The following is a 55,846-nucleotide window of genomic DNA, read 5'->3' as shown; positions in this document are numbered from 1 at the left end:
GTGATCGGCGCGCGCACCAACCGCTATGGCGATTTCATCGACCTGTGCTGCGCCATGACGGGCCGCGCGCCGGCCTGGGGCCTGCATCTGAGCGAGAACCGGCGCGGCCGCATCCTGTTCGAGCTGGACTTTGCTGAGCCAGAGCCGAGCGACGCCCTGTTCGTCGGCGTCGGACTGATCATCGGGCAACCCAGCGGCGATCGCGTTCCGGTTGTCACAGGTCTGCCACGGCCGCGCGACGAGGACCAGCTGAAGGCGCTGGGCGCGGCAGCAGCGACTACCGGCGCCGTGGCGCTGTTCCATGCGGTCGGCATCACGCCCGAAGCGGGAACGCTCGACGAGGCGTTCCATGGTCAAGCGCCGGAAGAGACGATCCGCATCACGCGCGCCGATATCGATCATGCACTGGCCAAGCTGTCGCGCGTACCCGACGGGGCGCCGCTGGCGGCCGTGTCGCTGGGCACTCCGCATTTCTCGCATGCGGAATGGATGCGCCTGCTGCCCTTGCTGCGTGCCATCGCGCCGGGCAGGGGCATCCCGATCTATGTCAACACCGGTCGCGCGACGCTGACGCGATTGCAGGAGGAGGGCGCGCTTGATGGCACACAGGCGTTCGGCCTGATCCCCGTCGCCGACACCTGCACCTATGTCACTGCGATTCTGGAACGGCTCGACGGCGTGGTGATGACCAATTCCGGCAAATGGGCGCATTACGCTCCGGGCAATATCGGCGTGACGGTTGCGTTCGCGGATATGGCGGATTGCATCCGCTCCGCCGCGGTGGGGCATGTCATGCGGGGCGCGTCATGACCGCGCCGGTGGAACCGGGCGTCGTCCAGCGATCCGGCACCTTCCAACTGGCCGGGAGTGCCGAGGGCCGGGCGTTGGTATTCTCGCAACCGCTGAGCTTCTGGGGCGGCGTTGATGCCACGACAGGCGACATAACGGATCACTCGCATCCTGGCCTCGGCCAGAACGTCGCCGGGAAAATCCTGATCATGCCGAGCGGGCGCGGCTCCTCGTCCTCATCCTCGGTGCTGGCCGAGGCAATCCGCAGGGGCACGGCTCCGGCCGGCATCCTCCTGGAACGGCCTGACCCGATCCTGGCAGTGGGCGCCATCGTCGCGGAATTTCTCTACGGGATCAGCATGCCGCTGGTGGTCTGCGACATTAACGGCATTGTTTCCGGCGAGCGGATCGCGATCGATGTCGGCGGGGATGACAGGGCAATTGTCCGCAAGGAAACCGTTTCCTGACCAAGCTCGACGCGGACGACGAAGGCAGTTGCGGCTTCGCTCCCCGCCAAATCTCATTTCTTTCAAAACGGCCTTCCGTTCGAACAAACTTTTCGCCCGGCCCGAAACATTGGCACGATATTCCAAGCGGCGCGGTTGACCGGAGGCGGGTTGTCTAGCCTATAATTCTACTAAATTCATAGACTAACTTCGTCCGGCGCTGCACGGCATGGTCCGTCTGAGCGGCAGCAAGAAGGGAGCGCATTGATGCCGAAGACAGAATCCAACTCGATCGAGCTTGGCACCAAAGCGGCCGATTTCCTGCTGCCCGACGCACAAGGCGTGCTGCACCGGCTCGGCGATTTCGATGCAAAGCCCGCCTTGCTCGTCGCCTTTATCTCCAACCGCTGCCCTTTCGTCGTGCTGATCCGCGAGCAGCTTGCCGCTTTCGCCAGGGAATATGCGGGCAAGGGGCTGCAAGTGGTGGCCATCAATGCCAACGACCATGAGGCGCATCCCGAAGAGACGCTGGCCCGCATCGGCGAGGAAGTGGAGAAATTCGGCTATTCCTTCCCCTATCTCAAGGATGCCTCGCAGCAGACGGCGAAAGCCTATGGCGCGGCCTGTACACCCGACTTCTTCCTGTTCGGCGCCGGCCGGCGGCTTGCCTATCATGGCCAGTTCGACGATGCGCGGCCGGGCAATGGCAAGGCGGTGACGGGTAACGACCTGCGCGCGGCGGTCGACGCGGTGCTGGAGGGCGGCAGGCCCGCCGCCGACCAGGTGCCGTCGATCGGCTGCAACATCAAATGGAGCGCCGGCAATGAGCCGGCGTGGTTCTCGGGCGCTGCGCGCGCTGCTTAGCGCCTCGCACTCCTTCGCAGAGCATCCATGTCCATGCCTCAAAAATCCGCGTCCGACAGGCTGCAACTCCAGGCCGACGTGCTCGTGCTGGGCGGAGGCCCGTCCGCAGCCTGGGCGGCGGTCGCCGCTGCCGAAAGCGGCGCGCAGGTGGTGCTGGCCGACAAGGGCTATCTCGGCACCAGCGGCGCCACCGCGCCGTCCAATACGGGTACCTGGTGCGTACCGCCGGGCGACAACAGGCATGCGGTGGTCGAGCGACGCTGGCAGCGCACCGGCGAGCTTGCGGACCAGCGCTGGATGCTGCGCTGCGTAGACACGGCCTATCGCAACCTGCTCAGGCTTTCCGAGTGGGGCTATCCGTTCCCGAGCGAGGATGACGGCCGGCTCTACATCGCCAATCTGCGCGGGCCCGACTACATGCGCTTCATGCGCCGCCGTGTGCTTCTGGCTGGCGTTACCGTGCTCGACCATCATCCGGCGCTGGAACTCCTGTCGGATGGCGATGCCGTCGTAGGCGCGGCCGGTATCGGCCGGCAGGCCGGCCAGGACTGGCGCGTCGACGCCAACGCAGTGGTGCTGGCGACCGGCGGCTGCGCTTTCCGTGAGCGCATCCTCGGCGGGACTGGACTGACCGGCGACGGCTATCTGATGGCGGCGGAGGCCGGCGCCAGCCTGTCGGGCATGGAGTTTACCGGCAAATACACGTTGGCGCCCTTCGGATCTTCGCTGAACAAGGGGCTGCCGTTCCGCTGGGCCTCGTTCCATCGCGAGGATGGATCGCCGATCCTGGGCCCTGCCGGTGAGCCGCTGCGCAACGGCATCGGCGACCGCGAGGACGAGGTGGCGCGCGCATTGATCGGGGGACCGGTCTATGCGCGCCTCGATCAAGCGGAACCAGCGCTGCAAGGCTGGTTGCGCCAAGGGCAGCCGAACTGCTTCGTGCCTTATGACCGCGCCGGTGTCGATCCATTCACCGAGCTGTTCCGCATCACCCTGCGCGCCGAAGGCACGGTACGCGGTACCGGCGGCATCGACATCGTCTCCGACGACTGCGCCACCGGCGTGCCCGGCCTCTATGTCGCAGGCGACGCCGCCAGCCGCGAGATCATGACCGGAGCGGTATCGGGCGGCGGCGCCGTCAATTCCTCCTGGGCGCTGGCCAGCGGCTGGTGGGCGGGCAAGGGCGCCTCGACCCATTCGAAGCGTCGCGGCGGCAGGGCGTTCCGCGACACCGTCGAACCACTCGGCCAGGCCGGCCTGCGCCCGGCGGCCTCGCCGCGTGCCGACATCGCGGCAGCCGAGGTCATCGAGGCGGTGCGCAACGAGGTGACGCCGCTCGACAAAAATTTCTTCCGCAACGGCGAGAGCTTGGAGAAAAGCCGGGGGCGGCTGGAGAGTGTCTGGCGCGACGTGCGCGACCATCTGCGGGGCGAAGGGGTGGACCGGGTCCGCGCGCGCGAGGCGGCGTCGATCGCCGCCGCGGGGCGCTGGTCGGTGGCGGCCGCGCTGCATCGGACAGAAAGCCGCGGCATGCATCGGCGCACCGATCTGAAGGGCAAGAACCCGGCCCTCGCGCATCGGCTGGTCATCACCGGCGTCGGCGACTTCCGCATTGCCGGGGCGCCGGAGCGCCTGGCGGAGCTGGCGTCATGATCGAGATCGTCTCGGCCGCGCGCTGCGTCGAATGCGACATCTGCGTCAAGGTGTGCCCGACCAATGTGTTCGACGCTACCAAGGACGGCGCGCCTGTGATCGCCCGTCAGGACGACTGCCAGACCTGCTTTCTCTGTGAAATCTACTGCCCGACCGACGCGCTTTACGTGGCCGAGTTCGCCGAGGGGCCGACCGGCATCACGGAAGCGCAGGTCGAGGCACGTCAACTGTTCGGCGGCTACGCCCGCGCGCTCGGCTGGAAGCGCGGCAAGGCCGGCGGCTCTGAATTCGACCCGACGCACCGCATCCGCGTGGCGCAATAGGAAGCGACAGGACATGGACCGCATCGTCGTCAGCGATATCAAGAAGACCTTTCTGCTCAAGCCGGGGCAGTTCGTCACCGTCGACGGCGAGGAGACCGACCGCGTCACCGTGCTCGACGGCGTCGATCTTTCGATCCGCAAAGGCGAGTTCATCACTTTGGTCGGCCCGAGCGGCTCGGGCAAATCTGTGCTGCTCGACATCATCGGCGGGCTGACGCAGGCGAGCGGCGGCGATGTCCAGCTCGACGGCCGGCGCATCACCAGGCCGGATCCTAAGACCGGCTATGTCTTCCAACAATATGCGCTGTTTCCCTGGCGCACGGCGCTGGCCAACATCGAATACGCGCTGGAGGTGCGTGGCGTCGCCAAGGCCGAGCGCACGGTGACGGCGCGCCATTTGTTATCGTTGTTCGGTCTTGCCGGTTTTGAGGACCGTTTCCCCAACCAGCTCTCCGGGGGCATGCAGCAGCGCGTGGCGATCGCCCGCGCCTTGGCGAGCAACCCGGAAGTGCTTTTGATGGATGAACCCTTCGCCGCACTCGACCAGCAGACGCGCGAGCTCCTGCAGGGCGAGTTGCTGCGGATCTGGGGCAAGATCAAGACAACAGTGATCTTCGTTACCCATTCGATCGACGAGGCAATCTTCCTCGCTGACCGCGTGGTGGTGATGACGGCGCGGCCGGGCGCGGTGAAGGAGATCATAGACATCGACCTGCCACGGCCGCGCGACGGGGACATCCGCGCCAGCGCCGGATTCAACGGATATCGCGGCCGCGTCTGGGACGCGCTGCGCGATGAGGTCAACAAGGCGCAAAAGGACTGGACGCTGTCGCCAGCCTTCAGTCATTGAGGAGGTAGAGCCATGGCTTATCTTACCGAAAAGTTCGGCCCTGCCGGCGCTCTTCATCTGTTTGCCGGCGCCGGCGAGACGGCGGCCGCCGCAAGAGTCCCGGCCATCACCGCCCACAGTGCCAAGGTCCGGCGCAAAGGGACGAGCCACGGGACTTTCCTTTACGGCTTGCCGCTGCTCGGCCTGTTCTTTCTCGTGTGGGAAATCGCGCCACGGCTCGGCTGGTTGAACCGCATCTTCTTTCCGCCGCTGAGCGAGGTGCTGGTCGCTTGGTGGAACCTGCTCGCCTCGGGCGTTCTGGTCGAACATATCGGCATCAGCCTGCAGCGCGCTGTGATCGGCTTCGCTCTCGGCGTGGTGGTGGCCATTCCGCTCGGCCTGCTGATGGGGCGCTACTCGCTGTTCGAGAAGGTCTCTGACCTGCTTGTGCAGACGCTGCGCAACACCTCGCAATTCGCGCTGCTTCCGGTGTTCATCCTTTTGCTCGGCATCGGCGAGGAATCGAAGGTGGCGATCACCTTCTACTCCTCGGTCTTCTTTCTGCTGGTCAACACGATCAGCGGCGTCAAGTCGGTCGATCCGCTGCTGATCAAGGCGGCGCGCTCGATGGGTACGTCCGACTTCGACCTGTTCCGGAAGGTTATCCTGCCGGCCAGCATCCCCTCTGTTGTCGCCGGCGCAAGGCTGGCGGTGAAGTCGTCGCTGTTCGCGGTGATCGGCGCCGAGATGCTGGCGGCCAAATCCGGCCTCGGTTTCCTTATTCAGAACTCGCAGTTGATGATGGAAACGGCGGACATGTATGCCGGCATCCTGACGCTGACCGTCATCGGGCTCACCGTCAACTATTTGCTCGTCTGGTTCGAGCGCTGGGCGACCGCCTGGAAAGGCCAGTCCGAGTCCTCGCTCATCTGAGCCGTTCACTCATTCCAATCAGCAAGGATGTTCCTCATGTCCAACATTGCATTCGACGGATTTCGCCGGCTGTTCCTGAAGGGCGCCATTGCCGTCGTCATCGGCCTTGGCGGCATGCCCGCCTTCGCGCAGGACAAGCCCGAATTCATCCGCATCGGCAGCACCGCGCCGGGGCACCTCAAATTCGTCCTCGCACAGAAGGACGGCTGGTGGGAAAAGGAGTTCGCCAAGGACGGCATCAAGGTCGAACTTGTCACCTTCAATGGCGGCTCCGAGGCGACGACGGCGCTTGCGACAGGTGCCATCGAATTCACCTATACCGGCAACAATCCCGCGTTGCGCGTCGCCGCCTCCGGCGCCGATGTCAAGCTGATTGGCCTGTCGAGCTATGTGCGGTCGGGCGGCTCGTATATCGTGGTCAAATCCGACTCTCCACTGAAGACGCTGCAGGACCTCAAAGGCAAGAAGGTCGCCTATCTCACCGGTACGGTGCGGCACTCGAATTTCAGCAAAGCGCTGAACAGCGTCGGCCTGACGACCGGTGATGTCGAGGGATTGAACCTGCCTTTCGAGGCATCCGGCCCGGCACTGCTGCGCGGCGACATCGACGCCCTCGTCGAAACGGATTCGACCGCGGCCAAGCTGGTCGACACCGGCGAGGCACGGGTGCTCTTCGACACCAGCACCCATCCGGAATGGAACGTGCCGAACGTCATTTCGGTCAACGGCGCCTTCGCGGCGAAATATCCCGACCTGGTCAAGCGGCTGCTGAAGGTCGACATCGAGATTTCGCGCTGGGCCGATGCCCATCCCGACGAGACGATCAAGACATTCGTCGAGGCGACCAAGTCGTCGGAGAAATCGGTACGCAAGACCTATGCGGACGGCGTCTTTCACCAGGATCCGAGGCTGACCGACGATGCGATCGAGGCGCTCAAGGGCGAAGAGAAATTCATGGCCGGTGCCGGGCTTTTGAAGGGCTCGATCGACTACGGCAAATGGATCGACAAGAGCTTTGTCGACGCGGCCGGCGCGGAAGTCGCGGCCGGCCAGTAGCGGGCGTGCTGAACGGGCAGGGGTTCCGGCGCCGCTCCATTTCAGAGAGTGTCAGATCTCCGGGATGTTCTCCTTGAAGATCACCTGGAGCCTCGGCTGGTGCAATTCGTAAGGCAGTCTCCGGACCGCATGGGTCAAGGTGTTGAGCGCTTCGCGCGCTTCGACGCGCGGGTTCTGGTCGATGACCGCGTCGAGCGTGCCGTCGAGCAGAAGCTCCTTGGTGCCTTCGGTTACCTCATGGCCGAGGAAAACCATCGATATCGCACGGCCGCGCTCCTTGAGCGCGCGGGCAATGCCGGTGTTGCCCGCGCCGACATTGTAGATCGCGGCCAGGTCGGGGTGCCGCTCCAGAAGGGCTGATGCCTCCGAATAGGCCTTTTCGCGGTCGTCAAGCATCTCGCGCATTTCGACGATCTCCAGATTGGGCGATTCCTCGGCCAATATGTGCCGGAATCCCATCTCGCGTTCCTCATGGCCGCGATAGGAGAGCGAGCCGGCGAACAGCGCCACCTTGCCAGGACGTTCCGACCCCATGAAACGGTTGAGCAGATAGCCGGCCAGGCGCCCGGCGGCGCGGTTGTCGATGCCGATATACGCGACCCTTGGCACATGCAGGATGTCGGAGGCGATTGTCACCACCTTGACGTCGTTGGCCGACAGCGAGCGGATCGCCTCGCGCACCGTTGGATGGTCGAGCGCGATGACCCCAACGCCCTGCGTCTGGCCGCGCAGATCCTGCAAAAGGCGTGCGAGCCGGTCGGGATTGAAACCCTCAATGGTGGCGATATGGACATCGAGATCCGGCCGCGCCAAGGCTTGGGCTTCGATGTGGCGATGCAGCATCTTGATGAAGGAATTGGTGCCGGCCGGCAGCGCGAAGTCGAGCCGGATGACATCGCCGGACAAGGGCTTGAGAGGTGCCCCGTTCGCGCCTTCGGCGATGTAGCCAAGACGCCGCGCCATTTCGAGCACGATTTCGCGCGTGCGCGCCCGCACACCCGGACGGTTGTTGAGAACACGGTCGACGGTGGCGGCGGAAACGCCGGCTTCCCGGGCTATGTCAGTCAGGGTGGAACGCACCGTCTTTCATCTCCTCAATGCATCAGGATCACGCAATGCCGACCGCCGGCCGGGTGGCGACTGCTCTTCGCCATCCGCGATTCTGATGGGAAATGATGTATCCGGCCTTGGCCGATGCGCAAGCAGCCAGGCTAAATCAGATCGCCCGGCAGGATCGCGTCGGCATGGGAAAATAGATTTCCCATCAAATCGAGGCATCATGAGCGCTAGATGGATCTCCGTATGACGCATTTCCCTGCCTCGTTGCGATGTTGTGAGGTGTTTTGATTATTTATGATGTTGACAGCCTTCCCGTACTGCCGTCAATGTCCCTCATGGGCTGTGGAGGAAACATTGGTCCTGAGGGAGGAATTCCAATGTCTGATCTGATCCGGATGTCGCGACGCCGCTCGGGCCGTCCGGCTGCGGCAAGTCGAGGACCATGAACATGATCGCCGGCATGGAGGAGCCGACCAGCGGCAAGATCCTGTTTGGCGAGCGCGACATGGCCGGCGTGCCGATGGGCCGCCGTGGTGTTGGGTTCGTGTTCCAGAACTACGCCATCTTCACCCATATGACGGTGCGCCGGAATCTCGCCTACGGCCCCAGAATACGGGGGGCGGCGAAGGCCGAGATCGACCGTCGTGACGGCGCCATTGCCGAAATGCCGCAGCTGACCCCACCTCCCGATCGCAAGGCCGACCGGCTGTCTCGGCCAAGGTGAGGGTGCGATGAAGGCGGTGTTCGAGAATGATGTCGGGCTGGCGATCGGGCAGACCGCCGCCGTTGCGCCAGAGGCGGCGTCGGTGAGTGGGTTCGATGCTGCCACCGGTTTTGCCGTCAAGACAGGAGACTGAGTTGTTCGTGCAGATTTCTGCAGGTCGGCGCTACCCCTCACCGCAGCTGAGGGCCCTGTTGCGCGGCCAGCCCGAGATCAGGCCCGATGCGATGGTGGCGATATCCTGCGTGTCGGCCAGAGTGCATTATTTCGCTCAAGGCGGAGGCGCGTTGTGACAGCGGACGCAAGGAAAGAGTTTCGGGAGGAAGACATGGCAGGCAAAGGCTTCGAGCCGGACGTGAAGGTTCGCACCAGGGAATTCAAGATCGGCTGCGTCGGCGCCGGCATGATCATGGCCGAATGCCATCTCGCGGCCTATAGGGAAGCAGGCTTTCCTGTCGTGGCGATCGCTTCGCGTACAAGGGCGAATGCGCAGAAGGTCGCCACGCGCTGGGGCATTCCGACCGTCCACGACACGCCGGAACGACTGATCGAGGATCCGCAAGTCGAGATCATCGACCTGGCTTTCCCGCCGGACCAGCAGCCGGCGCTGATCCGCCACGCGCTGAAGCAGAAGCACATCAAGGCAATCCTGGCGCAGAAGCCGCTGGCGCTGTCGGTCGAGGAAGCGGTGAAGCTGCGCGACGAGGCGGCGAAGGCGGGCAAGATCCTCTCGGTCAACCAGAACATGCGCTACGACCAGTCGATGCGCGTGCTGAAGCAGATCATCGACAGCGGCGCGCTCGGCGACGTCGTCTTCGCGCAGATCGACATGCATGCGATCCCGCACTGGCAAGGCTTCCTCGAGGAGTACGACCGGCTGACGCTTGCCAATATGAGCGTGCATCATCTCGACGTGCTGCGTTTCCTGTTCGGCGATCCCGATGAGATCACCACGCTGACGCGCAAGGATCCGCGCACGACTTTCGAACACACCGACGGCATCACCGTCTCGACGCTGCGCTTCCCGTCCGGCGTGCTTGCCGTGTCGCTCGAGGATGTCTGGTCCGGCCCACGCCAGGAAGGCTACAAGGACGACCAGCACATCAACTGGCGCGTCGACGGGACCAAGGGCGTCGCCAAGGGCACGATCGGCTGGCCGACCGGTGCGGCCTCCACGCTCACCTATGCCTCGGCCGAGACGACGGATGGCGAGTGGGTGAGCCCAAGCTGGGACACGATGTGGTTCCCGCATGCTTTCATCGGCGTGATGGAACAACTCCAGCACGCGGTGAAGACAGGCACGCCACCGGCGCTTTCCGTCGCCGACAACGTCAAGACCATGGCGCTGGTAGAGGCGGGTTACCGCTCGATCGCTTCGGGCCGCACGGTCAAGCTTTCCGAAATCTCGACAAACCCGATCAATTGAAATCACTGGTAACTGAATCGCTTACAGGGAGGAATTCACACCATGATGCAGGCAGGTATTTTCACGGGCTATTTCCCGTACGGCCTCGAAGAGACGGCGAAGAAGATCCGCGGGCTCGGTTTCAACACGGTGCAGCTCGACCTGCATTTCAGGGATATCGACCTGTCGGCCGGGCAGATCACCAAGGACAAGGCCAAGACCGTGCGCGATGTCTTCCGCGACCACAACCTGCCGGTCTGCTGCGTGTCGGGCTACACCAACATCATCCATCCCGACAAGGCAGAGCGCGACAAGCGCGTCGGCTACCTCAAGGAGATCATCCGCAACGCCCGCCATTTCGGCTCGCCCTACGTGATCTCGGAAACCGGCACTTACAACACCGAATCCGACTGGGTGCACCACCCCAAGAACAAGACCGAGGAGGGGTTCGAGGAATGCCGCAAGGTGATCGCTGACCTTGCCCAGACCGCCTATGACCATGGCGCGGTCTTCCTGCTCGAAACCTATGTCAACAACGTCGTCGGCTCGGTCGAGGAGACGGTCAAAATGTTCGCGCAGGTCGACCATCCCGGCCTGGGCCTCTTGATGGACCCGACCAACTACTTCGAGACGCACAACATCGACAGAATGGACCAGATCCTGAACCAGGTGTTCGACACGTTGACGGACAAAATCAAGATAGCGCATGCCAAGGACGTCAAGCGCTCGGGCAGCGACAAGTCGGAAAAGCACGCCGACATCGGCGATGAGGATGCCATGGAAAGCCACACCTTCCGCGGCGTCGGCGAGATCGAACTGCCGGCGCCCGGCCTCGGCTCGCTCAACTACGACCTTTATCTTCAGCGGCTTGCCGAGAAGCACCCGAACATTCCGGTCATCATCGAGCACCTGTCGGAAGACGACGTGCCGCGCGCCAAGACATTCCTCGACGGGAAGTTCCGCGCCAACGGCCTGTGACGGCCGGCCGCGCCGCCTGTGCATGGCGGCACGGCTCCAAACAAGGAGGAAAGCAATGTTGAAATTTGCATTGAAATTGGCGGCCGCCGCGACTGTGCTTGCCGGCATCGCGTTCGGGTCGGCCGCGCAGGCACAGGACGGCCAGAAGACCTTTTATCTACTGTCCCATGGCGGCCCGTCGGATGCGTTCTGGATCGACTGGAACGCCGGCGCCACAAAGGCCTGCGACCAGCTCAAGGTGACCTGCAAGATCTCCTTCAGCGGCGGCGACATGGCGGCGCAGAAGGAAGCCTTCAATTCCGCGCTTGCCGCCAAGCCCGATGGCATCGCCACCACCTCGGCGCAGCCTGGCCTGTGGACCGAGGAGGTCAAGGCCGCGAAGGCCGCCGGCATCCCGATCGTGTTCTTCAACACCGACGATCCGGCGACGGGGCGGCAGGCCTATGTCGGCGCCGACCTGAAGGAGGCCGGCACGATCTGGGCAAAGTATCTTGTCGACCACAAAATGGTGAAGCAGGGTGACAGGGTCTTTCTGCCGGTCGAAGTCCCCGGCGCAAGCTACCAGCAGCTCGAGACCGAAGGCATCGCCAGCGTCTTTGATCCGCTCGGCATCAAGTACGACGTGGTTGATTGCGGCACCGATCCGGCCGGCATCATCGCCAAGATGACCGACTATATGGTTGCCAACAATCCGCCGGCGATCATCGCGCTCGGCGATTCCGTGGCGGCCAGCGTCAAGCGGGTCTTCGACGGCGCCGGCGTGCCGGCAGGCAAAATCCCGGTCGTCGGCTGGGGCAATTCGAAGGAGACGGCGCAAGCCGTCAAGGACGGTTTCGTCAACGCGGCCGCCTGGCAGTACCCATCGGCACAGGGCTTCATGCCGGTGGCGCTGCTCGGGCTTGCCGCCTCGGGCGAGCCGATCGGCTACGACATCCATACCTTCGGTCTCTACGATCCTTCGAGCGTCGAGCCGATCCTCAAACTCTACGACAAGAAGTGAAAATGGACGCCCGCCGCGCCGGCGGCGGGCGCCTGCAAACAGCATGGTTCAGAACGTCATGGCAGTCACCGCGGAAGAGGGCGCAGCAAGCGCCAGGAGCAGGTCGAGGCTGATGCGCTCGCCACAATTTTCCTCGTTCATCATCCTCGTCGTCCTTCTCGTGGTATTCGCGATCGCGGACGGCAATTTCCTGTCGCCGCTCAACATCTCCAACATGATGGCGTTCCTGCCCGAGCTCGGCATCATCGCGCTCGGCATGACGCTGCTTTTGACGGCCGGCGAGTTCGACCTGTCGGTCGGTGCCGTATTCGGCCTGGCGCCGGTGGTCGTGATGCTTCTGGTGCAGAACGGCGGGGTGGATATCGGCGTCGCCCTTCTGGCTGGACTTTTACTGTGCATCGCGATTGGGGCGATCAATGGGGTGATCGTCACCAAGATCGGCATCTCGTCATTCCTGGTGACCCTGTCCATGCTGCTGATCGTGCGCGGCGCGGCCCTCTACATCACCCAGGGTTTCCCGCTGAAGTCGTGGGACCAGCCTGGCTTCTTCGTGACGCTGCTTGCCGGCAGCTTCAATATCGGCTCGTTCCGCTTCTACACCTCGCTGTGGTGGTTCGTCGGCCTGTCGTTGCTGGCAATCTACGTCCTGCGCTATGCCAAGCTCGGCAACTGGATCAGCGCCATCGGTTCCAACCGCAACGCGGCAGTGGCCCGCGGCGTGCCGGCGGACGCCGTCAAGATATGGCTGTTCATCGCCACCTCGGTGCTGGCCGGGCTTGCCGGCATGATCAGCGCCTTTCGTATTTCGGCCGCTTCGCCGGTGGCCGGCACAGGCTATGAGCTCGAAGTGATCGCCATGGTGGTGGTTGGCGGCACGGCGCTGACCGGCGGACGCGGCACCATCCTGGGCACCATCGTCGGCGCGCTGATGCTGCGCGCCATCCGTAACGGCATCGTGCTCGTCGGCGTGCCCGGCCTCGCCTACAACATCTTCGTCGGCGTGATCATCCTCGCCATGCTCATCCTGCATGCTTTGCTGCAGAAAAACGCGGCAAGGAGCTGACTATGATGCAAGAAGTGCTTCGGCTGCAGAACCTGCAAAAATCCTTCGGCAGCGTGCGCGCGCTGAAGAATGCCTCGCTGACGCTGAGAGAAGGCGAGATAGTGGCCCTGCTCGGCGACAATGGCGCCGGCAAATCGACGCTGATCAAGGCGATCTCCGGCGTCTTCCCGGTCGATCGCGGTGACATCTATGTGCGCGGGCAGAAGGTTTCGATCCGCTCGACGCGCGACGCGATGGATCTCGGCATCGAGACCATCCACCAGGATACGTCGCTGGCGCCGGATCTCAGTATCGCGCGCAACCTCTTCCTCGGCCGCGAACCGGTCAATTTCAAATGGTTGGGCGTGTTTGCGCCGCTCGATCTCGCCAAGCTGCGCGATGCTGCCTCCTCCCTGCTGAAGCGCGTCGGCATCTCGAAGAAACTCGACGCCGACGCGCTGGTCTCAACGCTGTCGGGCGGCGAGCGCCAGTCGATCGCCATTTCGCGGGCCATGCAGTTCGCCGCCAAGGTGATCATCCTCGACGAGCCGACCAACAATCTCGGCGTCGAGGAAACCCATGGCGTGCTGCGCTTCGTCAAGGAGATGCGTCAGGCCGGCCATTCGGTGCTGCTCATCACCCACAACATCCATCACGTGTTCGAGGTTGCCGACCGCATCATCGTCATGCGCCGCGGCGAGATCGTTGCCGAGCAGACGGTCGCCGATACCGATCTGCTGACCGTGGAAAGCATCATCACCGGCGCCGACCTGTCGGCTCTGATGAAGAGGGCGCAGTGACGGCATGGTAGAGCTTTACGGCAAGACGCTCTCGCGCCGGCAGGTCTCGGAACGCTCCGGCATGCTGTCGCAGTTCGCCGGCGTGCGGCTGATGACCCTCGGCGACGGGGTGGAGCGCGGTGTCCGCATGCTGGAGTTCCGCACCGGCTCCGGCCTGCGCTTCACCGCACTCGTCGACCGCGCGCTCGACATCGCCGATTGCGACTTCAAGGGCCAGGCGATCGGCTGGCACTCGCCGGGCGGTTTTCGCAACCCCGGTCTTCACGACTATGAGGGGGAAGGGGGGCTGGCCTGGGCGCGCTCCTTTTCCGGTTTGCTGGTCACCTGCGGCCTCGACCATATACTGGGTCGGGAAGAGGTGCCGGCCGAGAACTACAACTATCCCGGCAAGAAGACCGTGATCCATTCGCTGCATGGCCGTGTCGGCACCATCCCGGCACGGCTGACCGGCTACGGTGAGGCGTGGGACGGCGACCGCTGCGTGCTGTGGGCGGAAGGCATCGTGCAGCAATCGGCGGTGTTCGGCGAGGATCTGCATCTGATCCGGCGGATCGAGGCGGATGTCGGCGGCAACGAGATCCGGCTGTCCGACCGCGTCGTGAACCATGGCTTCAATCGCACGCCGCATATGTATTTCTACCATGTGAATGTCAGTCATCCCCTGCTTGACGAGGGCTCGCGCTACCTCGCGCCAATCCGCGACGTGGTGTGGGCCGGCCATGCCGGCGAGCGCTATGAGGCGCAGAAGGTCGGCTACCGCACCGTGCCGGAACCGCGAATGGGGTTCAGCGAACAGGTCTGGCAGCATGAAATGGACGCCGATGGAAAGGGCGAGGTACCAGTGGCGGTGGTCAACGACCGGCTCGGCCTCGGTTTCGAGATGGTGACGCGGAAAGACCAGCTGCCTTGCGCCTATCAATGGCAGAATTTCCAGGCCGGACAGTATGCGCTGGGCATCGAGCCATCGACGCATCATGTGCTCGGCGATCTCGCCGCGCGCGAACGCGGCGAGATGATCTGGCTGGAGCATGACGAAGGCCGCGCCTACGATGCCGTGTTCCGGGTCCTGGACGGCAGGGAAGCGATCACCGGCGCCGAAGCCAGGATTGCGGCAATCGCCCGCCAGCCCGAACAGGATTATCCTCGACCCTCCGGCAATTTCCGGAGACTGGCGGGCCCGGCATGAGCGCGACATGTATTCAAAGCAAGCCCTCCGGTCGGCGGACCGGATTGCGAGCGGTGCGAGAAGTTTGGAGGCCCGTGTGAAGACGATGGCAAAAAAGCGGGATTACAGCCTGGTCGGTGAAAGCACCAGAGCCGCGATCGAGACCGGCCTGGCCTCCGCCGAATGGTACCACACCGATGTCCCCCGCAAGGTGATGAAGGATCTGATGCAGCGTTCCGACGGGCCGGCGATCCGCGACACCATCATCTGGATTGTTGCGATCCTGGGCTCGGCCGCCGGCATTATCTGGTTCTGGGGCTCATGGTGGGTGGTGCCGTTCCTGTTCGTCTACGGCGTGCTATACGGCTCGTCGAGTGACTCGCGCTGGCACGAATGCGGCCATGGCACGGCCTTCCGCACGCGCTGGATGAATGATGTCGTGTACCACATCGCCTCCTTCATGCTGATGCGCAATCCAGTGCAATGGCGCTGGAGCCATGCCCGCCACCACACCGACACCATCATCGTCGGCCGCGACGCCGAGATCGCCGTCATGCGGCCGCCGGACCTGTTGAAGGCGGCGCTGGCCTTCACCGGCATCCTCGATTTCCGCTATTCGCTGCCGACGCTCGTGCGTCAGGCGTTCGGCAAGCTGTCCGACGAGGAGAAGAGCTATGTTCCGGAAATGGAATGGGCAAAGGCCGTGACGGCCGCGCGGTGGCATGTTGCCGTGTACATTGCGACGATCGCTGTCGCGGTCGTCCTCAGGTCATGGATACCGGTGGTGCTGATTGGTTTGCCGCGCCTCTACGGCACCTGGCACATGGTGACCACCGGCCTGCTGCAGCATATCGGGCTGGCCGACAATGTCGTCGACCACCGGCTCAACACGCGCACCGTCTACATGAACCCGATCAGCCGGTTCATCTACTGGAACATGAACTATCATGTGGAGCACCACATGTTTCCGATGGTGCCCTATCATGCGCTGCCCAGGCTGCATGAGCTGATCAAGCACGACCTGCCCGTGCCGAACCCGTCGATGTGGCATGCCTATCGCGAGGTCTGGCCGGTCCTGCTCAGGCAGCTGAAATACGAGGACTACTACCTCAAGCGCGAGCTGCCGCCGACGGCCAGGCCCTATCGCGGCGAATTCCATGAGTTCGACATGTCGGCGGCGGCTGAATAAGGATCGCGAATGGTTGCGGGAGACAGAGATGGTCGATTGGATTGAAGCGTGTGCGGTGGACGATGTCGAGGAAGAGGATGTCATCCGCTTCGACCACGGTGGCCGAACCTTCGCGATCTATCGCTCCCCGGACAATGAATTCTTCGCCACCGACGGTTTCTGCACGCATGAGAAGGCACATCTCGCCGACGGGCTGGTGATGGACGACATCATCGAATGTCCCAAGCACAATGGCCGCTTCAACTATAAGACCGGCCAGGCCAAGGGCGCGCCGGTCTGCGTTAATCTTGCGACCTATCCGGTGAAGATCGAAGCTGGCAAGGTGATGATCGAGATCTGAAGCGCGGCACACCGATCCGGCACCGCGGCAAGCAAAAGAGGAACGTTTAATGAGCCGAAAGAGACCGACCGTCGCCGACCTGCGCGCCATGAAAGGCAAGCGTCAGCTGACCATGCTGCGCGTGCTGACCCTGGACGAGGCGGAAGCTGCCGAGCGGGCAGGGGTCGATATCGTCTCCGTGCCGCCGGAACTCGTGCTCAACCCGCAATACCGCGATGCGGCACCGAGCCTGTTCACCATGCCGGGAGACAATTTCTACGAAATCGGCACATCGGATGATTTCCTGCGTTGGGCTTTCCGGCTCTACAAGGCCGGCGCCGACGCGGTCTATTGCAGCGCGGGCTACGCCACCATCAAGCGGATGGCGGACGATGCCATCCCCGTCATCGGCCATGTCGGCCTCATTCCATCCCGCGCGACGTGGACCGGCGGCTTCAAGGCGGTCGGCAAAACCGCCGACACCGCCATGCAGGTGTTCGAAGCGGTGAAACAGCTCGAGGGCGCCGGCGCGATCGGCGCCGAAATCGAAGTGGTGCCGGTCGAGGTCGCCAAGGCGATCTCCGAGCGTACCTCGCTGATCATGCTGTCGATGGGCGCGGGCACCGGTTGCGACGCGCAATATCTGTTCGCCGAAGATATCCTCGGGCAGAATCGGGGCCACATGCCACGACACTCCAAGGTCTATCGCAACTTCTCCGCTGAATATGATCGGTTGCAGGCGGAGCGGGTGGCCGCATTCTCCGAATATGTCGCCGACGTCAACAGCGGCGTCTATCCCGAGGACAGGCATGTGGTGCACATGGACCCGGCCGAGCTACGCCTGTTCCTCGACAAGGTCGGCCGGGGCTAAGATCGGCTGCCATCTGTCGCTGGCGAGCGCGGCATGAAGCGCTTCGGCTTCGATGCCGAGCGCCCGATCCTCCTTCAGCGCCGGCACCAGCGCGCGTATCGCCGTATGGATAGCGGCTGTGCGCGGCGCCAGCGTCAGCCCGTCGCGCAGGTCGACGGCCTGGGCGGCCGCCATCAGTTCGAAGGCGATCAACCGGCGCCACAGTGCGATCATGGCGGCGCATTTCGAAACGGCCAGCGGCGTTTGCGTGGCATGGTCCTCGACGTCCTCGGAGACGGGCAGGAAATCGAGCATCACCGGATTGGCCTCGTGGCGGATGGCGGCCAGGATCGATGTTACCGCCTTCTGCAGCGGCGCGAAGCCGGCCGATGCGCCGCCGACCGGCGACAGGTATTTCGGACCGCGCTCATCGTGCCATAGGGCAGGACCAGCGCGCCACGCTTGATCCACTCGGTCTTCAGCAGCGGCTGCGGTTCCGGCAGCCGCGAGGCCTCGACGACGATGTCGGCGCCCTCGACGCAACTTTGCCAATCGGCCACAGCCTTGACCGGCTTGCCGAGATCGGTGGAGAGCCTGGCGGCAAAGCCGTCGCGGCTTTTCCGGCCGGCGCGAATGGACACGGATCTGGACGCCGTCGGTCAAATGCTGTTCAAAGCGGTCCGTCATGACTGCCATTCCCGAGATTGAAGCTTCAGCCGACCCAGCCAGGAATTCGCGGCGTGTGGCGCTGATCGTCGCCATCGCCTTCTTCATGCAGCTCTTGGATTCGACGATCATCTCGACGTCGCTGCCGCAGATGGGTGCCTCCTTCGGCGTGCCGGCGGTGGCGATGAGCATCGGCATCACCATCTATATGCTGACCATGGCGGTGTTCGTGCCCCTGTCGGGCTGGCTCGCCGACCGGTTCGGCGCGCGCAACATCTTCCTGGTGGCGATCGCACTGTTCACGCTGGCTTCGCTCGCCTGCGGCTTCTCCGAGAATCTCACCGAGTTCGTCGCGGCGCGCGCCGCGCAAGGGCTGGGCAGCGCATTGATGACGCCGGTCGGCCGCATCCTGGTGCTGCGCAACGCGTCAAAATCGGAACTGCTCAACGCAACCGCGCTCATCACCTGGCCGGCGCTGTTCGCGCCTGTCGTTGGTCCGGTGCTTGGCGGTTTCATCACCACCTATCTCTCCTGGCACTGGAATTTCTTCATCAACATCCCGCTTGGGCTGATCGGGCTGGCGCTGGTCGCCCGCTTCATCCCCGGTGACCGTGAAGCCGATCCCAAGCCACTCGACTGGCCGGGTTTCTTCCTGACATCGACGGGACTTGCTTGCCTGCTCTACGGCCTTGAGCGCATCGCGCATCCCGACGACGGCGTGCTGCCGACGGTGCTGCTGATCGCGGCAGGGATCGTCATCGGCTGGCTGGCGGTGCGGCATCTCCGGCGCGCGCCCCATCCGCTGCTCGACCTGTCCTCGTTCAAGGTGCTGACCTTCGCCATCTCGACGCTTGCGGCCGGCACCATATTCCGCGTCGCGATCAACGCCACGCCGTTCCTGCTGCCGCTTTTGTTCCAGGTCGGCTTTGGCATGAGCCCGGTCGATGCCGGCATGATGATCCTGGCCTATTTCCTCGGCAATCTCGGGATGAAGACGGTGACGACGCCGATGCTGCGCCACTTCGGCTTTCGTTCGGTGATGGTCGTCAACGGTATCATCGCGTCCGCGTCCATCATGGCCTGCGCGGCGATCTCGCCGCAGACGCCGCAGGCGCTCGTGGTGGGGCTGATGCTGATCGCCGGCCTGTCGCGTTCCATGCAGTTCACGGCGCTGAACACGCTGGCCTTCGCCGATATCGCCGCGGCGCAGCGCAGCTCGGCGGCGACCCTGTCCTCGATGCTGCAGCAGGTGGCAATGCTGTTCGGTGTGGCGATAGCTGCGGCGATCCTCAACCTGTCGCAGATCGCCAGGGCCCAGCCGGCGCTGGACCTTGTCGATTTTCGAGTCACCTTCCTGGTGATCGGCGTCATCGGGCTGGTGGCGTCGTTCCGTTTCCTGGTGTTGCCGAGGACCGCCGGCGCCGAGGTTTCCGGCCACATGGCCGGGAACCGAAAATTGAATTTTCCCATCCACCGCAGGGTTAAATTCCATCTTCGCCTTGCGCCTTGGTGTCGTGCTTGCGCAAGACGCAGGGATGGCGCAAACAATTGCTAAAAGCGCTGAAGTTTCCAGGCATTGCGCCAGCATCAGCAATCAATGCGTCCACATCGCGAGTCTCGTCGGCAGTCCGTGTTTTGAACGCGGATTCATTTGACGAACCGACGTTGAGCCGATTAGCTTTCTTCCCAGGGGCGGCAGCGCTGCCGCCGGGGTGAAGACAGACAATGAACGCGATCGGTCGGCCGAGTTTCAAGAGCCTGAACCAGGAAGGTATTGTCTTTGCCATAGCGGTGATGCTGTTCATTGCCGCGGCCATAGGCCTGCCGGGCTTCATCGCTCCGAACAATCTCGTTGCCATCGTTCGTTCGGTCTCGGTACTGGGCATATTGGCATTGGGCATGGCGGTCGTCATCATTGGCCGTGGCATCGACCTCTCGGCGGTGGCGATCATGGCGATGTCGGTCGCCTGGTATCTGCAGTTGATGAATTCAGGAACGCCTGACGGGCTCGCCTTCGCCTATGTGCTGGCCGGCGTGCTCGCCATCGGCCTGCTCAACGGCTTTCTCGTCGCTTACGCCGACGTGCCGGCGATCTTCGTGACGCTTGCCACCGGCTCCTTCGTCTTCGGCTATGTGCGCTCGCAACTGATCACGCAGGATGCGGTTCCGGTGCCGCAGGGCCATTGGGTGGAACTGCTTGGCGGCCTGCGCTTCCTCGACATTCCCATCGAGGTGTTCGTCTTCGCTGGGCTCGCCTTCCTGTTCTTCCTGTTCCTGCGCTACACCAAATGGGGACGCTACGTCTATTTCGCCGGCGACAATCCGGTCGCCGCGCGCAACATCGGTATTCCAGTGCGGCCGATGCTGGTGCTGCGCTATGTGCTTTCCGCCTTCGTGGCGCTGATCGCCGGCCTGCTGACAGCGGCCAGCCTGCATTCGATCAACACCCGCGTCGTCAACTCGACGCTGCTCTACGACATCGTGCTGGTGGCGGTGATCGGCGGCATCGGGCTTTCGGGCGGACGAGGCGGGGTGCGAAACGTGCTGGTCGGAGCGGCGCTGATCGGCATCCTGCTCAATGCGATGACCATCATCGACATTCCGCTGCTCTACCAAAACCTGATCAAGGCGGCGATCCTGCTCGGTGCCATCATCGTCGACGGCATCATCAATCCGCGTGACGAACAGACGGCGCAGCAGGGCGACATCTAGAGCATGATCCCGAAAAGTGGGAACTTTTCGGAAAAGATCATGCTCAAACAGGAAGACTAGACCAAAGCGGACGGTTGGGGCCGGCCGTAAATAACAACGACCAACCAGAGGATGTGACATGAAACTGATCAAAACATTGATGGCCGCCGCGACGGCGCTTGCGGTCACCGCGTTCGTGGCGCCGAGCTTCGCTGCCGATGATCCGGGCCCCGCTGCCTATGCGCAGGCACTCAAGGGCAAACGCGTCATGCTGGTGCCGCTGGCGATGGGCTTCGACCTGGCGCAGGGCTGGGCGCACTATTTGAAGACCGAAGTCGAGGCCTGGGGCGGCACGTTCGAGACGCGCGATCCGAACTGGGTCGTCGATGCCGGCGCGCAGGCGATCACCGATGCCATCTCCTCCGACACCAGGCCTGACGTGCTGATCATCCACGCGCCCGACCTCAATTCCTACTCCAAGCTGATGAAGAAGGCGCAGGCAGCCGGCACCTACGTGATCCTGGTCGACAATCCCGCCAATTTCCCGGCCGATGCCTTTGTCGGCAGCGATTGGGACCGGCTCGGCCAACTCGAGGCGGAAGCCGCGATCAAGGGCTGCGGCGAGAACTCGTCCAAAAAGATCGGCCTTGTGCAGGGCGATCAAGCGAACTCCTCCAGCCTTTATCAGTACGCCGGCATCATGAAGGTACTGGAAAAGCATCCCGAGTTTCAGGTCGTGGCCAAGCCCGACTCCAACTGGGATGCGACCACCTCGCGCAATGTCACGACGACGATGCTGCAGCAGAACCCCGACATCTGCTCGATCATCGACTTCTGGGATGGTGATGCTACCGGCGCGTCGGCCGCGATCCGTGACGCCAAGCTCGACGGCAAGGTTTTCCTGGTCACCACCGGCGGCGGCGAAAAGGCGGCCGACTGCGACAAGCTGCAGGACGGCACTTATGGCGCGGTTGTCATGACCGACCTTGCCCGGCAGTCGGGCGACATGAATGCCATCATAAAGTTCCTGCTGCAGAGCGGCCAGCCGGCCGGCACGTCGCACACCTACATCTACACGCTGGAGAAGGCGACGACCAAGGCCGACCTCAAGCCCGACAGCTGCTGGGACCTGAAGGCGTTGCAAGCGGAAGCCGCGGCGAAGTAGGTCGCGAGTTTACGCCTGATATCAACATGGCGGCCGGGTTGTACGTGGACAATCGCCAACCTCGGCGCTGCCCCTCACCTTACCCTCTCTTCGTGAAAACGGGGAGAGGGGGCGTCTTCACGGGGAGAAGGTGCCGGCAGGCGGATGAGGGGCAGCGGCGAAGTTGAGAATTGCTCCGGAGCGATTACCCGGCCACCTTTTTCTCTTCTCTCGCAATAGCAGTGACCTGATGTCCTTTCGCGAACGCCTCCAGGCCTGGCGCTACAATCTCGTGCCCGACCATCTGGTCGGCGAGATACTGACCAAGCGCTGGACCGACAATGCCATTCCCTTCCTGGCACTGGTGGCAACACTCGGCGTGTTCGGTTCGATCATTCCGGGCTTCTTCAAACTGACCTCGCTGCAGGAATCGACCCGCCAGCTCGGTGAATTCTCGATGGTCGTCACCGGCATGACGGTGGTGATGCTTGGCGGCGGCATCGACCTGTCGGTCGGCTCGATCTTTGCGCTGTCCTGCTTTTCGGCCGTCTATGTCTTCTTCATCCTCGAACAGTCGATCTGGCTGGCGCTGGCCGCTTCGCTTGCCGCCGGCCTCGTCTTCGGCGCCGTCAACGGCTATCTCGTCGGATACCTCAGGCTGCGCGCCTTCCTCACCACGCTGGTGACCTTCATTTTCGGGCGGGCGCTGTTCGACATCCTGGTCACCACCTATGCCGCCGATGTGCAGCTGTCCCAAGCCACCTCCGATGTGCTCGACTTCATCGGCGACGGCACCTTCTGGGGCCTGTCGGTCTCGGTGTGGCTGGCCATTATCCTCGCCATCGTCACTCATATCGCGCTGACGCGCTCGCGGCCCGGCTGGCATGTGCTGGCGGTTGGCGGCTCCCGGCGCTCTGCCCACAATGCCGGCATCCGTGTGCGCAGCACCGTGTTCATGACTTATGTCTTCTCAGGCTTCTGCGCCTCGATCGGCGGCTTCCTCATAGCTTGCCGGCTGAGCGGAGCAGGGCCGGGCACCGGCCTCAACCTCGAGATCATGGCGCTGACCGCGGCGGTGGTCGGCGGCGTCAGCCTCGGAGGCGGGCGCGGCTCGGTGATCAAGGGGCTGATGGGCGCCATCATCGTTTTGACCATGACCAACGGCCTGATCAGGCTGGGCTACGGTACCGGCACCAACCAGATGGTGCTGGGCATCATGCTGGCGGTGGCGGTGACGATCGACATCCGCTGGCTGAAGAACCGCCACAAGGTGCTGAACGAGGTCTATGTCGCGCCGGTCTATCTCAGGATGGGCGAGACGCAGTCGGCGGCGCCCGGCTCCGGCACATCATACGAACTCGACGACAGGCTGTCGGGCGCCGACCATATCGGGCTCGGCGAACTGGAGGGACCCGAAGATGTCATCCTCGACCGTGACGACCACCTCTATTGCGGCACGCGCCATGGCGAGATCGTACGCTTCTTCGCACCGGACTATGTGAAGTCGGAAGTGTTCGCTCATATCGGCGGCTTTCCGCTCGGCCTTGCCTTCGACAAATCAGGCAATCTGATCAGTTGTGTCGGCGCCATGGGGCTCTATTCCGTCTCGCCCGATCGTGAGGTCAAACGCCTGTCGGCCGAAACGTCGCGCTCCTGGACATCGGTCGTCGACGACGCACGGCTGCGCGATCCCAACGACTGCGACATTGCACCGGACGGCCGCATCTATTTCACCGACTCGACCAAGCGCTACGACGCGCATGACTGGGCGCTGGATTCGATCGAGAACCGCGCCACCGGCCGCCTGCTGGTCTATGATCCGAAGGACGGATCGACCAGGACGCTGCTCGACGGCTACCGCTACACCAACGGCGTGTGCATGGCGCATGATGGCAAGTCGCTGTTCTTCGCCGAGAGCTGGGCCTGCCGTGTGCATCGCTACTGGCTGGAAGGGCCGAAGGCCGGCACCGCCGAATGCGTCATCCGGGACATGCCGGGCTACCCCGACAACATCAACCGCGCTTCCGACGGCAATTACTGGATGGCGTGGCTCGGCATGCGCACCCCGAGCTTCGACCTGTCGCTGCGCCATCCCGACATGCGCAAGCGCATGACACGGCGGCTGCCGCAGGACGAATGGCTGTTCCCCAACATCAACACCGGGGGCGTGGTGAAATTCACGGAGGAGGGCGACATCGTCGAAGCGATGGGCGACCTCTCGGGCGGCGCGCATCCGATGGTCACCTCGATGCGTGAGCACAAGGGATATCTCTTCGTCGGCGGCATCCTCAACAACCGCATCGGCCGCTACAAGATTGCTGGCGCCGACCCGAATTGGACCAGCCCGGCTTCCTATTGGGGAGCAAAGCCATGATCCTCGATCCGGTCCTGGATATCTTTCGCGGCAAGGCCGTCACCATCCCGCCGCTGGATGGCGCTTTCCGACCCAACACGCAGCTCGACGATGCGCCGGCTTTTGCCGAACTGGCCGAACCGGACAACCTGCTGAGTGCTGGCGACAAGCTGCTCGTTTCCAGCGGCAACGCAGTCTATTCGATTGCCGCCGGAACCGCGCCCAAGCTGGTCGAGACCTTTTCGTCCACCATTTCCGCGCTGGCGCTCTCGCCATCGGGCGAGCTGACGGTCGGATTGGAAAGCGGCAAGCTGCTGGTCGGCGGCAGGGATGTTTCGCTACCGGCCGGTGTCAGCTGCATCAACGCGCTCGCCTATGCCGATGACGGCGCTCTGTGGCTGGCCAATGGTTCGGCCGAATTCGCACCATCACAATGGGCGGCCGACCTGATGAAGAAAGGCGCGTCCGGATCGCTTTGGAAGCAGGATGCGGCAGGCAGGACCTTCCGCAAGGTGGCCGGCGCCATCGCCTTTCCCTATGGGCTCCATCCCATCGGCAGGGATGTGCTGGTGAGCGAGAGCTGGCGCCATCAGTTCATCCGCTTCGAGGCGGCAAGCGGCAGCCGCTCGACGGTGTTGACCCATCTGCCCGGCTATCCCGCGCGGCTGTCGCCGGCAGCCGATGGCGGCGCCTGGCTGACCCTGTTTGCGCCGCGCAACCGGCTGATCGAATTCGTGCTGCAGGAGACGCATTACCGTCAGGACATGATCGAGCAGGTGCCGCCGGCCTATTGGATCGCACCGGCTCTGGCCTCAAGCCGCAGCTTCCTCGAACCGCTGCAATGCGGCGGCATCCGCACGATGGGCATCCACAAGCCCTGGTCGCCGAGCCGCTCCTACGGTCTGGTGGTCAGGCTCGACCAGAACATGCAGCCTCGGTTCAGCCTGCACAGCCGCGCCAACGGCATACGTCACGGCATTTGCAGCGTGGTTGAAAAAGATGGCGAACTGTTCGTCGCCTCGAAGGGCGGCGACTGCGTGTTGGCTGTCGATGCCGGGGGGGGTTGATGGAACCGATCGTGCGCCTGGAGAACATCACCAAAAATTATCGCGGCGTGCCCGCGGTCAAGAATGTCAGCTTCGAATTGCGCAAGGGCGAGATCCACGCGCTGCTCGGCGAAAACGGCGCTGGAAAATCGACGCTGACCAAGATCATCGCCGGAGTGGTCGACGCCAGTTCGGGCAAGATGTTCCACAAGGGACGCGAGATCGCTTACGCCTCGCCGCATGCGGCGCTCGAGGCGGGCATCGCAATGGTGTTCCAGGAGACCAGCCTGGTGCCGTCGATGACGGTGGCGCAGAACCTCTATCTCGGCACCGAGAAATTCCTCAACCGGCTGCGCGGCACCTACATTTCGGCGCAGCAGTTCCTGCAGTCGCTGAATTTTCCGGTCGACCCGAACGCCATGGTGGCGACGCTTGGCGCGGCCAAGCGCCAGATGGTCGAGATCGCGCGCGCCGTGCACCACAATGCCGAGATCATTATCTTCGACGAGCCGACCGCGACGTTGACGCCGGAGGAGAAGCGGCACTTCTTCGCGCTGATTCGGCGGCTCAAGGCGCGCGGCGTCTCCATCGTCTTCATCAGCCATGCGTTGGAGGAGGCGCTGCTGATTGCCGACCGCATCACCATCCTGCGCGATGGCGAGTTGGTCATCACCGACGACACGTCGGCCTTCGATCGCGACCGGATCGTTGCCGCCATGGTCGGGCGCACGCTATCGGGGCAGATCTATCGCCAGCGCGACGAGGCCAAGCTGCGCAAGGCGGGCAAGAAAGTGCTGTCGGTGCAGGATATCTCAATGAGCAATGTCGTGCGCAACAATTCGTTCTCGATCTTCGAAGGCCAGATCACCGGCGTCTTCGGGCTGATCGGCTCCGGCCGCACCGAGACGTTCAAGATCGTGTCCGGCATTTACAAACGCGATTTCCTGCGCGGCGGGGCGATCGAGCTGGACGACAGGCCGGTGCGCTATCTCGTGCCGAGCGAAGCGGTGGCCGACGGCATCGTCTACGTCACGGAGGACCGCAAGAGCGAAGGTATTTTCGAGACGATGGGCATTGCCGAGAACCTGTTCGGCGGGCTGCTGGCGGCCGGCCGCGAAAAAGGCTGGGTGATCAATCAGCAGGAGATGCGCGCGCTCTCCGCCGAATGGACCAAGACGCTGAACATCAGGGCGATCAACGACAATGCGCGCGTGGTCGAGCTTTCCGGCGGCAACCAGCAGAAGGTGGTGATCGGCAAGGGGCTGGTGCAGAAGCCGCGCGTCGTCATCTTCGACGAGCCGACGCGCGGCGTCGATGTCGGCGCCATCGCCGAGATCCACCAGATCATCAACCGGCTAGCCGACCAGGGTCTGGCCGTCGTCGTCATCTCGTCCTACCTGCCGGAGATCATGAACCTGTCCGACCGGATCCTGGTCTGCCGCCAGGGCCGTATCGTCGAGGAGTTTTCGCCGGCCGAGGCGACGGAGGAGAAGATTATGTATGCGGCGGTGCATTAGAGAGTGTGTCGGTATTCAGGTGAGGCCGGCCTGCAAACGCCGACTTCCTGCGCTTCCGGCGCTCACGTACTTCAAGTACGCTCCGCTCCGGTTCTCGGAACCCGTCGTTTTCGACTCGGCCTGACCTGAATCTCGACACACCCTCGCGGTGCTGTTTGCGTCGCAAAAGGCGAATAGGCGAATGAAGTGAATGGATTGGCGGCGGCTGTTCAGCGTCCGATTCAAACGTTCGGCATTGAAAAAACGAAAGGAAACACCATGGCCACCACCAGACTCCTGAGCGATGCCGAGGTGGAGAAAATCCCGGCCTTAAAGGCGGTGTTCGACGACATCCGCGCGACGCGCAAATCCGATTTCGTCAATAATTTCTGGCGCGGGCTGGCCAATGATCCTGCGGCGCTGAAGCGTATCTGGGAACAGCTCAAGGCGGTGATGGTTGCAGACAGTGCGATCGATCCGTTGACCAAGGAGATGATCTACATCGCGGTGTCGACCGCCAATGGCTGCTCCTATTGCGTCCATTCGCACACCGCGGCGGCGCGCGCCAAGGGCATGACAGACGCACAGCATGGCGAACTGGTGTCGATCATCGGGTTGGCGGGACAGACCAACCATCTGGTGACGGCAATGCAGATCCCGGTCGATCCACAGTTCGAGGTGAAGTGAGGAAAGACGCGCTACACCGGCCTGTAAACCTTCTCCGCCGCGTTCCAGAAAATGTCGGCTTCCGCCGCCGTGCCATGCTTCTCCACCGCATCGCGGTGCGCCTTGATCAGTTCGGCGTGGCCGGTCCAGAGCTTCTCGATCGGGAAGTTCGAGCCGAACATCAGATGGTCGCTGCCAAGAATATCGATCGCATTGTCGATGATGTAGGCGATCAGCGCCGGGTCGTTGCGGTGAACGAAGGTGCCGAGGCCAGACAGCTTGGCGTAGAGATTGGGCGCCGCCGACAGTGTGCGCAGGCCGGCCTTCCAGGCTTCGGTGGTTTCCGGTTCCATGCCGGTCAGCATGCCGGCGTGGGTCAGGATGAAATTCGTCTCCGGGTTTTCGCCGACCAGCGTCAGCCCGTCCTTCATCTGGGCGGGGAAGAGCTGCAGGTCGAAGGACAGGCCGTAATCCTTCAGCCGCGCGACGTTGGCGCGGACCTTGGGGTCGATCACCTGGTCGGCCGAGGCGGCGAAGCGGAAGGCCGGAGTCTCGTGCCAGTGCAGTTGCATGCGCACGCCGCGCAGCAGCCTGTATTTCATCAACCGGTCGATCTGCGGCCTGACATCGTCCACCGTCATGTCGGCATAGCCGACGATGGCGTGCGGCCAGCCGGTCTCGTCAGCGGTCTTCTGCAGGAAGGCGACCTCCTTCTCGAAATCCTCCTTGGCCCAATTGGTCTGGACATAGACGGCTTTTTCGACGCCCGAACCTTTTTGGTCGGCCAAAAATTCATCGATCGGATAGTCGCGGCGGATCGGTTCGTAAAGGCCGAAGATGCGCGGCACCATCGGGCCGACCAGCCATGGTTGGTCCTTCTGGCGCCAGATGTGGAAATGCGCGTCGATGGCTTTCTGCATCACGATACCCTTTTCCAGATGGTCGCGGCCGCCGGGGCGGGGCGTGCGAGCGACAGGATGAAATCGGTGAGGCCGGCCAGCGACGAGCCGTCGACCAGATCGTCGAGGTCGGGCAGGATGGCGCGCAGCGCCGCTGTCGCCGGCTGGAAGCGCGGATCGCCGGCCAGCGGGGTCGCCAGCGACAGCCGGAAGGCGCGGGCGCTAAGCCTGCGCATGGCAATCTCCAGTTCGGCATGGTCGCCGCGCTCCAGCGCGTCGGAGAGAATGACGACCGCGGCGCCGCGCGTGAACGACGAAAAGCGCGGCACCGAGAGGAATGCCAGCAGGGTCGGTCCCATGCGGGTGCCGCCATCCCAATCGTCGACCTGGGCCGCCGCGCGCGCCAGCGCCTGATCGCGGTCGCGGATGCGCAATGCCGAGGTGATGCGGGTGAGCCGCGTGCCGAAGGTAAAGATCTCGGCGCGGTCCGCGCCCTGCACGGCGGCATGCGCCAGCTTGAGATAGTCGGCGGTGTGCAGCTTCATCGAGCCGGAGACATCGATCAAGAGCAGCAGTTTGCGCGGCACGGTCTGGCGGCGGCGCAGCAGCGGCGAGGGGACATCGCCATCTGCGCCGACGATTTCCCTGAGCGAGCGGCGCAGGTCGAGCTTGCCGCGCGAATGGGTACGCACGGTGCGGAAGGAACGTCGGGCGGGCAGGGCCGATGACAGCTTTCGGCGAAACGCGGTCAGACTGTCGTCGTCGCGCTGGAAGTCGCGCGAGCTCAACTGCTCCAGGGCGGAAGACAACTCGCCGCCTTCCTGTTTCTGCTCGGCCTCGATCCGTTCGTCGTCGGCACCGCCATCATCCTTGATGCGCGTTTCCTCGTCTGCATCGCCTTCGATCACAGCTGACGCGTTGCCATAGAAATGGCTCTGGAAATGCGCTTCGAATTCGTCGCGGCGGTCAGGCGGCGGCGCTAGTGTGGCCAGGGCCGCCTCACGGATGTCCGCCATCGAGCGCGGCCCCAGCAGGGTCACGGCCTGCATGAAACGGGAGACTTGTTCCGGGGCAATAGCGAAGCCGTAGCGGCGCAGCAGGCGAGCGAAGCTGAGCAAGGGCGTTGCGGCGCGGGGGAGATGTCCGGCAGGACAGAGGGGGGCGCTGTCCCGCCCGCGTTGCTGAATGACGTCGCGGCTCACGCCAGCACCTCGTCGACGATCCGGCCGAGCTCGGGCGCGATGTAGGACAGATCCTCCTCGTCCTTGATCAGCACGCCGATGGCGCGGCGGAAGGCTTCCGGCCATGGACTGCCGCCTTTTTCGAGAATGGTCGCGGCATTGGCCCATTCGACCGCCTCGGCGATGCCGGGCGGCTTGGCGAGTGGACGCGCGCGGATGGTCTGCACGGCTGTGGCCACGGCGCGTGCCGTTGCCTCTGCGACATCGCCGGCGCGCAGCATGATGATGGCCGCCTCACGCTCGGCATCGGGATAGCCAATCCAGTGATAGACGCAACGCCGCCGGAGCGCTTCGGCGAGTTCGCGGGTGCGGTTGGAGGTCAGGATGACGATCGGCTGTGCGGTGGCGCGGATGGTGCCGCGCTCGGGAATGCTGATCTGGAAGTCGGAAAGAAACTCCAACAGCAGCGCCTCGAATTCGTGGTCGGAACGGTCGATCTCGTCGACCAGCAGGATGCGCTGCTCCGGCGCCTTCAGGACCTGCAGCAGCGGGCGGGCGATCAGAAAGCGGTCGTCGTAGATATCGACTTCTTGCTCGCCGGCATGGCGGATGGCGAGCAGCTGGCGCTGGTAGTTCCACTCATAGAGTGCATGCGCGGCGTCTATGCCTTCATAGCATTGCAACCGCACCAGATCGCGGCCGAGCAGCCCGGCGATTGCCTTGGCCGCTTCCGTCTTGCCGACGCCCGGAGCGCCTTCGAGCAGCAGCGGCTTGCCCAGCCGGATCGCCAGGAAGATAGCCGTCGCCAGGCTTTCATCAGCCAGATAATGCGAGGCAGCGAGGCGCTCGGCGACCGCTTCTGGCGAAGTCGCGACCGTTTCGGCGTTTACCTCGGGCATGTCGGTCCTCAGGTCGTCGCTTGCGCCTTGAGCGCACGCAAAATGCGTTCCGGCGTGATCGGTAGCGTGTCGATGCGCACGCCGACAGCGTCGAAAACGGCATTGGCGACCGCCGGAATCTGTGGATTGGCGCACATTTCGCCGGGCCCCTTGGCGCCGTAAGGACCATCTGCCGAGGGCCGCTCCAGCACGATGACCTCGGTTTCGGCCAGATCGCCGGGACCTGGCATCAGATACTGATTGAAGTCGGTGCCGCCGTGGTCACGGCTGGGATAATAGGGCTCGGTCGTTTCGTAGAGCGCGTGGCTGATGCCCATCCAGGAGCCGCCGACCAGCTGCTGCTCGACCATCTTGGGGTTCAGCGCACGGCCGATCTCGAAGACGTTCTTCACCGCCAGCACCGTCACCTCGCCGGTCTCGTCGTCGACCTCGACCTCCGCCACGGTGCAGGCATGCGCGTAGCAGGTCGACGGCTTCATCGCGCCGGTCTCCTTCTCCGGATAGGAGCGCGGGATGAGAAACATGCCGCGTCCCGAGATCGAGCGGCCGCGCTTGAAATGCGCCGAAAGCGCGACGTCGAAGATCGAGATCGATTTCTGCGGCGCCCCTTTCACCAGGATGTTGCCCTGGCCGTCGGTCTCGAGGTCGGAGGCGTTCACCTCCAATTCCTCCGCCGCCACTTCCAGCATCACCTGGCGGGCTTCCCTCGCCGCCTGGATGACGGCGTTGCCGGCGCGGTGCGTGCCGCGCGAGGCGAAAGTGCCCATGCAGTGCGGGCCGGTGTCGGTATCGGCGGTGTCGACGACGACGCGGTCGGTCGGCACGCCGATTGTCTCGGCGCAGATCTGCGCCATGATCTGCTTCATGCCCTGGCCGAGATCGACCGATGATAGGGTCACCATGAAATTGCCGGTTGGGGTCGAATGCACCAGCGCCTGGGTGGGATCGCCGCCAAGGTTCATGCCCGTGGGATAGTTAATCGCGGCGACGCCGCGTCCACGCCTGATCGCCATCTCAAGCTCCCTTCACGTAGGAGGACATTGCCATGTATTTCTCAGCCACGGGCCAGTTGGCCGCGCGCGAGGCCTCCTGCATGCACTCTATGAGGGCCGCCCCTTCGGTCGGCTGGCGATGCGCCTTCATATCGCCGTCGCGATAGGCGTTGATGAAGCGGAATTCGAGCGGATCCATGCCGATCAGCCGCGCCAGCTTGTCCATCTGCACCTCCAGCGCGAAGTCACCGATGGTGACGCCGAAGCCGCGCATGGCGGAGGAGGGGGTGCGGTTGGTGTAGACGCAGTACGTGTCGATCCAGACATTGGGGATGGTGTAGGGGCCGGGATAGTGCCCCGCGCCCTTCTGGGCGCCATAGGGCGAATGGCGGGAGTAGGCGCCGGCGTCGGTGTAGCCGGTGACTTTGCGCGCGACGATGCGGCCGTCCTTCATCACGCCGTCCTTGATGACGACCTTTTCGGCCGCGCGAGGTGACGAGATCTGCATCTCCTCCTCGCGGCTGTAGGTAAAACAGACCGGTCGCCCTGTTAGCTTGGCGCCGAGGATCGCGATCGGTTCGACGATGACATCGACCTTGCCGCCAAAGCCGCCGCCGACCGTGCCGCCGACGAAATGCAGCTTGCTGCCCGGCATCTGCAAAATGATCGACGTGTTGTCGAGGGTGAAGAACATCGCCTGCGTGTTGGTATAGCAGGTGAAGCGGTCATTGCCCTCCGGTGCCACGATACAGCCGGTGGTCTCGGTCGGCGCATGCTCTATCGGCGAGGACTGGTAGCTTTGTTCGAGGACGTAGTCGGCCTCGGCAAACCCCGCCTCGACATCGCCGAAGCGCACCTTGCGGCACTCGCCGCTGTCATAGAGATAGTAGTTCTGGCCGTGATACTCGTTGACGAGGGGCGCGCCGGGCTTCAGCGCTTCCTCCATGTCGAAGACGGCCGGCAGCACCTCGTAGTCGACCTTGACCTTGGCCGCGGCTTCCTGGGCGGCGCGCTCCGTCTCGGCCAGCACCGCCACCACGGCCTCGCCCTTCCAGCGCACCTTGCCGTCGGCCAGAACCGCCTCGTCCTCCGGCCCGATCTGGATCAGGATCAGGATGGTGTAGACATTGTGCGGGACGTCCCTGGCGGTGAGAATTTTCACCACGCCCGGATGTTTTTCCGCTTCGGACGTATCGATCGATCGGATGCGGGCATGATGGTGCGGGCTGCGCACCATCTTCAGATGCAGCATGCCGGGAAAGTTGCGGTCGGCGAAATAGGCGGTTTTGCCGGTGACATGGCCGGGCGAATCCGAGCGGGGCCTCGGCTGGCCGATCTCGTTGAGGTCATCCTTGCGGACGTCCGAAAAATAGCTTTTGCGCAGTTCCATCTTGCTTCCCTCAGGCCGCGTTCTGCGAGTTGGCGCGAGCGGCGGTGAGCACCGCCTGGATGATAGGCTCGTAGCCTGTACAGCGGCATATGTTGCCCGACAGCGCTTCGACGACATCGTCGCGGCTGGGATCGGGCGTGTGGTCGAGCAACACCTTGGCCGCCATGAGCATGCCCGGCGTGCAGAAGCCGCATTGGGTGGCGAAGGCGTCGAGAAAGGCGCGCTGCAGCGGATGCAGGACGCCGCCTTCGGCAAGACCCGATGTGGTGGTGATGGCAGCGCCGTTGCAGGTTTCGGCGAGCGTCAAACAGGACAGCCGGAGCTCACCGTCGACGATCACCGAGCAGGCGCCACAGGTGCCTTGATGGCAGCCGCCCTTCGGCGAAGTGTCGCCGATCTTGTCGCGCAAGGCGTTGAGCAGCGTGGTGCCGCTTTCGACGAATTCGGCCTTCTCAGAACCGTTGAGCGTGAACTGGACGGGAACCTTTGCCATTCTTCCTCCTTGCGCGCCTGCCCCGCAGGGCAAGCGCGCGCCCCGAATGTGACTAGCTGAGCAGCAGCCGACCGAGATGAACCGGCAGCACTTGCGCGCGATACCAGGCGCTGGCGATCGGGTCGGTGATTGGTGCGGTGCCGTCGCCCGCGGCGGCCAGTGCCGAAGCGATGCCGTCCGCGTCCAGTGTCCTGCCGAGCAGCGCTTTTTCGGCTGTCTTGGCTCGCATCGGCCGGTCGGCCATACAACCGAGCGCGATGCGCGCCGAGGATATCGTGCCGTCGCCGGCTTGTTCCAGGATAGCGGCGATACTGAGCACCGAGACGCCCTTGGGCTTTACCCGCGAGACCTTCACGAATCGAAAGCTTCCCTGCGCCGGCCGCGTGAAGCTGACCGAGGTGACGATCGCGCGGCTCCCGCCCCGCTTGGCCAGAAACGCTTCCATCGGCATTTCGCCGTCATTGGTGCTCACCATGGCGTCCAGCGCCAGCAGGGCGACTGCGAAATCGCCATAGGGGCTTGGCGCAAACAGATTGCCGCCGACGGTCGCCATGTTGCGGATCGCCGGACCGCCAACGGCACGCGCGGCCTTGGCAAGCTGGCCGAGCTCGGGATGGCGGGCGATCGCCGCCATGGTCACCGAAGCGCCGATGCGGATCGTGCCGCCGGAGACCGTGATGACCGACAAGGCCGGGTCGGTCGACCTGACAAGGCCGGAGACCGAAACGTCGCCCTCATTGGCGGCGCGCAAGACGAGCGTGCCACCGCCGAGATAGCGCGTGCCGGCGGCTTTCAGCGCCGCGCTGGCGTCTTTCACCGTTGCAAAACTCTGCAATGCCAGCGCCATGGCCCGCTCCTCAACCCTGGCCGGTGAAATGGCTCTTCAGGGCGTTGAAGCCGCCCTGGAAGACATTGGCGCCCATGCCCTCGGCCAGCTTGTCGGCTTCTTCGGGTGCTGCGTCGAAGCTGGCGGTCCATTCGGCATAGGTGCGGTCGCCGTCGGTGACGCGCCGCAATTGCAGCGTAGCCCTGTGGTTGGTGAGCGGCTGCGGCGTTTCCAGGATCGAATAGCTGACGAGGAAATTCTCATCGGAGAAATCGAGCAGCTTTTCGCGCAGCCGCGCGCCGCTGGCCAGCTGGAAGTTGCGCACGCAGCCGATCGTGGTGGCGTCCTTGCCGTCCTCGATATGGCTTTCGACCATGCGCGGATGCCAATTCGGCAGTCCGTTGAAGTCGCGGATGCGCGCCCAGACCTTTTCGACCGGCGCGTCGATGACGGTGGAGATGGTGACATCAGCCATATGCTCTTTCCCCTGCAAACGTTCTGCTTGGGACGGTAGGCCGATCGTGGTCGCGGTGCTTATCAATGCGTCTTGGGCACGTATCAATCAGTCTGAAAATAGCCGCTTTCCGGCCCGTCAGGACACTGCTCGCGCCGCTTCGCGATAGAGCGTCGGCGGCACGCCGACATGGTCGCGGAAGAAACGCGAGAAATTGCCCTGGGTGGTGAAGCCGAGATTGCAGGCGACCGATATCAGCGGCTCATGCGACCACTGGAGCTGGCGCACCGCTTCCTCCATGCGCAGCGTGTTCCAGTAGACGTTGGGCGTCAAACTGGTCTGTTCCTTGAACAGGGCGAAGAAATGCGGCCGCGACAGGCCGACGCTGCGCGCCACGTCATCGAAGGAGATACGCTCGCAGACATTGGCTTTCATCAGCTGGATCGCCTTGCGGACGCGGAAATCCTGCATGGTGTTCACGCGGCCACGCGGCTCCTGCGGAGCTGAAGCGTCGGCGGCATCGAGCACCGAGTCGATGAAGCGCTCGATCTCGTAATTGGCGACATCGTCGATGCTCTCATTGTCGGTCAGATGATCGAGCAGGCCGGCAGCAGCCTGGTGCAGCCAGGGTTCGAGCGTGATTGCCGCCTGCGCGAAAAGCGGCGCGGACGAGGGCAGGTCACGGCGCCGCCGTGCCCAGTCCGGGTCGATGTAAAAGGCGAGGAACAGGCCTGGGGTGCCGTCGTGCGACAGCACATGGCTATGCGGCTGCAGCGAGTTGATGCCGGCAGCCGTGCCAGGTCCAAGCAGGACCGTCTCACGGCCGATGGTCATCTCGCCGGCGGTGCCTTCCAGCCAGATGATGAGATGTGCCTCGACATGGGCATGGGTGACGAAGTCGCTCGCGACATTCAGGACAGAAACATGTCCGAACCGGCCCCAGTAGAGCCTGATCGCTTCCGTCATGGGTATATCCTCCCGCAGGCGACTGGCCTCCCTTCGCCTGCTTGGGGATTGTGCGGCCGGTTTTCCGTGTCCGTCAAGGCATAGCCGCACGCCCGGTATTCGCGGCAGGCCGCTTCAGCCGATTTTCAGACTGAGCGATAGGACCGAAATGAACGCCGCTTCGGCGAAGACAGGCTTTTAGTCGCTTCGCCTGAAGTTGCGGATGCGGTCGAACAGCACCGCCAGCAGGATGGCGCCGCCGATGAAGGTGCCCTGCCAGAAGGCGTTAATACCGAGCAGGCCGAGGCTGTTGCGGATCACCTCGATGAGGGCGGCACCCACGATGGCGCCAAAGGCGGTGCCGACGCCGCCGGCGAGATTGGCGCCGCCGATGACGGTGGCGGCGATGACCTGCAGCTCCATGCCGTTGCCGAGATTGGTGGTGACGGCGCCCAGCCAGCCGGTCTGGATGATGCCGGCTATTCCCGCCGACAACGCCGAGATCATGTAGACGGCGACCTTGATCTGGCGCACCGGAACGCCGGTCAGCGTCGCCGCATGCTCGTTGCCGCCAATGGCGAAGATGTGCCGGCCGAACTTGGTCCAGCGCAGGACGAAGCCGGTGATCAGCGCCAAAAGGATCATGTAGAGCACCGGATTGGCGATCCCGAACAGCCAGGCGCCGCCGCCCAGCGCCAGCAGCTTGTCGTGATCGGGCCCGAACTGGAAGACGACGGTGTTGTTGGAGGCCACCATGGCGAGGCTGCGGGCGATCGACAGCATGCCGAGCGTCACCACGAAGGGCGGAAAGCCGAGATAGGCGATCAGAATGCCGTTGAAGCCGCCGATGACGAGTGCGGTGACGATCGAAGCCAGGATGCCGACTTCGATCGAAAACCCGGCATGCATGGTAACGGCCAGCACCATCGAGCACAGGCACAGCACCGAACCGACCGAGAGGTCGATGCCGCCGGTGATGATGACGAAGGTCATGCCCAGCGCGACAATGGCGACGAAGGTGACGTTGCGGGTGATGTTGAAGAGGTTCTTCGGGGTGGCGAAGGCATCCGTGGCAAAGGACAGGAAGATACAGGCGAGGATGACGGCGATCACCACCCAGAACGTCTGGCTGGAGAGCAGCCGCGACAGAAAACTGTGCTGTTTCTGCGCGATCGTCTGATCAAGGGTGACTGCCATTATCGACCTTTCCTGCCGGGAGCGAAACGCGCCAGCGCAATGAAATCCGGTTTTGCCGCTCTCACACCACCTGCTCGATGGCGCCGGTGATCAGCCCTGTCACTTCCTCGGGCGAACTCGAGGCGATCGCCTTGTCGGCGACTTTCCTGCCGCGCCGCATGACGATGACGCGGTCGGCGACGTCGAAAACGTCGGGCATGCGGTGGCTGATCAGCACCACGGCGATGCCCTGGTCGCGCAAATGGCGGATCAGGTTGAGGACTTCGGCGACCTGACGGACCGAAATCGCCGCCGTCGGCTCGTCCATCAGCACTATCTTGGCCTGCGACAGCATGGTGCGGGCGATCGCCACCGCCTGGCGCTGACCGCCGGACATCTGTTTGACGAGGTCGCGCGGGCGCGTCTCGGATTTGAGCTCGGCGAATATCTGGCCGGCGCGCTTGTACATGGCGGCATAGTCGAGGATACGGAAGGGCCCGACGCCGCGGCGCAGTTCGCGGCCGAGATAGACATTGGCCGCCGCCGTCAAATTATTGCACAGCGCCAGATCCTGGTGGACGATCTCGATGCCGTGCTGGCGGGCCTCGACCGGCTTGTGCAGGATCAGATCCTTGCCGTCCATCTGCATGGTGCCGTGGCTCGGGCGGAAATTGCCGGCGATCATCTTGACCAGCGTCGACTTGCCGGCGCCGTTGTCACCCATTAGGCCGACGACCTGGCCGGGCTCGATCGACAGCGACACGTCGTTCACCGCCTGGATGGCGCCGAAATGCTTCGAGATGTTGGTGAGTTCGAGAACCGCCACCAGCCTTTTGCCTCCCATGTCTGGCCGTCTGTCCCGGAAGGGGCGACGGCTTCGGTTCGCTACCCCAGCTCCTCCCGGAAGCAGCGACCCGGTCATTTACGCAAATGCCTGCGCGGGCGTCAATTGTCTGACGAATAAGATTTGGGCAATTGTCGGACGAATGAGATCCCGCTTTTCGGGAAAAATCCGTTTTGTAGGACAAATAGCAATTGACGTTGGCAGCAAGCCGTTATTAGTTGAGCGTCGGAGGAAGATATGCCGGCTTTGACGACGTCGTTTGACGGGGCAACCGGTAGAGGATTATCGATCGTGCCGGCATCGTTGCCGGGCTGGTCGCATCTGAAAATACTTATCGGCCTGGCCTGGCGGCACGAGCGCTTGCTTCTGTCATCTCGCATTCGGCCGATCTGTGTGGCGGGCACGCCGTGTCCGTCTGTTTCCAAGGGAGGACTGACATGAGGAAAACAGTTTTGCTCGCCGCCGTCGCCGCCATGGCGTTGGGCGCCGGGCCGGCTTTGGCCAAGAAGCAGCTCGTCATCGTGGTGAAAGGTCTCGACAATCCGTTCTTCGAGGCGATCCACCAGGGCTGCGAGAAATGGAACAAGGAAAACGCCAACTCGGAGTATGAGTGCTTCTACACCGGTCCGGCGTCGACTTCCGACGAGGCCGGCGAGGCGCAGATCGTGCAGGATATGCTGAGCAAGCCGGACACGGTGGCGATGGCGATTTCGCCGTCCAACGCGCCGCTGATCGCGCAAACGATCAAGAGCGCCAACCCGTCGATCCCGATCATGACCGTCGATGCCGACCTTGCCAAGGAAGACGCAGCACTTCGCAAGACCTATCTCGGCACCGACAACTATCTGATGGGCAAGAAGATCGGCGAATACATAAAGAAGGCCAAGCCGAATGGCGGCACGATCTGCACCATCGAGGGCAATCCGGCGGCCGACAACATTCTTCGCCGCGCGCAAGGCATGCGTGACGCGCTGTCGGGCAAGGAAGGACTTGCAGCCCTTGCCGGCGAAGGCGGCTGGACGGAAGTGGCGGGCTGTCCGGTGTTCACCAACGACGACGGCGCCAAGGGCGTCCAGGCGATGACCGACATCCTTGCCGCCAACCCCAAGCTCGATGCGTTCGGCATCATGGGCGGCTGGCCGCTGTTCGGCGCACCGCAGCCCTATCGCGATCTGGTCGGACCGTTGAAGGACAAGCTGGCCAGCAACGACTTCGTCATCGGCGCCGCCGACACGATCGGCGACGAGGTGGCGATCGCGCGGGATGGCCTTGTCACCGCGCTGGTCGGTCAGCGGCCGTTCGAGATGGGCTACAAGGCGCCGTCTGTGATGATCGACCTGGTCGAAGGCAAGAAGGTCGATGATCCGGTGTTCACCGGCCTCGACGAATGCACCAAGGATACGGTCGACACCTGCATCCAGAAGTAGGCGTCTCGATCGGGGCGCTCGCCGACGGGCGCCCCGCCACCTCTGCTGACGAACAGGGACACGCATTTCAGGGGCAGCGGCTCCGGCGTTGGCGCGCCCGAGCTTCGAATTTTTCGGCAATGGCATCGGCGGACCGACAGTTCCTGACCGGAACAGGTACGGCCGACGCATTGGAACGTGGATGCCGGACGAAAAATCAAACAAGCGAGCCATTCGGACCAAGGCACAGGCCGGCCGCCGTCCGGTCGCCATGCGCCGGCCCGATGCGGCGCACTTTCCCGGTGCCAGCGTGCACGCCTCGCTGGCCAGCGAGATCGGGCTCAGGATCGTGCGCGGCGACTATCCGCCAGGCACCATCCTGCCCAACGAAGCCCAATGGTCGCAAACGTTCAACGTCAGCCGCTCGGCGGTGCGCGAGGCGATCAAGATGCTGATGGCCAAAAGCCTGCTCGCTTCGCGCCCCAAGATCGGCAGCTGGGTCGAACCGAAGGAGCGCTGGAACCTGCTCGACCGCGACGTGCTCGCCTGGTACGCGACCGCGCCGGACCGTGAGGTGTTCCTGCGGACGGTACAGGAGTTCCGCCATATCATCGAGCCGGAAGCGAGCGCCTTTGCCGCGGTGCGGCGGACCGACGAGCAGATGGCCGAGATCAGCCAGGCCTGCCGCGAGATGGGCGAGGCGGCAAGCCTTCAGGAGCGCATCCGGGCCGACACGCGCTTTCATCTCGCCATCCTGCGGGCGTCCGGCAACGACCTGCTGGTGCCGCTCGGCGTGCTCATCGAGTCGGCGCTCGACCATCTCTTCGTCTTCACGACTCAGCAGGTCGGCGACCAACGGCGGGCCCAGAGGCTGCATGAGGCGATCGAGAAGAATATTCGTTTGCAGCGACCCACAGCGGCGCGCAACGCCGTGCACAAGCTGCTCGCCGATACGGATGAAGGGATCGGAAGAGGGCGAGGGTGATCGACGCTCGCGCTTGGTGATCACCTTTCTATGGACAATGCGTAGCCTTCTGCGGCCTTTCGCAGGCTCCCGGCGTTCGAAGCTCGAAAAGCCAAGCTATTGGCTTTTCATCCGGTGCGCGGACCGCTTCTCACCCTTAAATCGTCTGTTTCTTTCCATCTTTCATCGGCATCAGATCGACACCGTTGACCTTGCCGATATGGGTGGCCAGCATCGGCACGTACTGCTCGGCCGGTCCGGTGGCGTGTGCTCCGGCGAAAGCGTTCTTGGTGGCGTTGCCGAGGGGGTTGGCAATGCCGGCAGAACCCGCCATCGATTCGAGGTAGGTCAAGTCCTTGAAGGCGTTGGCAATAGTGAATTTGTGGGCGTCGCGGTCGCCCTCCAACGTCCAGCGCATGAAGGTCTGGTAGAAGCCGCAATCCATGCGGCCGTTGCGGATGACGCTGTCGAAGCGCTGCGGCGAGATGCCGACCTTCTCGGCCAAGGCCAATGCCTCGGAATAGATCGCCGCATAGCCCAGCGAGACGAAATTATTGAGCAATTTCATGCGGTGGCCGTCGCCGGTGTCGCCGATATGGACGATACGGCCGGCCCAGGTTTCGATCACCGGTTTGACCCTGGCAAAGACGGCGTCGGGTGCGCCGACCATGGCGTCGAGCGTGCCTTCCCAAGCCTCCTTCGGCGTGCGGCTGAGCGGTGCATCGACATAGTTGACGCCGAGCGCCTTGAGTTCGGCGGCCAGCGCAACGGTCGAGACTGGGTCGGAGGTCGAGCAGTCGACGACTACCGAGCCTTTTCTCAATCCTTCCTTGAGACCGCCGGGGCCTCGAATGATGGCTTCGACCTCACGCGAACCGGTGACGCAGATGAAGACGATCGTCGATGCCGCCGCCACGTCGCGGGAGGTCGAGGCTTCGTGGGCGCCGCGATTAGCCATATCCTCCGCCGGCTTGCGATTCTTGCGGCCGAGGAAGGTCAGGTGATAGCCTTTATCGACGATGTTCTTGGCGATGCCATGACCCATCAGGCCAAGGCCGATGAAGCCGATCTTCTCGCTCGCGGCGGTCGTGTTCATGCTGTCTGTCCTGTGTTGCGATTATCGATAATGTCGCCGCTCTTTTAGCCGCAAGCGGTTGCAGAAAGCAATATTGTCTGACAATACACATAATTCCTGAGCTTTCGTGGAGACCAGAATAATGAAGCGGATCATGTTCACCGGCGGCAGCGGCAAGGCCGGGCGCCACGTCGTGCAATATTTGGTGGAGCAGGGCTGCCAGGTGCTCAACATCGACACCAAGCCGCTCGACAATCCCAAGGTGCGCACGCTGATCACCGACATCACCGACAGCGGGCAGGTGTTCAACGCGCTGTCGAGCTATGCGGGCTTGCATGAATTCGACCCGTCGCTGCGCCCCCAGCCCGTCGACGCCGTGGTGCATTTCGCCGCGATCCCGCGCATCATGATCACGCCCGACAACGAAGTGTTCCGCATCAACGCGCTCGGTACCTACAATGTCATCGAGGCGGCGGTGAAGCTCGGCATCCGCAAGGTGATAATCGCCTCCAGCGAGACCACCTACGGGCTGGTCTTCGCCAACGAGCCGCGCACGCCGAAATATTTCCCGCTCGACGAAGAATACGACGTCGATCCGATGGACAGCTATGCCCTTTCCAAGGTGGTCAACGAGAAGACGGCACGGGCCTTTGCGCAGCGCGACGGTGCCGACATCTATGCATTGCGCATCGGCAACGTCATCGAACCGCACGAATACTCCCTGTTTCCGAAATGGTTCGCCGATCCCGGTTTCCGCAAGCGCATCGCCTGGAGCTATGTCGATGCGCGCGACCTCGGCCAGATCACGCTGCGCGCCATCGAGAAGGATGGGCTCGGCTACCAGGTGTTCAACGCTGCCAATGACGACACGTCGTCGGACCTGCCGACCGCGGAACTGCTGAAGCGCTTCTATCCCGGTGTGCCGGTCAAGGGTGAGCTCGGCGAATTCGAGACGCTGCTGTCCAATCGCAAGGCGCGCGACATGTTGGGCTTTCGGCCGGAACACAGCTGGCGCAAATACGTGAGGATCTCTTGAAAACAGGCCCCGCCGGGGTTGAGCTGTGCACAGAAGCCGGCTTTGCGGGTGAACCCGCTTGCCGTGCTTGACAGCTTGCTCAATCCGGACTTTCTGGACACTATGCGGGACGCGAAGCCGAACAAGGAAAAATCGCCGGCAAAAGCGGCATCGGCCGAGCGTCAGGCCGGCGTTCGCCGCACCGATGCGGCGCGCATTCCGGGTTCCAGCGTGCACACCTCGCTGGCCAGCGAAATCGGGCTCAGGATCGTGCGCGGCGACTATCCGCCCGGCACCATCCTGCCCAACGAAGCCAAATGGTCGGAGACCTTCAGCGTCAGCCGCTCGGCGGTACGCGAGGCGATCAAGATGCTGATGGCCAAAAGCCTGCTCGCCTCGCGCCCGAAGATCGGCAGCTGGGTCGAGCCGAAAGAACGTTGGAATCTGCTCGACCGCGACGTGCTTGCCTGGTACGCGACCTCGCCGGACCGCGAGGTATTTCTGAAGACGGTGCAGGAATTCCGCCACATCATCGAGCCGGAGGCATCCGCTTTTGCCGCCATGCGGCGGACCGACGAGCAGATGGCCGAAATCAGCCAGGCCTGCCGCGAGATGGGCGAGGCACCAAGCCTGCAGGAGCGCACCCGCGCCGACACGCGCTTTCATCTCGCGATCCTGCGGGCGTCTGGCAACGACCTGCTGGTGCCGCTCGGGGTGCTGATCGAATCCGCCTTCGACCATCTCTTCACCTATACGACGCGGGAACTCGACGATTTGCAGCACGCACAGAAGATGCATGAGGCGATCGAGAAGAACATCCGCCTGCAGCGGCCCGACGCGGCGCGTGCCGCGGTGCGCAAGCTGCTCGCCAACACAGACGGCGTGATCAGGTCACGATAAGCCGTTCCAGGAACCCGTCACGCGGCTTGCTGCCTACTCTTCCTTCTCACGTCCGAACGCCGCGCGCAGTTCGTCCTTGGCGTCCTCGAGCACCTTCTTCTGCTTCGCCGGCAGGTTCTTGCCGGCACGGTTGATGTAGAAGTTCAGCATCGACATGGCGGACTGGAACGGTTCGGCCTTGCGCCGGTCGCTGTGTTCGGCCGACCGCTTGAGCGAAGCCGCGATCTTCTTCGGGTCGTGGGATTCGAAGACATGGTCTTCGAGATCCATGGCATTGCTGTGCTCGGTCACCTCAGCCGACCATTTCCGTTTCGCGGTCATGGCAATCTCCTTCGCGTTGAGCCGATTGCAAAACGTCCTTCATCGTCGCACGTTCCGGTGAGCCCGGAACCGGCGAACCCTGGAACCATGGAATTACCCACGTGGCGCTGCTCGGCGCCGCGAATGCGCCGATAGTGGTGGAAGGACCGTCGGCCGCTAGGCCGCATGACCGCGACCATGGTCAATGTCGATGACGGAATGGGAAACAGCTTGGCCTCGATCTTCTCCTCACCAGCAGCCGGCAATGCGGTCGTCGACAGCTCGCATGCATGGATACGGCTGGCGGTGTCGATGCTTTTGTCAACAGTCGGCGGCGTCGGCATGTGGGCCGTGGTCGTGGTGCTGCCGGCCGTGCAGGCCGAGTTCGGCGTCGACAGGGCCGACGCCGCTCTGCCCTACACCGCGACCATGGTCGGCTTTGCCGCCGGAAACGTTCTGGTCGGGCGCGCCATCGACCGTGTCGGCTACTGGATCCCGGCGCTTGTTTCCTCGATGGCGCTGGTTGCCGGCTTCCTGCTGGCGGCGCTGTCGACCTCGATCCTGCAGTTCACGCTCGCCCAGGGCTTGCTGATCGGGGTCGGTACATCGGCGATCTTCGGGCCGCTGATCGCTGACATCTCGCATTGGTTCAACCGCCGGCGCGGCGTCGCCGTGGCGGCGGCCGCGGCCGGCAGCTATCTCGCCGGAACGATCTGGCCTACCGTCATGCCACCCCTGATGAAGGCGGAAGGCTGGCGCTTCACCTATGTGGCCATCGGCATCTTCTGCCTGGCGACCATGGTGCCGCTGGTGCTGATGCTGCGGCGCGGCGCCCCGATCGCGGCCGCCGGTTCCGCGGGCAGCCGGCTGGTGCAGCCGATCTCGTTGTCGCCGACGGCACTCCAGGTGCTGCTTGTCATTGCTGGTCTTGGCTGCTGCGTGGCGATGTCGATGCCGCAGGTGCATATCGTGGCCTACTGCATGGATCTCGGCTACGGCGTCGCGCATGGCGCCGACATGCTGTCGATCATGATGGCGGCCGGCGTGGTCAGCCGCGTGGCTTCGGGCTTCGTTGCCGACCGCATCGGCGGGGTGAAGACCCTGCTTATCGGCTCGGTGCTGCAATGCCTGTCACTGTTCTTTTACATTCCCTTCGACGGGCTTGCCTCGCTCTACGTCGTTTCGCTGGTCTTCGGCCTGTCGCAGGGTGGCATCGTGCCCTGCTATGCTATCATCGTGCGGGAATACATGCCCGCCAGGGAGGCCGGCCAACGCGTCGGCATTGTCATCATGGCGACCATTTTCGGCATGGCGATCGGCGGCTGGATGTCGGGCTGGATCTACGACCTGACCGGCTCCTACGCCGCCGCGTTCCTGAACGGCATCGCCTGGAACCTGCTGAACATCTTGGTGATGGTGCTGGTGCTTTGGAAGGCAAGACGCGGCGCAACGGCGATGGCCTGAGGCAGAGCGGAAGCACTCGCCCGCAAGCGCCTCGGCTTGACAACGGGCCGGGGCTGCGCGACGCCAGAGGCGAGTGGTGCGGCACAGGCTGGTGAAATGGCGACAGCAACGTCGATCGTATTGCGGCAGCGCCTTGGCGGCCACGCACCGCATGGAGCCTGTCCTTGATCAAGCCGCGCTCGCGCCGAGGCGGCGGCCGCCCGACCATATCAGACGTCGCGCGCAAGGCGGGCGTAGGCGCCATCACCGTGTCTCGTGCTTTGCGCGAGCCGGAGCGGGTCTCGCAGGACCTGCGCCGCCAGATCCAGGCCGCCGTCGACGAGCTCGGTTACGTGCCGGATCCCAACGCGCGGGCGCTGGCCTCGGCCCGCGCCGAGGTGTTCGGCGTGCTGGTGCCGTCGCTTACCAACAACGTCTTTGCCGAGGTGGTGCGTGGCATCTATGACAGCCTGTCGGATAGCGCCTTCCGCATCCAGCTCGGCAACACCCACTATTCCGGCCTCGAAGAAGAACGGCTGCTGCAGGTGTTCGGGCCGCAAAGGCCGGCGGCGCTGATCGTGGCCGGCATCGACCAGACGCCGGCCTCGCGAAAACTGCTGGAGAATGCAGGCTGCCCGGTGGTCCAGGTCATGGAAACCGGCCCGGACCCGGTCGATATGATGGTCGGCTTCTCGCATCTGGACGGGGGCAGGGCGGCGACTGAGCATCTGCTCGAAGCGGGTTACCGCCGCATCGGATTCATCGGCGCGCGCATGGATCCGCGCTCGCAGCGGCGCTTGGCCGGATACCGCATGGCAGTGGAGAAAGCCGGCCTGTTCGATCCACGACTGATCACCACCACGCCGGTGCCGTCCAGTGTGACGCTGGGACGCGAACTTTTCCGCGACGCGCTGGCCAAGATGCCGACGCTCGACGGCGTATTCTGCAACAATGACGACATCGCGCTAGGCGCGCTGTTCGAGTGTCATCGCGCTTCGATCGGTGTGCCCAAGAGGATCGGCATCGTCGGCTTCAACGATCTCGACATGATGCAGGTGGCGTTTCCCTCCGTCACCAGCATCCGCACGCCCCGCTACGAGATCGGACGGCGGGCAGTGGCCATGGCGCTGGCGGCGATAGGAGGCGAGCCTCCGCAGCAGCGCGTCGTGGATCTCGGTTTCGAACTCATGCGCCGCGAGAGCACGGCGCGCTGAACACGCTTTCGCGATCAAGAGAAAGGGCGCTTTACACACCGTTCATGGTAGCGCTACCGTCGTCGTCGGACAGGAAAGAGAAATGCAACGGTACGGCGCCTGTCTATTATACATAAGCGACAACTAATTCTTGTTTATTATGTATAATATGCTATTTTCCCAGCAACCTGGGAACGACGGGGGAGGAGGCATCGCCTAGACCATTGGCCATCGGAAAGGCAGGTACGGCAAGGCAGGAGGAGCCGGAGCCGACCGTGGGAAATTCACATCGCGAAACCACGTCAGAATTACAAAATGGGAGGATTATCGATGATCAAGTCACTGGTAGGTGGCATCGTTGCCGCCAGCACATTCGTCATGCTCAACTCGGCCGCCATGGCCGCCGGCCCCGAGATCGTGCCGGGCCCGGCCGCCCAAGCCGACTGCTTCGCGCCCTGGAGCGCGGACACGAAATTCTTCAAATATCCCAAAAAGGAAGGCCCATACCGCATCGCCTTCGCCAATGGCTATATCGCCAACACCTGGCGCATCCAGATGGTGCAGACCGCAAAGGCCTATGCCGCCCAGCCGGACGTCAAAGCCAAGATCAAGGAATTCAAGGTCGTCTCGACCGGCGAGGACGTGCCGGCGCAGATCTCGGCGATCAACAACTTCATCGATTCCGGCTATGACGCGATCGTCACCGACGCGCAGAACCCGACTGCCTTCGGCCCGGTCATCAAGCGCGCCAAGCAGGCTGGCATCGTGCTGGTCGCCTTCGACAACATCCTCGACACCAAGGATGCCATCAACGTCAATGTGGACCAGAAGGGCCTCGGCGAATTGTGGGCCAAATGGCTGGTCGCGAAGGTGCCGAATGGCGGCAAGATTCTCGAAGTGCGCGGCGTTGCCGGCACCTCCGTCGATACCGATCGCCACAACGGCATCCACGAGGTGCTCGACGCTTCCGGCAAGAAATGGGACGTCACCGAAGTCGCCGGCAAGTGGGACGACGGCGTGGCACAGAAGGTCACCGCCGACGCGATCGCCACCAACGGGCCATTCGACGGCATCACCGGCCAGGGCGGCGACACCGGCATCGTGCAGGCGATGATCGACGCCAAGCATCCGTTTGTGCCCTTTGGCGGTGAAACCGAAAACGGCTTCCGCAAGTTCTGCGCGGCGCATTCGGCCGACGGGTTGAAGTGCTCTTCCGCGGGCTCGGGCCCGGCCCAGGTCGCCGTCGCCATCAAGACCGCGATTGCAGCGCTCGAAGGCGAAGTGGTGCCGCAAGAGGTGAAGCTGCCGCTGGCGATCGCCGAAGATCCGAACATGAAGGAAGGCACGGATTACTTCCCGAAAGAGTCGGACAATTTCTTCGTCGGCAACTCCTTCCCGACCTGCGGCATCAACTTCAGCGCCCAGGAAATCATGGGTCAGACCAAGGAAAATCAGTAGTTTCCAGTGGATATCGTTTCGGCGCCGCGGCTAAGCCGCGGCGCCGGTTCTTGAATGTTCGAGCGCCCTGGGAGGGTTGATGGACGTTGCGGCTCCGCTCTTGCGCATGGAAGGCATATCGAAGCGCTATGGCGGCGTGCGGGCGCTGGAGAAGGCCGACCTGTCGGTCGAGGCCGGCAGCATCCACGCCATCCTCGGCGAAAACGGCGCCGGCAAGTCGACGCTGATCAAGATCATGGCGGGCGTCGTTGCGCCCGACGAGGGCCGCATGGTGCTGGACGGGCGAGAGGCGACCTTCGCCTCGCCGGGCGCCGCGAACAAGGCCGGCATAGTCTGCATCTTCCAGGAGTTGTCGCTGATTCCCGAACTCAGCGTCGCCGACAACATCGTCATATCCGATCCGCCGAAACGCTTCGGCATGATCGACCGCAAGGCGCAGCGGCGCATCGCCGAGGACGCGCTGGCGCGTGCGGGAGCATCCGACATTCATCCGCTGGCGCTGGTCAAGGACCTGCCGCTGTCACGCCGGCAGATGGTCGAGATCGCCAAGGCATTGGCCAGGAAGCCACGCATCCTGATCCTCGACGAGGCGACCTCGGCACTGACGGCGGCGGATGTGTCGAAGATCTTCGCCGTGCTGAAGCGGCTGCGTTCGGAAGGGCTGGCGCTGCTCTACATCTCGCACCGCATGAACGAGATCGCCGAATTGGCGGACCAGTGCACGGTGTTCCGCAACGGCCGCAATGTCGCCAGCTATCCCGCCGGCTCGAAGAGCGACAGTGAAGTCGTCGAACTGATGATCGGGCGCGAATACAGCCATATCTTCCCGCCCAAGCCGACATTCGCGCCGGCCACCACCGCGCCGGTGCTCGAAGCCCGCAAGCTCTCCTGGACGGATCGCCTGCACAACATCTCGCTGTCGGTCAGGGCAGGCGAGGTGGTCGGCCTCGGCGGCCTCGACGGGCAGGGCCAACGCGAATTGCTGCTCGCTTTCTTCGGCGTCCTGCGTGGCCTTTCCGGCCAGATCCTGGTCGACGGTAAGCCAGTGGGCATCGCCAGCCCCGCCGCCGCACGCGAGAACGGCATCGGCATGGCGCTCATTCCCGAGGATCGCAAGACCGAAGGCCTGATGCTGCCGATGACGGTGCGCGAGAACCTGTCTTTCGCCGCGCTCGACCGGCTGTCGAAAGGCGGCATAATAGACCGCGCCGCCGAGCAGCGGCTTATCGACGACATGGTCGGCCTGCTGGCGATCAAGACGGCCGGCCTCGACATTCCGGTCGGCGCGTTGTCGGGCGGCAACCAGCAGAAGGTCGTCATCGCCAAATGGCTGATGCGCCAGCCGCGCATCATCCTGCTCAACGATCCGACGCGCGGCATCGATGTCGGCACCAAGCAGGAGCTGTATCAGCTGATGCGCAAGCTGGCGGACGCGGGGGCGGCAATCCTGTTCTATTCGACCGACTATGACGAGCTGATCGGCTGCTGCGACCGTGTGCTGGTGCTCTATGACGGGGCGGTCAAGCGCGAATTGGTGGGCGCCGAAATCACCGAACGGGCTCTGATATCAAGCGCGCTCAACATGCCTGGCGGGGATAGCCCGGTGAACCGGGGAGCGAACGCGTGAAAGGGATTTTGGCGTGAAGGATTGGCGCTACTGGTTGGCGGAGCAGCGCGGAACGCTGCTGGCGCTTGGCATCTTCATCGTCATGTTCGTCATCTACACCGCGAACCATCCGGCCGGCTTCACCGCCAATGTCGTGCAGACGGCGGCCAACAAGGGCGTGCTGCTGGCCTTCGTCGCCATGGCGCAGACGCTGGTGGTGATCACCGCGGGCATCGACCTTTCCGTCGGCATGATCTTCCTGTTGACCAACTGCCTGGCCTCGTGGCTGGTGGTGGGCACGCCGGTGCAGACGGCGCTTGGCGTGTTGGCGGTACTGGCCGTCGGACTGCTGTGCGGGGCGATCAACGGCGCCATCGTCATCTACGGGCGGCTGCAGCCGATCGTCGCCACGATCGCCACCGGCGCGGTCTATTATGGCATCGGGCTTCTACTGCGGCCGTTCCCGGGCGGATCGGTCAACGAGGATCTGGCTGACGCGCTGACGGGCCGTGTGTTTGACGTGGTGCCGGCCAGCATGGTTGTGCTCCTGGCCGTCGTGTTGGTGATCTGGGTGCCGTTCAGCCGTTCGGTGCTTGGCCGCGCGGCCTATGCGGCAGGGTCGTCGGAAATGGCGGCCTACATGTCAGGCGTGCCCATCCGGCGCGGCAAGTTCGCAGCCTATACGCTGGCGGGGCTGCTGGCCTCGATCGGCGGCCTGTTCCTGACGTTCTTCACCTATACGGGCGAAGCGGCCTATGCCAGCGGCAACTCCTACACACTGTTTTCCATTGCCGCCGTGGTGCTGGGCGGCGTCTCGCTGTTCGGCGGCAAGGGGAGTGCCATTGGCGCGATCTTCGGCGCGCTCGCCTTCCGCACCATCGGCGATCTGTTGTTCGTCTTCGATTTCGATCCGCTGTGGCAGCCGCTGTTCCAGGGCGTTATCCTGCTGATCGCCGTCAGCCTCGGCGCCTTCGCCCTGTTTCGGGTCCGCAACCGGCTGGAGTGGTTCCTGTGAGCGAGACGACATTGGGTGGCCTCGCCGGCCGCATGCCGAAATTCATTCGCCGCGCCGATCCCGCGGTGTTGACGGCCTTTGCCTGCATCGTGGTCCTGCTCCTGCTGGGCAGTCTTTATTCGCGCAGCTTCCTGTCGCCTGAATATCTCTTGCAGCAGCTCAAGGTGGCCTCGTTTCTCGGCGTCATCGCCACCGGCATGATGCTGGTCATCCTGCTCGGCCAGATCGACCTGTCGGTGCCGTGGTCGGTGGCGGCGGGCGCGATGATGGCTTGCGCTGCGGCCGCCTATGGCCCGGCCGGCGTTGCGTTGGCCATTCCATTCGGCATCTTGTGCGGGGTGCTGATCGGCATCGTCAACGGCATCGGCGTCGCCTATTTGCGCATTCCCTCCATGATCATCACCCTCGCCACCAACGCCGTCGCGCAAGGGCTGATGGTGGTCTACACCGGCGGCTTCTCGCCCCAGGATTCGGCCACCGGCGCCATGCGCTACCTGGCTACCGGCTTTGCCATTCCGGGAGTTCCCAACGCGGTCATCATCTGGGCGCTGATCGGCGCCGCAATGGTGTTCGTTCTGACCCGCACCGGCTTTGGCCGCACCGTCTACGGCATCGGCAACCGCGAGCGTGCCGCCTACCTCTCCGGCATCGACACAAGGCGCGTGGTGATGATCGCCTTTGCCGTCTCCGGCGGGCTCTCCGCCTTCGGCGGGGTGCTGCTTGCCGGCTACGCCTCCAAGGCGGCGCAGTCGATGGGCGACGCCTATCTCCTGCCGTCGATCGCGGCCGTCGTGCTGGGCGGCACCTCGATCCTTGGCGGGCGCGGCTCCTATCTCGGCACTGTCGCCGGCGTCATCCTGATCACGCTCCTGCAATCCATACTGTCGGTCATGCAGATGCCGGAGGCGGGTAGGCAGATCATCTACGGCGTCGTCATCGTCGCCATGCTGCTGCTCTACGGCCGCGCGCCGGCAAGCCGCTAGACCATCGTGGCGGAAAGGACAGTTCAATCGCCGACAGGCACCAACGGGCCGGCGCCGGTCATCGTGGCAATGGGCGTCGCCGGATGCGGCAAATCGGTCGTCGGTGCAGCGCTGGCAACCGCGCTGGGCGCGGTCTTCATCGAGGGTGACCGTCTTCATCCCCCCGAGAACGTCGCCCGCATGGCAAGCGGTCAGCCGCTTACCGATCAACTGCGCGAAGGCTGGCTCGATGCAATCGGCGAGCGCATCGCAGCGTCGGCCGGTGAGGGGCGGGGCGTGGTCGCTGCCTGCTCGGCGTTGAAGCGAAGCTACCGCGAGCGCCTGCGTGGCATTTGCCGAGACATCGTCTTCCTCTATCTGGAGATCGATCCGGCGATGGCTAGGCTGCGGGTCGCCAGCCGCAAGGGTCATTTCATGCCGGCAAGCCTGGTCGACAGCCAGTTCGCCATTCTCGAGCCGCCGGCGGCGGATGAGCGGGCGCTGACGCTCGATGCGACGCACCCGATCGTCGATCTCGTAGCCGAGGCGGTGCGCATGACGCGGCGGTTCTGAACCTTGATCGGCGCCATACCGGCATGCGACTTACGCCGGCAAGCGCGGCGCATGCGCAGGATCTAGATCTGGGACGTCAACTCGACCGGAAAATCATCATTGTCGGCATCGCGCATGGCGGCAAGGCTGCGGTTGTCCAGCACCTCGGCGATTGCCTGGCGCACCTCGAGCATCATGTGCCGGACCTGGCACGTCGCTTCGTCGCAATCCTCGCAGCGCTGATACTGCGTGCGGCTGGCGCATGGGATCGGCGCCAGCGGCCCGTCCAGCACACGCACGACATGGCCGATCTTGATCTCCGAGGCCGGGCGGGCGAGGCGATAGCCGCCTTCCTTGCCTTTGCGGCTCTGGACGAAGCCGGCATTGCGCAGCTCGCCCAGAATGGCATCGAGGAATTTTTTCGGGATGTTGTTGGCGACCGCGATGTCGTTGACGAAGGCCAATTGGCCAGCCGGCAAGCCGGACAGATGCACGAGGGCCTTGAGGCCGTATTTGCCTTTTTTAGTCAGCATGCCCGAGTCAACCCATGAAGCCCCAACAATCCGCATCTGGCGGCTGTTTGTGTGCAAATGATGACGGGGCTTGTGGAGCGCTGCCGTTTCGCGAACAAGCCGATTTGTCGGCACGTTAGGCGCAAACGCGTTGATTCTTCGTAACCTTTTGCGCGGCTGGCGTCGTATTTGCCATATTTTGCCGCAAACGGCGAAAGCCGGCAAAGCGCCGGCTTTCCTGATTTGCTTACCGTACGTGCTATCGCGCCGTGAAAATCCTACCGGCTGCCATAGGCCTGGTCGAGCAGGCCGCCGGCGGCGAAATGCTCTTTCTGGATGTTGTCCCAGCCGCCGAAGACGTTTTCCACCGTCAGCAGGCGCACGTCCGGGAAGTCGGCCTTGTGTTTGGCGGCGACGGCCGTGTCGCGGGCGCGCAGGCCATTGTCAGCGGCGATGTCCTGCCCCTCGGGCGTATAGAGGAAATCGAGATAGCTTTTGGCCAGATCACGCGTGCCATGTTCGTCGGCGACCTTGTCGACGATCGCCACCGGGAATTCTGCCAGCAGGCTGACGGAAGGCGTGACCTGCTCGAATTTGTCGTCGCCATACTCCTTGCGGATGCCGCGGGTTTCGGATTCGAACGTGATCAGCACGTCACCGATCTCGCGCTGCACGAAAGTGGTGGTGGCTGCGCGCCCGCCGGTGTCGAAGATCGGCACGTTGTTGAACAACTTGGTGATGAATTCCTTCACCTTGGCGTCGTCGCCCTTGAAGGCCTCCTTGGCGTAGGCGGTCGCCGCCAGATAGGTGTAGCGCGCATTGCCCGAGGTTTTCGGGTTGGGGAAGATCACCTGCACGTCGTCGCCCACCAGGTCGTTCCAATCCTTGATGTGCTTGGGGTTGCCCGCCCGCACCAGAAAGGACGGCAGCGAATAGAAGGGCGAGGCGTTGTCGGGAAAATCCTTCTGCCAGTCGGCCGAGACGAGGCCCTTCTTGACCAGGAAGTCGATGTCGGTGACCTGGTTGAAGGTGACGACATCAGCGCCGAGCCCTTCGGCGATGGCGCGTGCCTGAGCCGAGGTGCCGGCATGCGACTGGTCGATGCTCACGCCCGGGTGCTTCTCGATGAATGCCTTGTTGACCTGGACGAACAGTTCGCGGCCGACGTCATAGGAGGCGTTGAGCAGCTTGTCGGCAGACCAGGCTTGGGAAGATGCGAGGAACAGGCCGGCGACGGTGGCGACGCCGAGGAGAAATCGCTTCATGAAATAAGGCTCCGTGTAGTGCTTAATCACCTCACCATAGTCCTGCGCCACTTGCCCGACGAGGCACGTGCAATAGTTTCGCGGTGCCACCGTAAGAAAAAATGTCGTCATGAACGCTGTCATTAGAATTTTGTTCCGCCCAATATGCATATACAAAGGAGGCAACCATGCGCCAACACCGCCATTCAACAACGCGGCCGTCGAAGGAGGCGAAGCTGTTTCGCAATAACCGCAGCCAGGCGGTGCGCATTCCTGTCGAGTTCGAGCTCCCCGGCGAGAAGGTCCTGATCAGCCGTGAAGGCGACCGCCTTGTCATTGAGCTGATCCGCAAAGCTGGGCTCGGCGCGTTGCTCGCCCAATGGGCAAACGAGCCGCCGCTCGGCCCCGAGGACGATCTTCCCGAAATCAATGATGCGCCAGTCGAATCCGAGGACATTTTTTGATGCGGTTCATGCTGGACACCAACATCATCAGTGACATGATCCGAAATCCGGCTGGCAAAGCCGCCAATGCAGTGGACCGCGAGGGAGACGACGCCATTTGCACAAGTATCGTGGTTGCCTCGGAATTGCGATATGGCTGTGCCAGGAAGGGATCAACCAAGCTGCTCAAAAAAGTCGAGCAATTGCTGGCTGAGATTCCGGTCTTGCCGCTCGATGTGCCGGCGGATGCAGAGTATGGCGCCCTTCGTGCAGAACTGGAGGCCGCCGGCCAACCCATTGACTATACGACCTTTTTATTGCTGCGCACGCCTGCGCTGTGGGCATCACTTTGGTAACGGCCAATACGGGCGAGTTCATCCGAATCCGCAACCTCAAGATCGAGAACTGGCTGGAGTAGTGCTCGGTCTAATATCAAGCAGCCGGAAACAGCTTCCAGCGGCCCGGGCGGAACGCTACCCGGCTCTTCTGCGCCGCGGGATGGTCGACGGGCAGCTCGATCTCGACGCGCTGGCGTTCGCCGCCGATCTCGAGTTCCACCCGGCGGGTGCCGGCGACGCGGCGGCTGGCGACCACCGTGCCGGCGATGCAGCCAGAGCAGCCGCTCAGCAATTCGACGTCGTGCGGGCGGAAGTACAGCCTGGCGTTGCCGCTGGCGGCCTCCGGCGCCGACAGCCCGATCGGGCGATCGGCGAGCCAGACCTCGCCATTCTCGACCTTGACGGGAAGCGAGCTCGATTCGCCGATGAAGCCATAGACGAAAGGCGAGTTCGGCCTGTCATAGATGTCATCGGCGGTGCCGACCTGCTCGATGCGGCCCTGGCTCATCACCACGACGCGGTCGGCAAGCTCCAGCGCCTCTTCCTGGTCGTGGGTGACGAAGACGGTGGTGTGGCCGGTGGCGTCATGGATGTCGCGCAGCCAGCGGCGCAGTTCCCGGCGCACCTGCGCATCGAGCGCGCCGAACGGCTCGTCGAGCAGAAGCACTTTGGGTTCGATCGCCATGGCGCGCGCCAGCGCGACGCGCTGGCGTTGGCCACCGGATAGCTGCGCCGGATAGCGCTTTTCCAGGCCCGAGAGCTGGACCAAGTCGAGCAGCTCGGAGGCGCGGCGGCGGATCTCCTGCGCCGGCGGCCGCGTCGAGCCCTGCCGGACCTTGAGGCCGAAGCCGATATTGTCCGAGACCGTCATGTGCCGGAACAGCGCGTAGTGCTGGAAGACGAAGCCGACATTGCGCTCCTGGATCGATTTCTGCGAGGCGTCCTCGTCGCCGAAGAAGATCTTGCCGCGCGTCGGCCGCTCCAGCCCGGCAATCAGCCGCAGCAGCGTCGTCTTGCCCGAGCCCGACGGCCCCAGCAACGCGATCAGCTCGCCCGACTTGATGTCGAGCGACACGTCATGGAGCGCGGGAAACCGCTCAAACTCCTTGCGCACATTGGCAACGCGAACTTCCATCAACAGTCCCTTTGTAGTGGCTGCATGTCGTTATCCCAAAACCGGTTCCCGCTTTTGGGCGACATCAAAATCCTTGATCATGCATGCCGTTATCCCAAAACCGGTTTCCACGTTTGGGCGACATGCATCAATGTCCACGCGCCGCGGCGATCTCGGCGCCGTAACGCATCTCGAGCAGTGTCTTCAGGACCAGCGTCACCAGCGCCAGGCCGGCCAGCAGCGAGGCGACGGCAAAGGCGCCGACGGCGTTGTATTCATTGTAGAGGATCTCGACATGCAGCGGCATGGTGTTGGTCAGGCCGCGTATGTGGCCCGACACCACCGAGACCGCGCCGAACTCGCCCATGGCGCGCGCATTGCACAAGAGCACGCCGTAAAGCAGCCCCCATTTGACGTTGGGCAGCGTCACATACCAGAAGGCCTGCCAGCCATTGGCGCCAAGCGACAGCGCGGCCTCCTCGTCGCCATTGCCCTGCTCCTGCATCAGCGGGATCAGCTCGCGGGCCACGAAGGGGAAGGTGACGAAGATGGTGGCCAGCACAATGCCGGGCACGGCGAACAGGATGACGATGCCGTGCGCCTTCAGCCAGGCGCCGAGCAGCCCCTGGGCGCCGAACAGAAGCACGTAGACCAGGCCCGAGATGACCGGCGAGACCGAGAAAGGCAGGTCGATCAGCGTGGTCAGGAAGGCCTTGCCCTTGAA

At 63.6% G+C, this 55,846-nt stretch carries 55 protein-coding genes and 4 pseudogenes (1 of these 59 cut by a window edge); 39 read left to right on the top strand and 20 right to left on the bottom strand.

Going from position 1 to position 55,846, the window contains the following annotated elements:
* The 8 genes from FJ490_RS14050 to FJ490_RS14015 all read left to right on the top strand — a co-directional run.
* A protein-coding gene (locus FJ490_RS14050; RefSeq protein ID WP_140499907.1) for an aconitase X crosses the window boundary here: on the top strand, positions 1-810 show its 3' portion. 441 nt of this gene lie to the left of the window's left edge; the window shows 810 of its 1,251 coding nt (coding positions 442-1,251); its start codon lies off the left edge, out of view; the stop codon is at positions 808-810.
* Positions 807-1,256, top strand: a complete 450-nt coding sequence (locus FJ490_RS14045; RefSeq protein WP_140499906.1) for a DUF126 domain-containing protein — start codon at positions 807-809, stop codon at positions 1,254-1,256. The genes FJ490_RS14050 and FJ490_RS14045 overlap by 4 nt, the downstream gene beginning before the upstream one ends.
* Before the next feature lie 246 nt (positions 1,257-1,502).
* Positions 1,503-2,099: a thioredoxin family protein gene (locus FJ490_RS14040; RefSeq protein WP_140499904.1), complete on the top strand. Its 597-nt coding sequence runs from the start codon at positions 1,503-1,505 to the stop codon at positions 2,097-2,099.
* Between the two features lie 27 nt (positions 2,100-2,126).
* Entirely contained in the window at positions 2,127-3,752 is a 1,626-nt protein-coding gene (locus FJ490_RS14035) for an FAD-binding protein (protein ID WP_140728479.1), read from the top strand.
* Complete coding sequence (locus FJ490_RS14030; protein ID WP_140499901.1) at positions 3,749-4,075, top strand: ferredoxin family protein; 327 nt, start codon at positions 3,749-3,751, stop codon at positions 4,073-4,075. Before FJ490_RS14035 ends, FJ490_RS14030 begins: the two co-directional genes overlap by 4 nt.
* A 13-nt stretch (positions 4,076-4,088) precedes the next feature.
* A complete protein-coding gene (locus FJ490_RS14025) occupies positions 4,089-4,925 on the top strand; it encodes an ABC transporter ATP-binding protein (protein WP_140499899.1) in 837 nt (278 codons plus the stop codon).
* A 12-nt stretch (positions 4,926-4,937) separates the two neighbouring features.
* Entirely contained in the window at positions 4,938-5,837 is a 900-nt protein-coding gene (locus tag FJ490_RS14020; protein ID WP_140521551.1) for an ABC transporter permease, read from the top strand.
* 36 nt (positions 5,838-5,873) lie between these two features.
* The gene (locus FJ490_RS14015) at positions 5,874-6,893 is read left to right on the top strand and encodes an aliphatic sulfonate ABC transporter substrate-binding protein (RefSeq protein ID WP_140728480.1); all 1,020 of its coding nucleotides are present in this window, start codon (positions 5,874-5,876) and stop codon (positions 6,891-6,893) included.
* A 51-nt stretch (positions 6,894-6,944) separates the two neighbouring features.
* Here the strand turns inward: FJ490_RS14015 and FJ490_RS14010 are convergent, their stop codons facing one another.
* On the bottom strand, positions 6,945-7,973 hold the full coding sequence (locus FJ490_RS14010) for a LacI family DNA-binding transcriptional regulator (RefSeq protein ID WP_140515875.1): 1,029 nt from the start codon (positions 7,971-7,973) through the stop codon (positions 6,945-6,947).
* A 388-nt stretch (positions 7,974-8,361) separates the two neighbouring features.
* On the opposite strand from FJ490_RS14010, the pseudogene FJ490_RS14005 reads away from it, so the two are divergent.
* From FJ490_RS14005 to FJ490_RS13955, 11 genes and pseudogenes are all read left to right on the top strand, one after another.
* Positions 8,362-8,664: pseudogene (locus FJ490_RS14005) on the top strand (ATP-binding cassette domain-containing protein); the annotation flags it as partial.
* A 19-nt stretch (positions 8,665-8,683) separates the two neighbouring features.
* Positions 8,684-8,809, top strand: coding sequence for a hypothetical protein (locus tag FJ490_RS33535; protein WP_263486930.1), 126 nt, complete (start codon positions 8,684-8,686; stop codon positions 8,807-8,809).
* Positions 8,810-9,001: 192 nt separating this feature from the next.
* Positions 9,002-10,099 carry a Gfo/Idh/MocA family oxidoreductase gene (locus FJ490_RS13995; protein ID WP_140728481.1) on the top strand — a complete coding sequence of 366 codons (1,098 nt, stop codon included), beginning with the start codon at positions 9,002-9,004 and terminating at the stop codon, positions 10,097-10,099.
* Between the two features lie 42 nt (positions 10,100-10,141).
* Positions 10,142-11,056 (top strand): sugar phosphate isomerase/epimerase, encoded by a 915-nt coding sequence (locus FJ490_RS13990; protein ID WP_140567567.1) that lies wholly within the window; start codon positions 10,142-10,144, stop codon positions 11,054-11,056.
* A 55-nt stretch (positions 11,057-11,111) separates the two neighbouring features.
* Entirely contained in the window at positions 11,112-12,056 is a 945-nt protein-coding gene (locus tag FJ490_RS13985; protein WP_140728482.1) for a substrate-binding domain-containing protein, read from the top strand.
* A 58-nt stretch (positions 12,057-12,114) separates the two neighbouring features.
* Positions 12,115-13,119 carry an ABC transporter permease gene (locus FJ490_RS13980; RefSeq protein ID WP_140500161.1) on the top strand — a complete coding sequence of 335 codons (1,005 nt, stop codon included), beginning with the start codon at positions 12,115-12,117 and terminating at the stop codon, positions 13,117-13,119.
* A gap of 2 nt (positions 13,120-13,121) precedes the next feature.
* Positions 13,122-13,898, top strand: coding sequence for an ATP-binding cassette domain-containing protein (locus FJ490_RS13975; protein ID WP_140499887.1), 777 nt, complete (start codon positions 13,122-13,124; stop codon positions 13,896-13,898).
* A gap of 4 nt (positions 13,899-13,902) precedes the next feature.
* Positions 13,903-15,084, top strand: a complete 1,182-nt coding sequence (locus FJ490_RS13970) for an aldose 1-epimerase family protein (protein WP_140728483.1) — start codon at positions 13,903-13,905, stop codon at positions 15,082-15,084.
* Between the two features lie 85 nt (positions 15,085-15,169).
* Positions 15,170-16,252: a fatty acid desaturase family protein gene (locus FJ490_RS13965; protein ID WP_140728510.1), complete on the top strand. Its 1,083-nt coding sequence runs from the start codon at positions 15,170-15,172 to the stop codon at positions 16,250-16,252.
* A gap of 28 nt (positions 16,253-16,280) precedes the next feature.
* Positions 16,281-16,592 (top strand): MocE family 2Fe-2S type ferredoxin, encoded by a 312-nt coding sequence (locus tag FJ490_RS13960; protein WP_140515869.1) that lies wholly within the window; start codon positions 16,281-16,283, stop codon positions 16,590-16,592.
* Between the two features lie 49 nt (positions 16,593-16,641).
* Positions 16,642-17,442, top strand: a complete 801-nt coding sequence (locus tag FJ490_RS13955; protein WP_140728484.1) for a 3-methyl-2-oxobutanoate hydroxymethyltransferase — start codon at positions 16,642-16,644, stop codon at positions 17,440-17,442.
* On the opposite strand, the pseudogene FJ490_RS13950 reads toward FJ490_RS13955, so the two are convergent.
* Both FJ490_RS13950 and FJ490_RS13945 read right to left on the bottom strand, forming a co-directional pair.
* Positions 17,407-17,841 (bottom strand): annotated as a pseudogene (locus tag FJ490_RS13950) (aromatic amino acid lyase); the annotation flags it as partial. The gene FJ490_RS13955 and the pseudogene FJ490_RS13950 overlap by 36 nt on opposite strands.
* Positions 17,841-18,087, bottom strand: a pseudogene (locus tag FJ490_RS13945) (ornithine cyclodeaminase family protein); the annotation flags it as partial. The pseudogenes FJ490_RS13950 and FJ490_RS13945, both read right to left, overlap by 1 nt.
* Before the next feature lie 19 nt (positions 18,088-18,106).
* Here FJ490_RS13945 and FJ490_RS13940 point away from each other — a divergent pair.
* From FJ490_RS13940 to FJ490_RS13910, 7 genes are all read left to right on the top strand, one after another.
* Positions 18,107-19,642: a DHA2 family efflux MFS transporter permease subunit gene (locus tag FJ490_RS13940; RefSeq protein WP_246672676.1), complete on the top strand. Its 1,536-nt coding sequence runs from the start codon at positions 18,107-18,109 to the stop codon at positions 19,640-19,642.
* A gap of 170 nt (positions 19,643-19,812) precedes the next feature.
* Positions 19,813-20,799: an ABC transporter permease gene (locus FJ490_RS13935; protein ID WP_140686671.1), complete on the top strand. Its 987-nt coding sequence runs from the start codon at positions 19,813-19,815 to the stop codon at positions 20,797-20,799.
* Positions 20,800-20,917: 118 nt separating this feature from the next.
* On the top strand, positions 20,918-21,943 hold the full coding sequence (locus FJ490_RS13930) for a sugar ABC transporter substrate-binding protein (RefSeq protein WP_140562376.1): 1,026 nt from the start codon (positions 20,918-20,920) through the stop codon (positions 21,941-21,943).
* Between the two features lie 229 nt (positions 21,944-22,172).
* Positions 22,173-24,296 (top strand): SMP-30/gluconolactonase/LRE family protein, encoded by a 2,124-nt coding sequence (locus tag FJ490_RS13925; RefSeq protein ID WP_140728486.1) that lies wholly within the window; start codon positions 22,173-22,175, stop codon positions 24,294-24,296.
* Positions 24,293-25,342, top strand: coding sequence for a hypothetical protein (locus FJ490_RS13920; RefSeq protein WP_140728487.1), 1,050 nt, complete (start codon positions 24,293-24,295; stop codon positions 25,340-25,342). The genes FJ490_RS13925 and FJ490_RS13920 overlap by 4 nt, the downstream gene beginning before the upstream one ends.
* On the top strand, positions 25,342-26,838 hold the full coding sequence (locus FJ490_RS13915; protein WP_140728488.1) for a sugar ABC transporter ATP-binding protein: 1,497 nt from the start codon (positions 25,342-25,344) through the stop codon (positions 26,836-26,838). Before FJ490_RS13920 ends, FJ490_RS13915 begins: the two co-directional genes overlap by 1 nt.
* Before the next feature lie 258 nt (positions 26,839-27,096).
* Positions 27,097-27,504: a carboxymuconolactone decarboxylase family protein gene (locus FJ490_RS13910; RefSeq protein ID WP_140499869.1), complete on the top strand. Its 408-nt coding sequence runs from the start codon at positions 27,097-27,099 to the stop codon at positions 27,502-27,504.
* An 11-nt stretch (positions 27,505-27,515) separates the two neighbouring features.
* Here FJ490_RS13910 and FJ490_RS13905 read toward each other — a convergent pair whose 3' ends face one another.
* The 11 genes from FJ490_RS13905 to FJ490_RS13855 all read right to left on the bottom strand — a co-directional run bounded on the left by FJ490_RS13905 (position 27,516) and on the right by FJ490_RS13855 (position 37,564).
* Positions 27,516-28,403, bottom strand: coding sequence for an amidohydrolase (locus tag FJ490_RS13905; RefSeq protein ID WP_181165281.1), 888 nt, complete (start codon positions 28,401-28,403; stop codon positions 27,516-27,518).
* The gene (locus tag FJ490_RS13900) at positions 28,403-29,479 is read right to left on the bottom strand and encodes a VWA domain-containing protein (protein WP_181165282.1); all 1,077 of its coding nucleotides are present in this window, start codon (positions 29,477-29,479) and stop codon (positions 28,403-28,405) included. Before FJ490_RS13900 ends, FJ490_RS13905 begins: the two co-directional genes overlap by 1 nt.
* A gap of 101 nt (positions 29,480-29,580) precedes the next feature.
* Entirely contained in the window at positions 29,581-30,462 is an 882-nt protein-coding gene (locus FJ490_RS13895) for a MoxR family ATPase (protein WP_140515853.1), read from the bottom strand.
* A gap of 8 nt (positions 30,463-30,470) precedes the next feature.
* Complete coding sequence (locus FJ490_RS33530) at positions 30,471-31,475, bottom strand: molybdopterin cofactor-binding domain-containing protein (protein WP_140499865.1); 1,005 nt, start codon at positions 31,473-31,475, stop codon at positions 30,471-30,473.
* Between the two features lies 1 nt (position 31,476).
* Positions 31,477-32,844, bottom strand: a complete 1,368-nt coding sequence (locus FJ490_RS33525; RefSeq protein ID WP_140557949.1) for a xanthine dehydrogenase family protein molybdopterin-binding subunit — start codon at positions 32,842-32,844, stop codon at positions 31,477-31,479.
* Between the two features lie 10 nt (positions 32,845-32,854).
* Positions 32,855-33,337, bottom strand: coding sequence for a (2Fe-2S)-binding protein (locus tag FJ490_RS13880; RefSeq protein WP_140499861.1), 483 nt, complete (start codon positions 33,335-33,337; stop codon positions 32,855-32,857).
* Positions 33,338-33,389: 52 nt separating this feature from the next.
* Positions 33,390-34,184 (bottom strand): FAD binding domain-containing protein, encoded by a 795-nt coding sequence (locus FJ490_RS13875; protein ID WP_140499860.1) that lies wholly within the window; start codon positions 34,182-34,184, stop codon positions 33,390-33,392.
* 10 nt (positions 34,185-34,194) lie between these two features.
* A complete protein-coding gene (locus FJ490_RS13870) occupies positions 34,195-34,638 on the bottom strand; it encodes an SRPBCC family protein (RefSeq protein WP_140567548.1) in 444 nt (147 codons plus the stop codon).
* Between the two features lie 117 nt (positions 34,639-34,755).
* The gene (locus FJ490_RS13865; protein WP_140630792.1) at positions 34,756-35,583 is read right to left on the bottom strand and encodes an AraC family transcriptional regulator; all 828 of its coding nucleotides are present in this window, start codon (positions 35,581-35,583) and stop codon (positions 34,756-34,758) included.
* 177 nt (positions 35,584-35,760) lie between these two features.
* Positions 35,761-36,759 (bottom strand): ABC transporter permease, encoded by a 999-nt coding sequence (locus FJ490_RS13860; protein ID WP_140580042.1) that lies wholly within the window; start codon positions 36,757-36,759, stop codon positions 35,761-35,763.
* A 61-nt stretch (positions 36,760-36,820) separates the two neighbouring features.
* On the bottom strand, positions 36,821-37,564 hold the full coding sequence (locus FJ490_RS13855) for an ATP-binding cassette domain-containing protein (protein ID WP_140500157.1): 744 nt from the start codon (positions 37,562-37,564) through the stop codon (positions 36,821-36,823).
* A 455-nt stretch (positions 37,565-38,019) separates the two neighbouring features.
* On the opposite strand from FJ490_RS13855, the gene FJ490_RS13850 reads away from it, so the two are divergent.
* Together FJ490_RS13850 and FJ490_RS13845 are read left to right on the top strand one after the other, a co-directional pair.
* On the top strand, positions 38,020-39,009 hold the full coding sequence (locus FJ490_RS13850; protein WP_140580041.1) for a sugar-binding protein: 990 nt from the start codon (positions 38,020-38,022) through the stop codon (positions 39,007-39,009).
* 181 nt (positions 39,010-39,190) lie between these two features.
* Complete coding sequence (locus FJ490_RS13845; RefSeq protein WP_140728490.1) at positions 39,191-39,973, top strand: FadR/GntR family transcriptional regulator; 783 nt, start codon at positions 39,191-39,193, stop codon at positions 39,971-39,973.
* Positions 39,974-40,109: 136 nt separating this feature from the next.
* Here the strand turns inward: FJ490_RS13845 and FJ490_RS13840 are convergent, their stop codons facing one another.
* Positions 40,110-41,048, bottom strand: a complete 939-nt coding sequence (locus FJ490_RS13840; RefSeq protein ID WP_140666837.1) for an NAD(P)-dependent oxidoreductase — start codon at positions 41,046-41,048, stop codon at positions 40,110-40,112.
* 118 nt (positions 41,049-41,166) lie between these two features.
* Here FJ490_RS13840 and FJ490_RS13835 point away from each other — a divergent pair, with 118 nt between their 5' ends.
* Positions 41,167-42,063 carry an NAD(P)-dependent oxidoreductase gene (locus FJ490_RS13835; RefSeq protein WP_140500155.1) on the top strand — a complete coding sequence of 299 codons (897 nt, stop codon included), beginning with the start codon at positions 41,167-41,169 and terminating at the stop codon, positions 42,061-42,063.
* Between the two features lie 102 nt (positions 42,064-42,165).
* On the top strand, positions 42,166-42,942 hold the full coding sequence (locus FJ490_RS13830; protein ID WP_140500153.1) for a FadR/GntR family transcriptional regulator: 777 nt from the start codon (positions 42,166-42,168) through the stop codon (positions 42,940-42,942).
* A gap of 33 nt (positions 42,943-42,975) precedes the next feature.
* On the opposite strand, the gene FJ490_RS13825 is transcribed toward FJ490_RS13830, so the two are convergent.
* Complete coding sequence (locus FJ490_RS13825; RefSeq protein WP_140499848.1) at positions 42,976-43,263, bottom strand: DUF3175 domain-containing protein; 288 nt, start codon at positions 43,261-43,263, stop codon at positions 42,976-42,978.
* Between the two features lie 198 nt (positions 43,264-43,461).
* Here FJ490_RS13825 and FJ490_RS13820 point away from each other — a divergent pair, with 198 nt between their 5' ends.
* The 7 genes from FJ490_RS13820 (at position 43,462) to FJ490_RS13790 (ending at position 51,492) form a co-directional block, all read left to right on the top strand.
* Positions 43,462-44,706 carry an MFS transporter gene (locus FJ490_RS13820; RefSeq protein WP_140500151.1) on the top strand — a complete coding sequence of 415 codons (1,245 nt, stop codon included), beginning with the start codon at positions 43,462-43,464 and terminating at the stop codon, positions 44,704-44,706.
* 164 nt (positions 44,707-44,870) lie between these two features.
* Positions 44,871-45,899, top strand: coding sequence for a LacI family DNA-binding transcriptional regulator (locus tag FJ490_RS13815; protein ID WP_140499846.1), 1,029 nt, complete (start codon positions 44,871-44,873; stop codon positions 45,897-45,899).
* Positions 45,900-46,208: 309 nt separating this feature from the next.
* The gene (locus FJ490_RS13810) at positions 46,209-47,336 is read left to right on the top strand and encodes a sugar ABC transporter substrate-binding protein (protein WP_140499844.1); all 1,128 of its coding nucleotides are present in this window, start codon (positions 46,209-46,211) and stop codon (positions 47,334-47,336) included.
* 79 nt (positions 47,337-47,415) lie between these two features.
* Positions 47,416-48,963 carry a sugar ABC transporter ATP-binding protein gene (locus FJ490_RS13805; RefSeq protein WP_140499843.1) on the top strand — a complete coding sequence of 516 codons (1,548 nt, stop codon included), beginning with the start codon at positions 47,416-47,418 and terminating at the stop codon, positions 48,961-48,963.
* A gap of 13 nt (positions 48,964-48,976) precedes the next feature.
* Positions 48,977-49,957 (top strand): ABC transporter permease, encoded by a 981-nt coding sequence (locus FJ490_RS13800; protein ID WP_140499841.1) that lies wholly within the window; start codon positions 48,977-48,979, stop codon positions 49,955-49,957.
* The gene (locus FJ490_RS13795; protein ID WP_140499839.1) at positions 49,954-50,940 is read left to right on the top strand and encodes an ABC transporter permease; all 987 of its coding nucleotides are present in this window, start codon (positions 49,954-49,956) and stop codon (positions 50,938-50,940) included. Before FJ490_RS13800 ends, FJ490_RS13795 begins: the two co-directional genes overlap by 4 nt.
* 69 nt (positions 50,941-51,009) lie before the next feature.
* Positions 51,010-51,492 (top strand): gluconokinase, encoded by a 483-nt coding sequence (locus FJ490_RS13790; protein WP_140728511.1) that lies wholly within the window; start codon positions 51,010-51,012, stop codon positions 51,490-51,492.
* A gap of 62 nt (positions 51,493-51,554) precedes the next feature.
* Here the strand turns inward: FJ490_RS13790 and FJ490_RS13785 are convergent, their stop codons facing one another.
* Both FJ490_RS13785 and FJ490_RS13780 read right to left on the bottom strand, forming a co-directional pair.
* Positions 51,555-52,004, bottom strand: coding sequence for an Rrf2 family transcriptional regulator (locus tag FJ490_RS13785; protein WP_013530871.1), 450 nt, complete (start codon positions 52,002-52,004; stop codon positions 51,555-51,557).
* Positions 52,005-52,261: 257 nt separating this feature from the next.
* The gene (locus FJ490_RS13780) at positions 52,262-53,248 is read right to left on the bottom strand and encodes a sulfate ABC transporter substrate-binding protein (RefSeq protein ID WP_140728491.1); all 987 of its coding nucleotides are present in this window, start codon (positions 53,246-53,248) and stop codon (positions 52,262-52,264) included.
* A 167-nt stretch (positions 53,249-53,415) separates the two neighbouring features.
* Between FJ490_RS13780 and FJ490_RS13775 the strand changes: the two genes are divergently transcribed.
* Together FJ490_RS13775 and FJ490_RS13770 are read left to right on the top strand one after the other, a co-directional pair.
* Entirely contained in the window at positions 53,416-53,691 is a 276-nt protein-coding gene (locus tag FJ490_RS13775) for an antitoxin (RefSeq protein ID WP_140499835.1), read from the top strand.
* Positions 53,691-54,088: pseudogene (locus FJ490_RS13770) on the top strand (type II toxin-antitoxin system VapC family toxin). The gene FJ490_RS13775 and the pseudogene FJ490_RS13770 overlap by 1 nt, the downstream one beginning before the upstream one ends.
* Before the next feature lie 14 nt (positions 54,089-54,102).
* On the opposite strand, the gene FJ490_RS13765 reads toward FJ490_RS13770, so the two are convergent.
* Together FJ490_RS13765 and FJ490_RS13760 are read right to left on the bottom strand one after the other, a co-directional pair.
* Positions 54,103-55,143, bottom strand: coding sequence for a sulfate/molybdate ABC transporter ATP-binding protein (locus tag FJ490_RS13765; protein WP_140767660.1), 1,041 nt, complete (start codon positions 55,141-55,143; stop codon positions 54,103-54,105).
* A 127-nt stretch (positions 55,144-55,270) separates the two neighbouring features.
* Positions 55,271-55,846, bottom strand: a 576-nt coding sequence (locus FJ490_RS13760; RefSeq protein WP_140729372.1) for a sulfate ABC transporter permease subunit, incomplete at its 5' end; no start/stop codon positions are given.

The sequence above is a fragment of the Mesorhizobium sp. B2-5-11 genome (assembly GCF_006440835.1).
GTDB lineage: Bacteria > Pseudomonadota > Alphaproteobacteria > Rhizobiales > Rhizobiaceae > Mesorhizobium.
The sequence above is the reverse complement of the archived record's forward strand: the minus strand, read 5'-3'. Positions and strand labels throughout refer to the sequence as shown.

What these genes read in the sequence shown, in the direction of transcription:
- FJ490_RS14045 (WP_140499906.1), top strand. Translation starts at nt 807, where the DNA reads ATGACCGCGCCGGTGGAACCGGGCGTCGTCCAGCGATCCGGCACCTTC.
- FJ490_RS14040 (WP_140499904.1), top strand. Translation starts at nt 1,503, where the DNA reads ATGCCGAAGACAGAATCCAACTCGATCGAGCTTGGCACCAAAGCGGCC.
- FJ490_RS14035 (WP_140728479.1), top strand. Translation starts at nt 2,127, where the DNA reads ATGTCCATGCCTCAAAAATCCGCGTCCGACAGGCTGCAACTCCAGGCC.
- FJ490_RS14030 (WP_140499901.1), top strand. Translation starts at nt 3,749, where the DNA reads ATGATCGAGATCGTCTCGGCCGCGCGCTGCGTCGAATGCGACATCTGC.
- FJ490_RS14025 (WP_140499899.1), top strand. Translation starts at nt 4,089, where the DNA reads ATGGACCGCATCGTCGTCAGCGATATCAAGAAGACCTTTCTGCTCAAG.
- FJ490_RS14020 (WP_140521551.1), top strand. Translation starts at nt 4,938, where the DNA reads ATGGCTTATCTTACCGAAAAGTTCGGCCCTGCCGGCGCTCTTCATCTG.
- FJ490_RS14015 (WP_140728480.1), top strand. Translation starts at nt 5,874, where the DNA reads ATGTCCAACATTGCATTCGACGGATTTCGCCGGCTGTTCCTGAAGGGC.
- FJ490_RS33535 (WP_263486930.1), top strand. Translation starts at nt 8,684, where the DNA reads ATGAAGGCGGTGTTCGAGAATGATGTCGGGCTGGCGATCGGGCAGACC.
- FJ490_RS13995 (WP_140728481.1), top strand. Translation starts at nt 9,002, where the DNA reads ATGGCAGGCAAAGGCTTCGAGCCGGACGTGAAGGTTCGCACCAGGGAA.
- FJ490_RS13990 (WP_140567567.1), top strand. Translation starts at nt 10,142, where the DNA reads ATGATGCAGGCAGGTATTTTCACGGGCTATTTCCCGTACGGCCTCGAA.
- FJ490_RS13985 (WP_140728482.1), top strand. Translation starts at nt 11,112, where the DNA reads ATGTTGAAATTTGCATTGAAATTGGCGGCCGCCGCGACTGTGCTTGCC.
- FJ490_RS13980 (WP_140500161.1), top strand. Translation starts at nt 12,115, where the DNA reads ATGGCAGTCACCGCGGAAGAGGGCGCAGCAAGCGCCAGGAGCAGGTCG.
- FJ490_RS13975 (WP_140499887.1), top strand. Translation starts at nt 13,122, where the DNA reads ATGATGCAAGAAGTGCTTCGGCTGCAGAACCTGCAAAAATCCTTCGGC.
- FJ490_RS13970 (WP_140728483.1), top strand. Translation starts at nt 13,903, where the DNA reads ATGGTAGAGCTTTACGGCAAGACGCTCTCGCGCCGGCAGGTCTCGGAA.
- FJ490_RS13965 (WP_140728510.1), top strand. Translation starts at nt 15,170, where the DNA reads ATGGCAAAAAAGCGGGATTACAGCCTGGTCGGTGAAAGCACCAGAGCC.
- FJ490_RS13960 (WP_140515869.1), top strand. Translation starts at nt 16,281, where the DNA reads ATGGTCGATTGGATTGAAGCGTGTGCGGTGGACGATGTCGAGGAAGAG.
- FJ490_RS13955 (WP_140728484.1), top strand. Translation starts at nt 16,642, where the DNA reads ATGAGCCGAAAGAGACCGACCGTCGCCGACCTGCGCGCCATGAAAGGC.
- FJ490_RS13940 (WP_246672676.1), top strand. Translation starts at nt 18,107, where the DNA reads ATGACTGCCATTCCCGAGATTGAAGCTTCAGCCGACCCAGCCAGGAAT.
- FJ490_RS13935 (WP_140686671.1), top strand. Translation starts at nt 19,813, where the DNA reads ATGAACGCGATCGGTCGGCCGAGTTTCAAGAGCCTGAACCAGGAAGGT.
- FJ490_RS13930 (WP_140562376.1), top strand. Translation starts at nt 20,918, where the DNA reads ATGAAACTGATCAAAACATTGATGGCCGCCGCGACGGCGCTTGCGGTC.
- FJ490_RS13925 (WP_140728486.1), top strand. Translation starts at nt 22,173, where the DNA reads ATGTCCTTTCGCGAACGCCTCCAGGCCTGGCGCTACAATCTCGTGCCC.
- FJ490_RS13920 (WP_140728487.1), top strand. Translation starts at nt 24,293, where the DNA reads ATGATCCTCGATCCGGTCCTGGATATCTTTCGCGGCAAGGCCGTCACC.
- FJ490_RS13915 (WP_140728488.1), top strand. Translation starts at nt 25,342, where the DNA reads ATGGAACCGATCGTGCGCCTGGAGAACATCACCAAAAATTATCGCGGC.
- FJ490_RS13910 (WP_140499869.1), top strand. Translation starts at nt 27,097, where the DNA reads ATGGCCACCACCAGACTCCTGAGCGATGCCGAGGTGGAGAAAATCCCG.
- FJ490_RS13905 (WP_181165281.1), bottom strand. Translation starts at nt 28,403, where the DNA reads ATGCAGAAAGCCATCGACGCGCATTTCCACATCTGGCGCCAGAAGGAC.
- FJ490_RS13895 (WP_140515853.1), bottom strand. Translation starts at nt 30,462, where the DNA reads ATGCCCGAGGTAAACGCCGAAACGGTCGCGACTTCGCCAGAAGCGGTC.
- FJ490_RS33530 (WP_140499865.1), bottom strand. Translation starts at nt 31,475, where the DNA reads ATGGCGATCAGGCGTGGACGCGGCGTCGCCGCGATTAACTATCCCACG.
- FJ490_RS33525 (WP_140557949.1), bottom strand. Translation starts at nt 32,844, where the DNA reads ATGGAACTGCGCAAAAGCTATTTTTCGGACGTCCGCAAGGATGACCTC.
- FJ490_RS13880 (WP_140499861.1), bottom strand. Translation starts at nt 33,337, where the DNA reads ATGGCAAAGGTTCCCGTCCAGTTCACGCTCAACGGTTCTGAGAAGGCC.
- FJ490_RS13875 (WP_140499860.1), bottom strand. Translation starts at nt 34,184, where the DNA reads ATGGCGCTGGCATTGCAGAGTTTTGCAACGGTGAAAGACGCCAGCGCG.
- FJ490_RS13870 (WP_140567548.1), bottom strand. Translation starts at nt 34,638, where the DNA reads ATGGCTGATGTCACCATCTCCACCGTCATCGACGCGCCGGTCGAAAAG.
- FJ490_RS13865 (WP_140630792.1), bottom strand. Translation starts at nt 35,583, where the DNA reads ATGACGGAAGCGATCAGGCTCTACTGGGGCCGGTTCGGACATGTTTCT.
- FJ490_RS13860 (WP_140580042.1), bottom strand. Translation starts at nt 36,759, where the DNA reads ATGGCAGTCACCCTTGATCAGACGATCGCGCAGAAACAGCACAGTTTT.
- FJ490_RS13850 (WP_140580041.1), top strand. Translation starts at nt 38,020, where the DNA reads ATGAGGAAAACAGTTTTGCTCGCCGCCGTCGCCGCCATGGCGTTGGGC.
- FJ490_RS13845 (WP_140728490.1), top strand. Translation starts at nt 39,191, where the DNA reads ATGCCGGACGAAAAATCAAACAAGCGAGCCATTCGGACCAAGGCACAG.
- FJ490_RS13840 (WP_140666837.1), bottom strand. Translation starts at nt 41,048, where the DNA reads ATGAACACGACCGCCGCGAGCGAGAAGATCGGCTTCATCGGCCTTGGC.
- FJ490_RS13830 (WP_140500153.1), top strand. Translation starts at nt 42,166, where the DNA reads ATGCGGGACGCGAAGCCGAACAAGGAAAAATCGCCGGCAAAAGCGGCA.
- FJ490_RS13825 (WP_140499848.1), bottom strand. Translation starts at nt 43,263, where the DNA reads ATGACCGCGAAACGGAAATGGTCGGCTGAGGTGACCGAGCACAGCAAT.
- FJ490_RS13820 (WP_140500151.1), top strand. Translation starts at nt 43,462, where the DNA reads ATGGGAAACAGCTTGGCCTCGATCTTCTCCTCACCAGCAGCCGGCAAT.
- FJ490_RS13810 (WP_140499844.1), top strand. Translation starts at nt 46,209, where the DNA reads ATGATCAAGTCACTGGTAGGTGGCATCGTTGCCGCCAGCACATTCGTC.
- FJ490_RS13805 (WP_140499843.1), top strand. Translation starts at nt 47,416, where the DNA reads ATGGACGTTGCGGCTCCGCTCTTGCGCATGGAAGGCATATCGAAGCGC.
- FJ490_RS13790 (WP_140728511.1), top strand. Translation starts at nt 51,010, where the DNA reads ATGGGCGTCGCCGGATGCGGCAAATCGGTCGTCGGTGCAGCGCTGGCA.
- FJ490_RS13785 (WP_013530871.1), bottom strand. Translation starts at nt 52,004, where the DNA reads ATGCTGACTAAAAAAGGCAAATACGGCCTCAAGGCCCTCGTGCATCTG.
- FJ490_RS13780 (WP_140728491.1), bottom strand. Translation starts at nt 53,248, where the DNA reads ATGAAGCGATTTCTCCTCGGCGTCGCCACCGTCGCCGGCCTGTTCCTC.
- FJ490_RS13775 (WP_140499835.1), top strand. Translation starts at nt 53,416, where the DNA reads ATGCGCCAACACCGCCATTCAACAACGCGGCCGTCGAAGGAGGCGAAG.
- FJ490_RS13765 (WP_140767660.1), bottom strand. Translation starts at nt 55,143, where the DNA reads ATGGAAGTTCGCGTTGCCAATGTGCGCAAGGAGTTTGAGCGGTTTCCC.